A 57671-nucleotide genomic window follows, 5' to 3' on the forward strand; every position below is an offset into this window, starting at 1 on the left:
TGATAAGCGCACGCCGGACACCGCATACTTCACCCAAGCAGAAATACGAAAAGCGGCATGAACATAAACCAGATGCATCTTAGCAGAGCCGCAAAACTGTCCTAAAAAGCAGGACCACTTCAATCCTCACCCGGGAACGCCGCGCGCTGAACAAACTCGATGAAATTCGCGGAAACAGATAAGAAGTGTCAGAATCGGAACACTAGCCGTAAGCTCACCCCGTTTAGGCGATAATTTCAAAAGGCAATTTAAAGACCTTTAGGCGCGTCATCGGGATTGAAATTTCTTTCAAAAATTGTTGGCTGGACCAGAAGTATTAAACAACTTGTCGATGCCGTTCTCATCCCCACTGTTCACGCGGAAAATGGTTACTTAATTAGGGTTTTTTATTACTTTTGACTTTAACAAAATGGTTACCCCTTTTCGGAATTTGGTTACTTTTGTACGGAGTAACGGAGAGAGCTGACGAAAAATGGTTTCCAGCTCAGACTGAAATTCGGTCCGATAACCAGACCTTTCGAAAACCACCGAAAATACGGATCTTTGCCGAGTAACCTGACTGGCCGTTCTGAGATCGCCCGAATGGTTAACGTATTCTTACAAGCAAGCCCCCCAAGCCTCAACGAAAACTGAGCTTAACCACCGGGGGATATTCTGTGTCCAGATTAAATTAAGGACACTCGACATGAAAAACTTTGATCCCTCTAACGCAAATTCTGAACAAATCATCTCTCATTCCAACTATGAAGGCAAAGCAGTTTTCCTCAGAAAACTAATCGTGAAAATGTCGACCGCTACCCACGAGCCGAGCCGACCGCTAGCGCAGACTCTAGCTACACATGCCGTCAAAAATAGATGGGCCGTATTGACGAGAGACCGTCATCACAGCCCACCTCTGCGGTGCCCTCCCGGAGTGGTGTGCCCAAACGTCCTATCCGCAAATCTGAGCGATCTTGCCGCGCAGTTCGGCGAAGTCATCGCCAACTGCAACGCTCAGTTTGCTGCCTATGAGGTCGGCATGCTTTACACCTCTCTTTTACCCAAGTCCGCGAAATCACTAAATGGGATTTTTTATTCTCCGCCTGCGATCTCGGGCATGCTTTTGGCCTTGGCTAACGATGCAAAAGCAGATTGGACCCGTCATCTTTTCCTTGAACCAAGCTGTGGTGGTGGCGTCATACTCACTGCGATTGCAGAACGGATGATTGACGCTATCAAAAGACAGCCCAGCTCCGAGATTCTAGCCCACCTATCAAAAAATCTCGTTGGATATGAAATCGATCCCTTCGGCGCTTGGCTCGCTCAAGTTTCAATTGATTTTTTGGCGCTGCCGTTTTGCACAGATGAAGATAGCAGGTTTCCCGTCATTGTTCGCTGCACTGATACGTTGGCCGTCAACGACAACGAACAGTTTGACTTCGTGATCGGTAATCCTCCTTTCGGCAGGACCAAGCTTACAGACGAACAAAGACGACATTTTGAACGCAGTACCTTCGGACATGCCAACCTTTATGCGCTCTTCTGGGACCAGGCACTTCGCCTCGTTCGCCTGGGAGGAACTATCGTATTTGTTACACCGACAAGTTTTCTCTCTGGACGGTATTCGAGCAAACTCCGCAATCTGCTGTCTGAACATACGGAACCAAAACGCCTGCAATTTTTTCGATCCAGAAGTAGCCTTTTTGAAGGTGTCAGACAGGAAATGGTAATTTCCAGCGTTACTCGCATTGAACCTCGCTCACTGATTACTGTCGAAGAAATATCCGATGGCGCACATGGTGAACTGGAAATCTACCAACTCGGGCAGCATCAAATTACAAGGGTACCAGGTTCACCGTGGCTGCTCCCACGATCCCAGGCAGAAGCAGGCATGGAAAACATTCTGAACGGGTTTGAGTGCCGGTTGGCTGACTTGGGTTACTCCGTTTCAACCGGCCCTCTTATCTGGAACAGGCATAAGGAAAGGCTCAGATCCAATAAAACTGGAACGAGTGTTCCACTGATCTGGTCAGAGGCCATTCGGCCGTTGGGGGTCTTTCAATGGCGCGCGTCGCGGCACCAAGGAAAAATCTGGTTTGAAACTGCAAACGGATCCGAACATCTACTATGTAAAGAGCCGTGCATTTTAGTCCAACGGGCAACCACAAAGGAACAGCCTAGGCGGCTCGTAGCGGCCCTACTCCCAAAAACCTTTCTTGATGAACACGTCTCAGTTGTTGTCGAAAATCACATCAACATCATCCGACCCATTCAAAACAAGCCTCAAGTCAACTTAGCAGTTTTGGCCAGCTATCTGAACAGCGAGACAGCCGACAATGTACTGCGATGCATAGCAGGTAGCACGTCAGTCTCAGCTTCCGATCTACTTACGATGCCCCTGCCCTGCCCAGGAAAAATCGCATGCTATCTGTAGGTCTGAGTCGTAGCCCTGCCCCCGCAGCAACTAATCCAACAACAGGATCAGATATTGCTGTGAAGCTGGGCTTTTCCGTTGGCCAGACTGGCTATTTTCTAAGTGTGGAAACGACTAATGCCGGCAAAAATTTTCAGGCTTTGATGAAGGTTTTGTTACCGGCCAACATTGTCAAAGGGCCTGGCTCGCGAATATCCGGGTTGCTCTTATAAGGACCCCCCGTTCTTCTCGGAGAATGCGATTTTCGCGCCGTAGCCTTTCGTTCTCTTTTTCCAGCCCTTGGTCTCGCTCTGGCTCCTTAGCCGAATCGCGCTGCGCCACTATCCATTTGCCCAGAGTGGACTTACCTATACCAAGATCGTCAGCTACTTGCTGGCGTGATCGACCGCTTGTCAGTGCAATCCGCACCGCTTCCTTCCTAAATTCATCGTTTTGTTGCCGGCCCATGTGTTTTCCCTCTCTCGCTGCCCGTAAATCCGTCTTTTCGGCTGGATAACGCACCAAATTGTCGGAGATCTCCCCTTATGTTGTTCACATCAATCTGAACCACAGATGCCAAGGCGAACACCAAAAGGGATCTCTTGAGACTAATCACCTCGTATTTTTCGAATGTTAAAATTCGTAAGTATCACTTCGATCTCACCCGTCTCTTCCATATGTTCGAAACAAGATCTCAAAAGACTGAAGAGCCGCCCTTTTTGAATTCCGGCGTCTCGAAACAGCACGTTGAACCATTCCTGATCTTCTGGCAGCACTGTTAAGTGCAACTGCCCTTGATATCTTGATTTTCGACGACCATCACGCCTGTTTGTGTTTGAGCCGCTAGAATTCGGCGGAAAGCTATCCGTTTCAGGCGGACTGTCTGCCGGAGCGAGAGCCGCGATGAGTCCATCGCGAACACTCTCTTGAATAAGAACTGCCAGTTCTTTTTCTGAAAAACCATTCCTATCCATACATCTCGTTTTCCGTTTGCCGACCCTACAAGAGAGAACATTCATCCGCTTGAGACAAGTTGGACGAAGCATTCATAGTATACTTCATTATTCACAGTATACTTCATAGTCGCAACCTCTATTTGTCTGCTTTGTCAGCGGATGGTCACTTCAGATTCAGATCCACTAATAAATGCGCTCGCAAAGGTACTTCGCAGACACCGCCACGCGGCCGGCTTGTCTCAAGAGGGCCTCGCGTTTAGAGCCGGCCGGAGCATGCGATATATTTCGCTCCTTGAAAGCTGCCGGCATCAACCAACGCTGGAAACACTAAAGAAGTTATGTGATGCACTTGAGATATCGCTGGGCAGCTTTGTGACCGAGATTGAAGCTGAAGCAAAACGAATCGAACGTCAGTCTCCCAAAAGCAGCTAAGGTCGGCAGTAAGACAACGCGCCATTTCACCCAAAGCTAAAATCAGCTTGACTGGAGCGCCAAGCCCTCATTTATTAGTTCTATGGCCAGCACATACACCGACAGAGCATTCCGAATATCCATCTGACTTTCAGACGGACAGTAGGAGTGCCAGGGGGCAACGGGCCTTATACACGCTTTTTAAGCAGTAGATGACTGCCGGCGCGCGGGTTCGACTCCCGCCACTCCTACCAAGGAAATAGCAAATTTGTAGGAGAGCTATGTGAAAAATCTTGAAACATTTAACTGGAATGATATCAGAACTTCTCTTGAAAGATCGCTTGGCAAAAAAGACATGCAGGGGTGGATTGAGGCCATTGATTTACGCATGCAAAAGATGCGCATTGAGCTTGGAGATTATGAATCCTTACCAAAAATTGCACGAATCGAGCAGGAATCTGGGTTCTTGGGCATCTACACCAAAGGCGCTCAGAGCGCGCGCGCGAGACAAATGCTTGACGACATCGTCCGCGAGGTCGAACGCAGCTGCGAAAGTTGCGGCAATGCAGCCCAAGCCCAAAAGATTGGCTCATATATCCGCACGCTTTGTTGTCATTGCTACAATCGCGTTTTGCGTGATCCACTCAAAGAGAATGACGGCTACGGTACCCGTCTCTATCTAGATATCGCTGAAAGCTATCCTGACCTTGTTTCGGACAACTGCACCTCATTGAGACCCGCTGTCGGCAGAGGATGGCTAAATAGCCTTGATCGATGTCTCCAGGAAATGGAGCGCGCTGTTTTTGAAGCAGACCTTCCGACAGGCACGGTTCAGGTTTCTGACGTCAAAGCAAAATATGGTCGAATTTCAGTCGGTTATCATAGACATCATGAGTGCGTAGATCTTGCTGAAGCTGGACTAGAGCTAGACACATCCAAAACATGCGCAATTTGCGGCCATTTTGGCGACCGACGGCGGGGGAAAGGAGGGGCTTATCCAGCTTGTGATTACTGTTCGTCTCAAAAGTTTGATCTTTCGGGCGGCTCTACTGACGGGCGGGAAGCAAGATATAGCCATCCCGCATCACTAAACAATGTACCAGTGCCCACTGGCCCAGAGTTGATGACGTATCATCTAGGCCCGCTTGTTACGAAGATTGCCGCAGAATTCACTGATTGGCATCCGATTACGATCATCGATCAACTGCTCAGCCATGATCCGGCAGAAAAAGGACGCAATCTGGTCGATCTTGTTCGTGACAAGGATGAAGCGGCTCTCTACCGCGTCCTAGCCGCACTCAGAAGATGAGGTGGTTTATTGTCGGGCAGAGTCTGGCAGCCGGGCCAAAACTGTCTGCCGCGCATCTTAATGCGGATCCTATTAGGACTAATGCGACACGTACCCTGCCAATCATGGATTCAGTCCATCAAGGGGAGCGGGAAGATCCCTGAGAACCAAAGGGAATGAAATGACTCGCGGGTTTTGTCACGTTGAGTCGCGCAATCGTCAAGTTGTGGTGCCGATGGTAGAGCCAGACAAGATGAGCAATGATCTGGGGCGGAAAGCCGTGGCCCCTATAGCTGATTTTCTCTGTTTGTATCGACACCGCCTACTCCCAGATCAACAAACCAGCAACATCAGGCCCGTTAACGTGACAACGCCTTGTAGCGAACAGCTTCAGACGAAATCAGGCGGGTGACGACTGCACATCGACGACAGGCCAACGCAGTCTAGCTGTTCTAGTCATCGATTTCGATCTTGCAATCGATACCCGCAACCAGCGCGCCCCCTAGGTTATCAAGCCTAAGACGAACGCCAAACGTATCGCTTGCGGCGTCAAAAACACGGTCGATTGCGATAACTTCGGCCTCATAGTGCCCGCCGATAGGGGCCGCCGGCTTGACCTTGGCCATTTGGCCCATTTTTACGGTGTTGAACATATCTGTAGGCAGGAAAACCTCAATATGCAGCGGGTCGATACGGGCAATCTGGATGATTGGGGCTTGGGCAAAAACGTATTCGCCGGGGCCAATCATGCGGGTGATCACAATGCCATCGACAGGCGCGTGGATATCACGACGCGCAAGCTGTGCCGCGACGCGCGTTTCGTCCAACGCGGCAAGGCGCTTTTCAAATTCGGCTTGGCGAAGTTCAAGGATAGCCTGCTCGTGTTGACTGACGGCTGAATCGACGACTGCTTGGGGGACCAGTTTCTTCGCACCAAGCTCTTTCGCGCGTTCTGCCTCGGACGCCAGCAAATCAATCCGGCTTTGAGCGATCTCAATCGGGGATGTATCGGTGGCCCGTGCCCGCGCATAATCAAGCGCCACCTGCTCGGCACCGGATTCAAGCTTGGCAACCAATTGCCCTTGAGTGACAAGATCGCCGCGCTGCACGGATATGCTTTCGATGATCCCCGCCTCTGCGCTGCCAATTTCGACCACTAGCGATGGATCCATCAGGCAATCGTATTCACGGGCAAAACCCGCGTTCGCGACCAACGCAAGGGCAATCGCCGAGGTGAGTGTATAGGATTTCATGGTCTTCTCCATCATTCGCCACGTCCACTGAACGCGAGCAATTCATCTAGGCTGTCATCCGCCTTGAGCAGGCTTTTGCGGATGCCGCTGTTGCGTTTTTCGCTGGCCCATTGCGCCAAATTGACCGACGGACGCGCAATGAAACCGGGGACCCACCCCCTGCCCCACGCAGTCATCGCGATCAGCGGGCGCAGCTTGCGACCGTAGAACACGCGCATCAGGTCGTCTTCCAACGAGACAAAGGTGACATGGCTGCCGGGGTCGCCTTGGCGGGCGGCACGACCATAAAGCTGCCGGTCGATCCGCGCAGCGTCGTGGCGCCCAGTCGCGATGACGTGCAATCCGCCTGCAGCGCGCGCGGCATCATCCAAGGCAATATCCGTGCCGCGTCCCGCCATATTCGTGGCGACTGTTATGCGCCCCGACTGGCCCGCTTCTGCAATAATCTCGGATTCCGCTTCATTCTGACGGGCGTTCAACACCCGGTGTTGCAATCCCTTCGCCGTCAAAAGCGCGCTAAGATGTTCAGAGGCGTCGACCGACTGCGTCCCGATGAGGATCGGCCTGCCCTTTTTGTAGCGGCGTACGACCTCGCGCAGGACAGCCTGCCATTTATAGTCAGCCGTGGCATAGCAAAACGCGCCCTTGTCCCACCGTTTGGACCGTTTGTTGGTGGGCACGCGACGGGTGCGCAGACGGTAAACTGCGCTCAGTTCACCCGCGACTTCCTGCGCCGTGCCGGTCATGCCGGACAAACGGATATAGCGCCGGAAGAACTTTTGATAGCTGATCCGGATCAGGGTTTCCTGACGCATCGAGATATCGACACCCTCTTTCACCTCGATCATCTGGTGCAGCCCGCGTTCCCACGACCGGTCCGCCATGATGCGGCCCGTGTATTCGTCTACGATCTGGATGCTTTCATCCTGCACCAGATAATGCTTGTCGCGTTTATAAAGCCATAGCGCAGACAGGGCCTGTCGGCCTAATTCCTCGCGGTGGGTTTCGGTCGCCCAGACCCCGCCAAGCTGCCTGGTCGCACGGCGCAGTTGCGCCTTGCCAAGATCGGTGAACTCAATCCGGAAATCACGTTCGGACAAGCTGAAATCCCGGGGTGTCTGCATGGCGCGGGCGGTGTTGATGGCTTGACGGTAGATCGTTTCCATCTCGGATGTATCGCCCTTCTGGGCGATTATCAGCGGCGTGCGCGCCTCGTCCACCAGCACGGAATCCGCCTCGTCCACGATGGCAAAGCACAGGCCGCGCATCATCACCTGTTCGCGGTGTGACCTCTGGTGCAGCAACCCTTCAAGCGCCATGTGCAGGGGCCGCGTTTCCGCCTCGAGGATCAAACGGTCCTTGAGATAATCAAACGTCAGCTGGTTGTTGGTGCAATAGGTGATGTCGCACGCATAGGCGGCGCGCCGGTCGTCCACCTCCATATCCTCAAGGATGACACCGACGCTGAGCCCCAAGAATTGGAACAGCGGGCCCATCCATTCGGCATCACGACTGGCAAGAAAATCATTCACAGTAACGAGATGCACAGGCACGCCCGACATCGCCATCACAGCCGCAGTAAGGGTCGCCGTCAGCGTCTTGCCCTCTCCGGTCGCCATTTCCGCGATCTGGCCTTGCAGCATGATCAGCCCGCCAACCAGTTGCACATCGAAATGCCGCATTCCCAGAACGCGGCCCGACGCCTCGCGCACCAATGCAAAGGCTTTTGCCGTATTCGCCCGTACCAACCCGTTCAGCCGCAGGTCCTCGGTCAGGGCGATGCGCATTTCCGTCAGTTCTTGGTTGCTGAGGGTCTGGAGTTTTCGCCCTGCCCGCTTGACTCGCATCAGGAACAGCCGCTTTGACACCGGCCTGCGCGCGAACATCTGCTGCAGGCGACCGTACGCGGCGGCCATGATCCTGTCTGGCGTGCTTAGGCGTTCGTCACTGCGTTCGGGATAGAACCCACCCAGCAACCCCGGCCGAAGGATCATCCGCTCAGACATTATAAAGCCTCAGGAACAGTTGCCGCAACGACCTGTAGGCCTGAACTCCCAGCGACGAAGTGCCATGATCGAAACGCACCCTGACCCGGCGCCCCAAAAGGATATCCTCGGACGGCTGCACCATCAGGATCTCAAATTCAAAGAAACGCCCCAGCGTCTGAACCCCGTTCGGATCACTTGGGTCGACCGGCACCTTGCCGCCCCCCGCAGTCCCCAAAGCAGGGGTCGGCAACTGCTGCGTCGCACCGGGCACCTCGCGCAGGATGACCGCCTTGACCGGTTCGGCACCCCATTCAACGGGCATGACGCTGACAGATTGGGTGTCATTGCGCACCAGATCAATCTGGTTTTGGCTCACAACCGTCCGGACCGTCTGCGTGTCCCGCTGCGCCACGACATATCCGATAACGCTGCCCTTGGCGACAAACGTGCCCTCAAGATCTGACGAGTTCGGCAGCACGGCCGTTCCATTTCGCGGTGCGCGAATGTCGAGCGCCCCCAGCTCCTCTATCATGCGGGTACGGTCGTTCAGGACGATATTGATTTCTTCGGCGATCAAAGCAGATTGCACCCTGTCCGTGCGGATCAATGCACTGCGCTGGATCTCAAGACCCGCCAACTGCGTGTCGATCAATTCAAGCCGCGCCCGCATAAATGGATCGTCAAGCTGCATCATCAGATCACCGCTGCGCACTGTTTGGTCCGCCGTGGTCGCAACCTTGGTGACGAAACCGTTGGTCCCTGCCCGTACCTGTGCTTGCTGGCTGGGCCATATCACACCGTCAACGATGCTATAGGATGGAAAAGGCACCAGAAACAGCGCCCCGAGGACAAATGCGATGACGGCAAAGGTAGTGATCAGCGCGCGGGGCCGGTTGGTGCGAAGCTTCGGACTTCCAGACAAGAACTTGATCCCTTTTCCGATGGGCAGCAAAAGCTGCGTGGTCGCAGCCCAGATGGCAAGCAATACCCCGATGATAAAAAAGCGCCCAGCGATATAGGCGATGATCGCGAACATGATGAACATGCGGTAGATGAACGCCGCGATGCCGTAGAAGACGAACCAGATGCGTTCCGACCACAGCGACGTCACCTTGTCGGCTTCGCGCATGCCGTAGATATACCGCTGGATCAGATAGGTCAGATAGTTTGTGGACCGTCCGCTCAGGTTTGGAATCTCGATCCAATCGGCCAGCACGTAATAGCCGTCAAAGCGCAGTAGCGGATTGCCGTTGAACAGCAACGTCGAAATCCCGCCAATCAACATAACGTTGAATGCCACCGCCGTCACAGCGCCGGATTCAGCGTTCAGCCAGACGAACAACGCGATCGACGCGAGCAACAGCTCAATCATGATGCCGATGCCGCCGACCAGCATTCGCTTGTGTTTGTCCCGAAAGGCCGATGCCGCCGATGCGTCAACGTAAGGCACGGGGATCAAGACAAGGAACATGATCCCGATTTCGTGGACCTCTCCTCCGAACTTCTTGACGGCGTATCCGTGGCCCAATTCATGGAACGCCTTCACAACGGGATAGACCAGCCACAGAACGGCCAAGTTGCCGGGGTTCAAAACACGGTCGGTGATGTTCGTGGTCAGCGCACCGATATTCATCGCCGCAAACACGGCAGCCGTCAGCACCAGCAGCAGCCAGATCACGGCAAAGGTCTTGGTCAGAAACGGCCGGACGAACGGCAATGTTGCTGTTAGAAACCAGTCGGGGTCCCAGATTGGGACGCGCACCGCCAAGGGCGACCAGACCTTCTGTTTGATCTCCATCCGCTTGTGCCGCTGGTGGCGGCGGAACAATTCGCGGCTGTCGGGTGACACATCGGCGACCAAGGCGTCTGCGGCATGAAGCTGCCCAAGCAGTCGGATCGCTTCGTCCTGCGTCGGCGCGCGTTCGCCAAGCTGTTCGTTGGCGATATCCCAGACTTCCCCCAACGACCGCGTGCCGTCTAGCATGCCAACCATGCGATATGCCGCAGGGGAAAAACGGTGCGACCGGCCCGTAGCCAGATCCTGCAGGATGAACCAGATGCGACCGCGGTAATCATGGCGATAGATATTCACATGCCTACGCAACCGTGGTTTCAGGTCCTTGACCCGGTACCACGATGGCGAGAATAGCGAGCCAGCCAAAGAACTATGCCCTCCAGGACCAGAAGGTCATACGCACCCACAGCACCAGACGGCGGGTCCAGATCTCGACAAGGCGACGTTCGTCGACCTCAATCTTGGCAACCCCTTCCATACCGGGGCGCAGCGCCTCAATCGGGCCGTCCTCGATCGAGGCTTCGACGTCAAACATATTGGCACCGTTCAGCGGGCTTGAAATCGGCGTTATCCGCTGCACCGCGACGCGGTAAGGCGTATCGGGCAAAGCGCTGAGCACCAAGGGGCCGCTGGCCCCCACCGTCAGATCGTGGATATCGCGTTCGTCCACGCGCAACGTCACACGGTATTCATCCAAGGGGGCCACTTGAAACAGTACATCGCCCCGTTCAAGCGGTGCGCCAAGCGCTTGGCTCAGGTCGCCCGAAACCACCAGACCGGTAAAAGGCGCGCGGATTGTCATGCGTTCAAGCTGCTGATCCAAAAGGCTGATCTGCGCATCCGACTGTTCGATCTGTGACGACAGAATGCGCGCCTGCGTCCGTTCGCGCTGCGCAAGCGCCTGACTATATTCCTGCTGTTGCTTGGTCCGGTCGCCCAGCCATTTCAGCCGCTCAAGACGAATGTCACGGTCTTCCAGCCGCGCCATCACGGCCCCTTTCTGAACCAGATCACCTGCGCGCGCTTCGGACTGGACAAGGTATCCGGCAATCGGCGCGGTTACGACACGCTGGATTTTACCCTGAACAACCGTCGTCGCGGTAACGCGGTAGGTGCCTGTCGCGTAATAACAAAAGGCGACAAAGGCGATCAACGCAATCACGCCCAGCTTCAAAAGCGCATGCCGCGCGCCGAACAGCGCCTTGAAGAAATTCGTGATGGAATCCCATATTTTCGCAGGCAGCCAACGGTCTTCGCGACGTTTAATATCCAGGACGGGGCCGATCAAAACCGCTGCCTGTTCTGCCAGTTGCACACCACCCGCGTCAAAACCGTCAGTCGACTTGCGCTGCAGCAGCATCGCGCCAATCGTCTTGCCCTGTTCGGTCAGGGGCACAGTGCACAGGCCCGTCCCGCCCTCGTGATCCGCCAGCGCCGTATGGGCGCGGCGCACCCGCGCGGGCGACCCTTCAAGAGGAGGATGCGCAATGACGGCTTGTTGGTCCACAGCTTCGTCCATCGCGGCTTCAATCAGCCGCACAAGGGTCGCGCGTTTGCCAAACGTCGCGGAATTCGACAGCGCGCGCATCCGAATATGCCCGCCCCGCATCATGCCAATCGCCACAAGTTCGCAATTCAGCGCACCGGCCAGTTCCGTCGCGACGGCTGTGGCGGCTTCGGAAAAACGGGTGTGATGCAAACTGGTAGCCAACAGTTCGATTACCGTGACAAGGTTGTCATTCCCACTGATCCGCTGACGGCGCACCACCGCTTCGATCCAACCAGATGCCCATTGCAGCTGTGCCACGACCCGGCGCAAATCAGTGTCGCCAGAGTTATCTGACAGCACGGCCAACACGCCACGCAGTTGCCCGCCGATCAAAAGCGGCACGGCGATCGCCGCGTTGTCGTTCTTGCCGGTTTCCACCAGCATGCGTTGGCCTTTCAGGCATCCATCAACGGCGCGCATCAACTCCGGTGCAGGGCTTGCGCCATCGGGCCACATCGCAACGGGTTCAAACTTGGCCTTGCCGGTGCCCGCCATGACGACAAGCCCCTGTTGGATACCAGACGTCTGTTTCGCAAAGGCTTGCAACCACGCCGCAGCAACCTGCGCCATATCGGTCCCGCTGCGCAGTTTTTCAAGCGTTTCGGCGCTTAGAAACGGGTCGTCCGAAGCAGACCCGATGGCTTTGGTAAATTCATTCAAGCCGAAAATCCCTGCGGTAGTTGGCTGCCATTAAGCATGTATACATCAAAACCTTGGGGGAATTGTGGCCAATTCCCCATAAAATCAATTCTTATAATAATATTGGTATCTTAGACGCGTTTATTACGTGATTTCAAGGTGCTGAAATCGAGAGGATAAACGGAGCAAGCGCAAAGCGAAGCGCGCTGGTGCCAGCGACATCAAAGGTCAGGTTAGCGCGTGCAAAGTCATGAGCGAAAGACGTCAGGAACTGTTCCGTCACCATCTTGCGCAGATCCTCGTCCAGATCACCCCCGACATAGGTGTTTGAGCGGCTGGACCAGTTGCAATAATCGCCATACCCACCATAGCCGTAAGGCGAAGGCGTATAACGGCCATAGCGGTCGCCAAAGGCGAACACATCATAAGACTTGCGGTGACCAGAGATGGCATCGTGACCTGCGCCCCCAACCACAATGTTGTTGTATCCAGAGGATGAGAGGTAATCGTCGCCGTCCCCACCAAACAGGATATCCGCACCGCCGTAACTGTAGATGCGGTCATCGCCGTCTTCACCATCCATCAGATCGTTTGCACGCGTGCCGTACATCCGGTCGTCACCGGACCCGCCCATGACGACCTGACTGGCATCATCGCCATAGCGCAGTTCGCGGCTGTCAGAGAAACGGCCCGAGCCTGCATAAAGCCGGTCGTGGCCTACCCCACCGTCAATGAAGTTAGAGCCCGACACGCCATCGATCCAATCATCGCCACCGTTGCCAGACATGCATTGTTCCGCTCGTTACCCTTGATGTATCGTCAAAGGCGATCCAGAGACATCTCGACCCGCCAGCCGTGTTAGCTTGAGGGACAGGTTGATCTTACCGTGATGGCGACCGCCATTGATGATCTGCGACTGCTATCGCGCAGGTTCAGATCAACCGAGCCGATGAAATCGCTGAAATCAAGTGCGTCGCCGGTATCGTTCATCAGGCCCTCAGGTGTCGTGCCGTTGTCGGAGCGCTTGGAGGAGCGCTCGTTCTCGATGAAGTCGCTTTCAAACAGACGGTCAATGCCAAGGCTGCCACCGGCGAAGACGTAGGTATCATCATTGGTACCGCCCCACGCCCAGTCATTGCCACGACCGCCTTCGATCACGTCCTTGCCACCTGCAGCTACGTCCATCAGCTGCAAACCCTGAATGGTGTAGGGGTCAATGCGGTCAAAGACGCTGTTATAGTATTCGCGCTTTCCGTTGTCGCTGAACCCGTCAAGGCCGATGATGTTGCCACGGATGATGATCACTTCGGCGTTGTCGCCAACGATCCGGTCATCGCCGTCCTCGCCCTTGATCGTATCATCACCATCGCCACCGATCAGCACGTCCCCTTCGGCACCACCAAGGATCGTGTCGTTCGCCGTTCCGGGCGCGCCCGTCAGCGCGGCAAAATTGAACACCGTGTTGTCAAAAATCCGCATGAAGCCCTGATCCCCAAGCACGAGGTCGGTATCAAGGTCGCCCTGCTGCACCACATTGGCCTTATCAGCGCCACCGACAATCTGGATGCCTGCAAGGCTCGGCGTGTCGCGGTCATGGAGATACCACTTGCCCTTGTGCTGGTAGCCGCCCGAGTTGATGCGCAGTTCGAACGCGTCACCGCTCACATCGCGGAAGATCACAACATTGGCAGGCAGGCTTGGGTTCATCGGGTCATATTCGATGAATTCACCGGTAAAGTTCGCGCCTGCCGGATCGTTCAAGCTGATCGACTGACCATTGGCCGACACCAGACGATACCCACCATTGCGCGCCGCATCACGGTCTTCTGCATCAATGTAAAGATATACGTCATAGCTGCCGGTTCCGTAGATCGCGGTTAGGCCTGTTACATCGACGCCCAGTTCAGATTTGGACTTGGCATAGATATAGCCGTTGAACAGGCTACCGTTCTGGGTGTCGGCGTTGATCTGATCGTGATCCTCGACATAGACGTCGCGCACATACTTGCTATCCAGATCCTGACCTACAGTGACGCGGATGCCTTCGTTGGTCAGCATGGAATCCACGCGGACGTCATAGCTCTTGGATTTCTTGTACCAGCCCCAACCTATGTCCTTTGCAAAGGTCTTGGTGAAGTTGCCCTGATCCACGAAGTTCGTCCAGGTGCCCGCAGCTACAAAGCCTGCCGGACCGTCAACCCAACCTTCGTCAACCTGCGCACCAAAGTTGAAGCCACGTGCAATCACATCTGTGCCCGACGTCGCATCATCCACACCGTTGTGTTCAAAGATGTCGCCGGTGTTGATGGTGTCATCACCCTGTCCGCCAATCACGCGATCCGTGCCGTTTCCGGTCAGGATCGTGTCATTGTAGTTCGGCGTCGCATCACCATCGCGGCTGACGATCTCGCGCAGTTCGCCAAATTCGACAGGGCCAACTGGACCGGTGCGCAGGAAGGTCAGCATACCGCCGTCGCCCAGAACCGTATCGGCATCAAAGCGGCCCATATCGGCATCACCGGCGCTGTTGATCATGTCGTCACCGGCACCGCCAAGGATGATGTCTTCGCCACCACCGGTAATGATCACGTCATCGCCCCCGATGCTGTCGGCAACAGTCTGGAACTTATCAATCGGATAGGACTGACCAACAATCTGCAGCCCCGAAATGACAGGGTAGCCATAGCGTTGGTTCGACGGGATCGACACTTCGATGGTGATTTCGCCGCCCGACAGACCGGTTGCAGCAACATAGTTGCCCAGACCCGGCGCATTCCGCTCTTGCGAGGTCACGCGGATCAGATCGCCATCAAAGTTGACGCCGTCAGGGTCACTGACGAAATAGCTTTCAGACCCGATGCTGACCTGACGCACAGTGCCGTACTTGCGGCTGGTCTTGCCGTCATCACCATCAAGGTAAACGTAGATGTCGAACGTCTCGTAATGGCGATCCAGACCGCTCAGCGTGATGACCAGTGTGTCGTCGTGACCGGTATAAAGGTATCCCTCGTACAGACGGTCGTCCGCCGAGTTCGGATAGGGGATATCGCTATGGGTATCATCATTGGCGTCGCGGGTGCGGTCTTTGTTGTCACGCACGCTCCAGTCGATGGTGACATCCCGCATGATGGCACCGGTTTCGGCGCGCACCAATTCTGCCGCGTCATCACCAAATATGCCACGATCCTCGCTCAGCTCGTTCCAGCCATCGGCACGCGGTGCCGGCTTGTCAGAGGCCGAGTTGCCCGCACCGGCAACACCGTCCACCGTGGTGTCCGCGCGATAGTGATCATTGCCAAAGTTAAAGCTGATGACGCCGAATTCCTGACCACTTGGATCAGCAGCTGTCGGGCCTTCGAATACACCGGTCTTGTTCAGCGTGATCTTGGCGTTATCGCCAAAGACGACGTCGGTAAAGTTGTCCACGATGCCCGCGTTGATCGCATCATTGCCGTTGCCGCCAAAGATGATGTCGGTCGACAGACCTGTGCTGATCACATCATCGCCGCCAAAGGCCGGGTCAATCGACACGATGTCGCGCAGGAAGGTGTAGGTACCCGTCTCGGGGTTCACAAAGTTGATGTAGCCGTGGTCGCCCAGAACAATGTCATACCCGTCGGTGCCGCTGAAATCGCCGGCAAAGTCTGTGACAATAGTATCATCCCTGGCACCACCAAATACGATGTCGTTGCCCAGACCCGTCGTGATCATGTCATTGCCGCCGATTGCGGGGCTTTGCGTGGTCACACTCAGGATCGCGATGGGCAGATCGCCAAAATTGGTCACGGTGCTGTCAAAGATCGCGGTGCCGTTGTCGCCAAGTACGATGTTATCGCCCTGACCGGCGTCGATTGTGTCATCGCCGTTGCCACCAAAGATCAGGTCGGTGCTGGCACCGGTGGCGATCATGTCGTCATCGCCCAATTCATCCGCAATCGACATCAGCGTGCGCAGCGCCAGACCAAAGCTTGGCACGTTCGTCTCGATCGCACTGGATTTCAGCAGACCGCTATCGCCCAGAACGATGTTCGACCCTTCGGAGGCGTAAATCTCGTCCTGATCAAAGCCGCCCAACACAATATCGTCGCTGCGACCGGTCTTGATCACATCGCGCCCGCCAAAGGCCGTGTTGATGGACGTCACCAAGTCGAGCGTCGCCAGATCACCATCACGGTTCCAGTACGCGGCACCAAAGTCACCGAAGACCAGATTGATCGCGTCAGTTTGCGTCGCAGTCTCACCCACGTTTGCCGTGATGGTGTCATTGGCACCGCCACCAAGGATCAGGTCAGCGCCATAGCCCGTGCGGATCATATCGTTGCCGCCCGTTGTGGGCGATGTGGTCGAAATCTCGACCACCGCGATTTGAAGGTCACCGAAGTTCGGCGCTTCCGTCTCGAAAATCACATAGCCGTTGTCGCCCAGAACGATATTGTTGCCCTGCCCCGCATCGATGTCGTCGCCCGCCTGACCACCCAGAATGATGTCTGTGTCGTCGCCGGTGCGGATCTTGTCGATGCCACCACGGGTATCCTCGATCGTGCGGATTGTCTGCAGTGCCAGACCGAACGCCGGTACATTCGTCGCTTTGGCACCCGACAGGATTTCGCCGCTATCACCGATGATCAGGTTTTGACCCTGGCTTGCGTCGATATCGTCATTCGCGTCGCCACCGATGATGATATCGCTGGCGCGGCCCGTGCGGATGAAGTCGTCGCCACCCACGAAGGTGTCGGTCGAGATCACACGATCCAGCGTCGACAGATCATTTTCGTCGTTCCAGTAAGCGGCACCAAAGTCACCAAGGATAAGGTTCACCGCATCGCTTTGCGCAGCTGTCTCGCCCAGGTTTGCAACGATGTTGTCGTTCCCAAAACCACCAAGGATCAGGTCAGCTCCATAGCCCGTGCGGATGATGTCGTTGCCGCCGGTGGTCGCATCCAATGTCGCGGCATAAACCAGCGCATATCGGAAGGTGCCAAAGTTCGGCGCTTCGGTTGCCAGCTGCACCTCGCCGTTGTCCCCAATGACGATGTTGTCGCCCTGACCCGCATCGATCACGTCACCCGCCTGACCACCGATGATGATGTCCGTGCCGGTGAAGGTGTTGATCGTATCCGCCCCACCCACATCGGTGAAGGTCGAGCTAAACGACGTCGGCGCGCGGGCCACGCCATCGGTCACATCCGTCAGACCGCCGGTGCCAAGACGCAGGCTTACGGCACCGTTCTCATCCATATACTCAAGCACGCCACGGTCGCCGAACACGATATCGTCCACTGTGCCCGTATCAATCTTGTCGTCATCCTGACCACCGAAGATCACCAGCGGGCGGGTCGTATCGGGCGATGTGACGATGTCAGCGTCGCGCACGGCATCATACTGGTCATAGGGACCTTGGGAGTTCAGCACAAAGAAGTCATCGCCGTCGTCCAGCGTGATCTGAACGTTATCATTCCCCAGACCAGTGTTCAGCGAAGTCACCGTTTGCGCGCCTGCTATGGCCCGCAGGTGCGTCGCGTCGATAAAGATCACATCGTCGCCAAAGCCGGTCCAATAGGTCACGCCGCTGAGGAAGTTGCCGTTCGCATCAGCGCTATAGCCGATGGCAGCGGGCGCGATGCCGACGACATAGATGTCGGTTTGATCAATGAAGGTCTCGTCGATGCCGCGCGCAATCGCAGCGGCCTGTGCGGCGACCCGGTTGTCGGTGATCAGCGCGCGCTGCGCGACCGTACCGTCAGCCAGAATGGCGGCTTCGTCAGAGATCATCAGCTGATGACGACCGATGCCCGCATCAATGTTCAACAGCCCGGTGATGTTATTCAGATGGCCGGTCAGGAAACGCGTATCCGTCGTCAGGTCTTCTGCGGCCTCGGAGGAGATATAGATCCGCTCATCCCCCTCACCCAGATGAATGATGGTACGGGCAGTCGTACCCTGGATGTTCAGCACGTCGTCATTGCTGCCCAAGGACAGGTCAAGGAATTCGACGTTGTGATAGCCAATGCCATCATTCTGCAGCGTTGTAGCGATGCTGTTGGTCTGCTGACCGGCGGCCTTCAGCGCGCCTGTTACGGACAGTTCGATCGGCGCACCTGAACGGCTGGTGACGGTCAGAATGCCATTATCGGCGGTCGCAACCAGATGCGGGCCTTGCGCCGCTGCGATCTCGTCAGCCAATTTCTGCGCCACAGTCTGGTCCGTATCGCCCAACGCGGCGGTGTAGCTGAAGACAGACGCCGCAGCGGTCAGACCGGCAATCTGCGTCGGTGTCACCAGATCGGTAACGGTCACAGTCCACCGCTGGCCAACGGTTGGCGCTGCGATTGCGATGTCGGCCTGCGTATAATCGCCACCCAGCCCGCGTGTATTGATGCTGGCGATGCGTGTACCGGACAGTTCGCCTTGCATGGTCAGATAGATGGCATCCCCCAAGCGGTCCACGCCGACGTTGTGCGTGTAGGGCAGGAAGTCGAAGCCGTTGTTCGGGTTCAGGATCGGATCAAGTGCCGCGAGGATCTGCTTTTCGCTCGCGTTCCAGGCAATCGCCTCGGTCGTCCGCAGCGCGACCACACCGTTCACATCCGGCACCATGAAAGTCAGCGTGAAGATCCCGCTGGTCGCGGACAGGCGCAGCACTTCGACATTGTCACGAACGGGCGTGATCATGCCCTTGCGTAGCTCTTCGATTGTGACTGCGGTGGTGGAATCTGCCGCCGCATCCAACCCGGTGGTGTCAACCACGGTCAGGGCATCCACATCAAGACCGCCAGCAAGACCACCAAATTCGATTAGATAGGCGATGCCGTCTTTGGTCTGGACGATCTCGACTGCGACATCATAGCCGGTGATCGCCGCAATCTGCTGGCGCGCACCTTCGGTCGCGGCGGCGATGGTTGCGGCATTGGCTGAATTGTAGACGAAGGCTGTCAGCTCTGCGGTGGCGCTGGTACCGTTAAAGCCCAGTGTAAAGCGACCACCAATTGCGCGGACCGCGATCTGCTGGACTTCGGCAACCGATGGCATGTCCAGACCGGTCAGGCGATCACCGGTCAGGGTCATCACATTTGCATTGGTATCAAGGCTGTCGTTCAGGTTCAGTTTGTCGCCCGCGTCAGCGCCCATATCCAGAACAAGTTGGCCAGTGATCTGGTCAAGGATGCCACGGTCCGACCCGACGTTGACAGTATCATTGCCGGTGCCTGTCGTGATGAAAGTGTGACCATTGGTGGATTTCACGTTGATCACATCATCGCCACGACCCGTGTCGATGCGTGTCTTGCCCTTGTGCGTGCTTTCAACTGTCAGCGTGTCGCCGTTCCGGCCCAGACGAATATCAAGAACTTCGATATCGCTGTAGGCGATGCCGCCCGCGATCCGCTTTCCTGCGATCACAACGTCATCGCCCATCCCAAGACCGCTCAGGCGGCTTGCCGTCAACACGCCCACGTCAGCGGCAGGGCTTTCGCCGTTGAAGATCGTCAGCGTATCAACCTGATCGGCCTCATCGACGCGCAGGTTCGCGTTCACAGGCGCGTAAGAATAGAGGATGTCCTGACCTGTCGTAAAATCATCTGGCAATGCCGCGGCAATCGTCGCGGACGTACCGGACACGACAGGTGTCAGGCTGCCGGGCAACTTGTTGGCCAGCGTCTGCGTGATCGACGCGACATCGGCGGTGGCAACGGCACTCCGGCCGTTTTCGTCAACGCTCAGCGTCCATGTTGACCCGGCGTTCGGATCACGCACGCGGATCGCCGCCATCGTCCAGGTGACGCCAGCCTGCTTATACTGCTCAGCCACAGGTGTGCCGCCGATGATCGCCTTGCCATCCGTCGGTGTCGTCACATCGATATCAAAGCCGCCAGTTGCGTCACCGTCTTCAACAATGCGCAGGCGCGTCTCGCCGACAAGGTTCACAATGGCGCGGGCTTTGAACTGGGTGGTGGCAGCATTGATCGCCTTGGCCAGTTCCAGCGCGATCGTTCCGGCAAAGTTCTGACCAGCGGCGGGCGTATAGCTGACGGTGATCTGACCAGCGGTCGACCCAGGTGTCGGCGACAGCGTAATCGAATATGTGCCGAACGACGACGCAGCGGTCAGATCAACTGTGGCTTCCAGCCAATCGAGCATGCCCAGAACGGCGGCGCTTTGGTCCGGTGTGCCGAACACCTCAGCCGCGCCAATCGCGGTGGCATCAACGCCGTCAACACTCAGGTCAACGGTGAACGGCGTGCCTTCACCGATTTCGGTGCCGCTGGCAAAGGACAGGATGTCCTGCGTGGCGCTAACCACATCAACACGGTCGCCGCTGCCGTTGTCCCCAAAGGTCGCAACGTCATAGATCGTCGCTGTGCCGTTGATGCGTGGATCAAAACCGGGACGCTCGCCGTAAAGCTTGTTCACATGGGTCAGCGCCTGATCGGTGATCGTGGTCACGCTGTCCGTTGTCTCGATGGAGTCGGCTGTCCCGCTTGGCAGCTTGTCGTTGGTCTCGCCCGGACGCAGGATCGGGTTGTTTAGCTCGACTGCTGTGGGCGATTTGCCCCCGATCACGTTGATCGGGCCACGGATGGAATTCACACGCTCGTTAAACGCCGCGAATACCTTCGCATCTCCACCGTCGATGATCTCGTCATCGATCGCCAGAACCGTGATCGTCTGTGCCTTGTCCCAGTTGGTCTTATCAAAGCGGACATACTGGCGCAGCGTCATGGCACCATCGCTGTCCGCAACAGTCGATCCGACCGGAATGATTTCGCCGGAGGCCGACAGGGTGGCGCGCTTGTCCGCGATCACCTGAATACCGACAACCGTGCCGTTGACGGTCACATCATAAATCCGCGCGCCACCGTCTCTGATCCGCTGATCGTCATCGCCTTGGATGTCGCTGGCCAGCTTCGCGGCGAGCGTTGCAAGGCTGTCACCGGCGGCAACGGTCTGGCTGTAAAGCTTGCCTTCAAATGTGACATCCCATGTCTCACCAATCGCTGGAATACCGGCGAATTCGATCTCGAGCACGTTGTCGAAGCTGAAGTCAGGCACAGTGCGCGTGAAGATCGTGCCACGGGTATCCGGCGTGATCATCGTCTCGACAAAGAAGCGTGGCAAGGCTGCCGAATTGGTTGCTGTGATCAGGATCGCGTTCGACGTCGGCACGGCGGTGTAGTTGGTCAGGGCATCGATAGCGTCAATCAGACCGCCGCGGACAGATGCCAGCGTATCACCATCCTGAACCGTGTACGTCGCAGTCACCGCACCAACCTGATAGGTGGCGTCGTCATAAAGCGTGACGGACCAGACCTCGCCCTCGACAACCGCTCCGGTAAAGGACAGTTCAGCGAATGGGGCCGCGACGCGAACTTGAACGCGGTTCGCTTCGCCAAAATTGGCCGCCGCATCAAAGGCCACGTCGCCATTGTAGGTCCGTGTCATCAGCGGTGTCACATCAACCGTCACCCACTTGTCACCGGTCAGCGCGCCGGTCAGCACGATGTCAAAGCTGTCGGTGACGCGGTTATCGGGACCGTTGACGCCGTCGCCGGCAAAACGCTCGGCCACGTCGGTGGAGTTGCCGCTCTCGCTGATCTCGACCGTTGGCGCATCGTCATCCAGCAGTTTCAGATCGAACGCCGCAGGCACGATCTGCTCTTGATTGTCACCAGCAACGTAGTCGTAAGTCTCTAGCACGGCAGCGTCCAAACCTTGCGCAATGTCAGCCGCACTCAGGCGCAGTCCCCATGTCGTGCCTTGGGCAATCACACCGCTGATCGGGCCAAAGCTGACAGCGGCGAAATCCCAATAGGTCACGCTCAGCTTGCGCAGGGCGCTGTTGACAGCACCCGTCTGGCTGGTTTCGGCACCCACCGTTTTCAGACGCACGACTTCCAGACCGAAGGGCGGCACGCCAGCGGCATCTGGGCGCTTGAAGATCACGATGGTGTTGTCGACGAACGCAGGCGGCGCAATGCTGTTGCTGCCCGCCGCAGACAGGCTGGTCACGCCAGTATTCGTGATCGTGACGATCGAGAAGGCATTGCCAGCAGGCCGCGAGATCGAGATCGCCCCGCCCGCAGAAACATTGACCACATACCCTTCGTCCAGCGCGGCAATCTGGTCAGCGATCTTCTGGCCGATCCCCGAGATACCGTTTTTGAGGTCCGCTTCGACAGACGTATAGCTGACCAGTGCGCCATCAAGCAGAATGCTCCAGGTCGCATCAGCAGCGACACCACCGATGATAGACGGTACCAGCGTCGCAGTCCGGTACAGCTCGGACGCGGCATAATCGGTGCCGGCCAGTTGTGCGACCAGGCGGCCCGCAATGCTTTGCAGCGTATCGCCGGTGACGGCGGTGACCGATACAGTCAGGCCGTCGAGAATGAGTTCCCATGTCGACCCGATCACAACACCGCCCGCAGCATTCTGCGTGCCGTCAACGGTCGAGGATGTGAGTGTCACGACAGCAACCTCAAGCGCGCGCTGTCCATTGACCGGCAGTGCCGCCCCAGAGGGTGCGACCGCCGCAAGCTCGAACGCCTCTCCTTCGATCAGTACGCGCATCTGGCTGTTTGCCGCAGCCTCAATATCGAAGCCGTTGTTGTAGAATGGCGTCTGAACCGATGCTTCAAGGCTGAAGCCAGCAGCATCGCTGATCTTCAGCGCGCCACCGATAACGGCAGCGGTCAGCCCGCAGCTTGCGCGCGTCACCGTTGATCTTGTCCCGCAGTGCTTGGGCCACGGCAGCTGTCCGCCGACCCGATGTGCGCGATATCTCGCGTGATCGTGATGTCATGTCTCGATGACGCACCGGTGGTCGTGCCACGGAAGATCTGGATATCTGCGGACTGGTACAACGCCACGGCATCCGGCTCTGGCTGATGTCGGCGTTGATATTGGCCGCAATACCGCGCGCAACATCGCCTGACCCAGACCAAGGAAGGCATCCTGACCAGATGTAATCTCTGGCGTGATGCGGGTATAATGCACGCCCTCGTCCACGCCATCGTTGTTTGCGGCAATCCGCAGCAGCTGCGGCGTATTCCAGTTCGTTCCGTCAAAGCCGACGATAACCGAATTGCCCGATTGCGTGACCGACAGACCGGTGAAGGAGACCGTCGCACCATCACCGACATTGAAGGTCACTGCCACAGGGCCAGTCGGCGCGCGCGACAGGGCGACATAGACGCTGTCGCCATTGGCAGTCAGACGAATGTCTTCGGCAGCAACTTCCTGATCAATCGTATCAACGGTCGATGCATCATCGGTGCGCGAGAAGATCAGAACTTCGGCGCTGTCATTGTCGATCACCTCGACCAGAACATCCGCGACCACCACTCCATCATAGGGTTGGGCGTCGGTGCCTACTGTACCCTCAACCACCGAATGACGCAGGTTCACAACCTGACGCCCCTCGGCCAAAGCATCGTTCACACCCGTCACGGTGACATATTGAATTTCGTCCCAGTTGGTCGCGTCAAACACCAGATCGGTAAAGGTCTCGGACCCGTTGACCATTACGCCCTTGCCGCCAGCCGCTTGCGCGCTTTCGGTGCCGCGTGTCGGCGTGATCGTCACCGTCACCTTGCGATCAGGCGCGCGGGACAGCGCGATGCCATAGGTGTTGTGGATCAGCAGCGGCGATGTCTGCGTATCTTCGAACACCCGCAGGGCGTCATAGTCGTTGAAAATGATTACGCCCGCTTCGTCGTTATCCGCGATATTGGCGACAACATCCTTGGCAAAGATCGCGTTATAGCGGTCGTCGTTGCTGCTGACCGTGGTTTGGATCAGGCCGTTGTGGCCATTCAAGCTGTTGGATACGACCGTGATCGCGCCGCCTTCGGTCACATCGCTCAGATCGGCACCGGCGATGTTGATGTTGTCGCTTCCCAGTCCGCCAACAATCTCTACTTGCACGTTTTCATTGGTGCTTTCGATAAAGAAGGTGTCGTTGCCCTGCAGCGCATCGACGACCAGCTTTTCAAGGCCGACAAAGCTTACGAACAGACCGCCACCAAAGACGCCGTTTTCGGTGATCACATAGTCATCGCCAAACTCGCTGCCCACGATGGTCAGGCTGTCAAAGCCGTCGCCGCCATCAATCCGCACAGGCGCATTGATGTTGTAGGAGACAAAGTCAGCACCCTGCCCGCCGTTGATGTTGGTGTAAGGCGCTGCTGGATCATCGGGATCGACGCGGACAAAGGACCGCACGAGGAAGCTGTCGTCGTCCTCATTCCCGAAGAGGAACAGTTCAGCCTTGTTGGAGTAGACGGTAAAGTTGTCCTGACCCGTGCCACCGTTCAGCGTCGCATTCTTGCTGATCCCGTTGGACAGGAAGCCAAGCGTCACTTGCGTGGTGGTGTATTGGTCGCGACCCTTCAGGCCATTGAACGGGTTCGACGCGTCGCGGGCGGAGTCGAATAGCTGCCCGATCTGGAACGTGTCGTCGCCCGCATCACCGAAGACGTTGAACGTGGCGAGTGTATCGTCGAAGACGAACAGATCATTGCCGTCGCGACCATTGACCTGAATATCGCCCTCAAGCGCGCCATTATACTGCACTTCTTCCAAAATGCCCGCGACCTGATCGTCGTTTTCATCCAGTTGCAAGGCAGCCACCACGCCGATCGCAACCGCAGGATCAGCGTTCGCCCGGAAGAGGAACAGATCGGCGCGGTTTGTGCCGTTGATCTCGGCACGGTCAGCACCTTGACCAGAGATACCGCTGTCCAGCAGGCGGATCAGTGCGGTGCCTTCGCCCGACAGACCGATCTGATAGAAGTCGGAGCCCTGCTCGCCATCAAGGTCAAGCTGGTAGGTTGTTCCCATATCACCACTTTGCAGGCCGTTGGTGAAGGTCTGCTTGCCGTAGCGGTCATAGTTGACGCGCACGATGTCATTGCCCTGACCCAGCTTGATCTCGGTCTGACCACCGAGGCGTTCGATATTCAGGACGTCATTGGCCGCATCATCCGTGGGCGAAACAGGCTCGTCGCCCATGTCGATCTGCGTCAGACCTACGTGAGTGCCATCGATATGCAGTTCGTTGTTGGCGTCGCTTGTCTCAAGTATCAGCGTCTCGAAGCTGGTGTATTTGATGCCGACCGTCATGCCTAGGCCGACAATCTCATCCGCTGTCAGACGGCCACCGCGATCAGGTGTTGTGTCGCCATTGTCGCTGACGCGCAGAACATCGATGCCCTCAGCCGTGCCAACCGCTTCGGAGCCGCCGTCGATGGTCAGTTGGCCGAACAGGATATCGTTGACCGTGTATTCGCTGCCAATGGTGGTCGAAATCGGGTTGCCCACAACCACGCTGTCAACGCCGGTGCCTGTCTGGACAACGGTCGGGCCGTTGATGACGTGGATGTTAACCATATCAACACCGCCCCATGTGCGCAGCGTTGTCTTGTCGGCCAACCCGGTCGAGGTAATGGTCGCAGTGTTCGCACCCTCGCCCAGATCAATCTCGACGATCTCAACGGCGATATAATTGATCGCAACAGTCTTGTTGCCATCAACAAGGTTGAAGCCCGTGACCGACATGAACCCTTCAAGGTTCGCCGGATCAATCAGGCCGATAGACCCGGAGGACGCGTTCGCATCATACCGACCATTGATCAACAGCGTATCGCTGCCACGATCGGTCGGCGCTGTCGCACCCGGCGCAAACACATCAAAGGCATTGATCGTCACGACCGCATCAATCGCGGTCAGCGACCCGCCTGCGTTCCCCACACGGATCGTATCATCCCCAAGGCCCGAGTTGATCTGCAACGGAATATCCGTGCTTTGAACCGTAATCTCATCTGCGCCACCTGCCGTGTTCAGCACAACGTTGTCTGTGCCAGTATGGGTGATCCCAACAGTTGCGGCACCGGTCACGGCCAAAGTGTCATCATTGACGATGATCGCGTCGCTACCGTCGGACCCGTAAAAGCGGACAGTGGATGCGCCCGACCCGGTGTCATTGATGACCACGGTAAAGTTCGAGCCCTTGGGCGCGTTGATATGATACGTCTCGGACGATCCGGTCGACTTGGCATCCAGCGTCGCGGTGCCATCAAAGGCGGCAACCGACACAACACTGCCGTTGACCCGGATGGTACGGTCCAGATCGTTGACAACCATGCGGTTGGCCGCATTCGGACCACCTTTCAAGGTCACATTCTCAAAGATACCGATCAGGTTTTCAAGCGTCGCACCGGTCCAGACATCACTCGACGGACCTGAGACTATGCCGACCACAAAGCGGTCTTCGAACAGACCAAAGTCATAGCCAGTAAAGGTTTCGGACAGCGTATCGCCCGCGTCATTCGTGCCGCTGTCAAGGAAGGTGTCAAAGCCTTCGCCGCCCGTGATCGTGTCATTGTCAGAACCACCGTCGATCACGTCGTCAAACGACGAGCCGGTGATCGTATCGGCACCACCGTCACCGTTCAGCTCAAGCGCCACGGTATTCTGCGTCAGTCTGCTGGCGTCGATGGTATCACCCGATGCGCCTGCATTGATGATCAGCTTGTCGCCAGCGCTGCGGCGGAAATCGTTCAGCACGATCGCAATCGCGGTGTTGGTACCGTTCCACTTTGCATCAACCTTGATGTCGCTGGCATCAACAGTGTCCTGCAGTAGCGTGAACGTATCCACCCCGGCGCTGCCGTTGATGATGACCGTGTCGGCGTTGCTGTCAGACGACCCTTCACGCGACCCCGGACGATCAGCCGGATCATCGCGGAAACCAGGGCCTTCGATGGCCAGATCGTCTTCGATGATCAGGCGGTTCACGTTCTGACCCGAGATATCGTCGATGATGACCGTGTCGTTACCGCCAAGCAGTTGAACCTGAACAGTGCCCGCCCCACCGAGGATATTCACGCCGCGTGTGTTGTCGCCATTGCGGATCTCGACCGACCCTTTGGTGACGCGGGCGGTATCCGCGCGTGCCGAACCGGTAACAAATACAGTGTCCTGCGCGCCGGTCCCGTTGACCGTCAGAATGCCTGCGGCTTCCAGCGTGCGGAAGATCAGGTCGACACCGTTGCCGCCATCAATCGTATCCGACCCTTCGCCGCCATCAATCTCGTCAACACCCGATCCGCCGTTGATGTTGTCATTCCCCGCACCGCCAAACACGATGTCATTGCCCGCACCTGCACGAATTGTCGCGGCACCGGCACCCAACTGCTGGATGAAGTCATCCCCGCCTTTCGCGTCAATCGTGATGGAGTTGGTGCTGCGCGAGATGATGCGATCGCCGAGCAGGCTGGCCGTTTCGCCATCCGCCAGCGGCCGTGTGACGTTGGTGCCGTACACTTCGGACCCGGCAGCCGCAAAGCGCCCGATCGTAATCTGATCACCAAAGTCTGTCGCATTATCGGTCTTGTTGATGATCGCCCGGCCGGAACCTTGGTAATCGACCAGATCAATGCCACTACCGCCGTCAAACAGCAGATCGGCATCCACGCCTTCGCGCACAAGGATGACATCATTGCCTGCGTCGCCATACCCGATGATCCGGTCAACGCCAGTAAAGATCTGTTCACGGCCCGAATAGATCAGTTTGATCGTGCCGGGTGCAATCTGTTCGATGATATAGGTTTCATCCGTTGCCCCGGCACCGATGCCACGGTCACCATTGCTATTGCCCATATTCAGCGTCAGGTCTCCGCCGTTCTGATCCGCCAACTTGATCGGCTCGGGCAGCTCCAGATAGCCAATGGTAAAGTTGAGGTTCAGCTTGATCCGTATGAACAGAACCTTGACGCTGGCATAGGCTTTGACGTTGATCGGCACACGCCCGCCGCGTTCGACATTCTCAATCTTTGCGCCAAAGCCGATGCTGGCACCGCCCCAGTTGATCCCAAGACCGTACAGGCTGACAGACGCGCTGCCCGAGAAGCCGATGGCAAGATTGCTTGGTGTGCCATTTTCCGGGCGGTTCAGATAATCATAGTAAACGTTGAAGCGGAACGACCCTTCCATCCCGAAGGTCCGGCTGCCCAGCAGCACACCACCGGTCAGATCGACGTTAAACGTACCATCGCTGCGGAACACCCCATTCGCAGACATTGTCGCGATACCAAAGAAGTTGATGTTGGCATTGAAAGCAACGGTCCATTCTTCGTTCACCACGACCACACTAAAGCTCGCATTGAACTTGATGGTTTTCAGGAACTCCACACTACCGGTCAGTTTGAGGCTAAAGCTGTCGGCCTTCAGGTCAAAGCTGCCGATGCGGCGGTCCTTACCCGTCGTGTTCAGCGTCAGGCTGCCGCGCGCGCTGATGTCGATGACCCGCGCAACATTGGCGTCAATCGACACGGACAGTCCAAGGGCAATGCCGGTAATCTGGTTGCCGGTGTAGTAAAGCCCCGCAGCACCCGCTGCACGGACATTCAGACCGCCAAGTCCAAACACCACATCAAAGCTGATCTCGGTCCGGTTGCTCAGGATTGCGATGGTGGTCTTGCCACTGGCGGTCGCAAAGTCGGCGAACGTCACGCTGCCGTTGATCTCCAGCTTGACACCGGACTCGACGGTGCGATCCGTACCCTGCACCTGGATGTCCCGCTTCGACGAGAATGTGTTCAGCTCAAAGCTCGCGCGGCCGTTGAAGGTCAGAACATCCGGGATGCCCGCATTGGTGATCTGGATCAGCCCATAGATGATCATCCCGCCGTCAGAGATGACGATCTTGCCAACCAGATCCAGATCTTCAATGACACCAACCAGCTGCGCCTTGACGGCAATCTCTGCGCTGACTTCGGTGCCGTTATTTCTGATCTCGAAGGTGAAGGCACCGCGCAGTTCGACAATCGGATCAATCTTCAGCACCGCTTCGATATAAAGCGACAGACCATTCTTCAGGACGATGACGCCCTTCTTGTTGCCGCTGATATCTGTGATCGGCTGGCCGGTATCTTCATCCAAGACCAGTTCCAGATAATGCGCACTTGTCGGAATTTTGGCGACTTCATCAGCGTTCAGGAAGGTCACAAAGTTTTCGGTGGCCGTGAAGGTGTTGATCTCGAGGCTCAGCGTCGCATTGGCCTCGAGATCGACGCCGGGGACCGCAAGGCCGCTCTCAAGGGTCAACAGCGCGCGACCGACAACACCGCTATTGCCAGCAGGGGAAATTCTGATCTCTAGGTCAAGCAGGCCGCTGACGACGCCGACATATTGGATCGACCCGCTGACGTTGCCGGTCAGACGTGTGCTGTTGACGGTTTCGCCGTCGATCTCGGACTGACCGTTCGCCAGTTGCAACGAACCGGTCAGGGTTACGGCGTTGAACAGCGTCACCGACCCTTCGAGCAGCGCGATGAAGTAGTAATCGGTGGGCCCTGTCGTGCCCGGTGCATTGCCACCGATGACGATCTTGGCAGGGGCATCCGCCGGCAACAGCGGCAGGAAGCTGGTTGGAACGATGAATTCCTGATCAACCCCCGTCGTGTTGAAGATAAGCGAGATGGTGACGTCGAGTACGAACAGATCAGTTGGAATACCGCCGAAATCACCCGTGTCCTGATTGCCGTCTGTGGATTGCGAACCGCCGGTACGCTCCAGCGACAGGCTGCCGGCGATACCGGCACGGCCACCGGCGTCGGCGACCAGATCAACGATGAACAGACCCTGCGCGCGCCCCTCGATCAAGACGGCAGCGCGGGTTCCACCAAAGACTTTCGCACTGGCGGTTGCAAAGATTTCAATCCGCTCGGACGTGATGGACAGGTAGAAGCCACCCTTCAACTCGGCCAGCGGGCTGACGGCGGGGTCTTCGTTTGGCGCGGTCAGGGTGACGCTGCCCTGAATCTTGAAGGCGAACGACCCCGCCAGCAGATTAAATGACTGCTCGTCCGACGACAGGATAAGCTCTGTACCATTTTGATCCGCGAAATACGTCTTGCCCGCGCTGGTGATCCGCCACTGGTTGACGTCACCGGCCAGCTTCTTGGTCATTGCAACGGTCGCGTTCTCGGCTAGCGTCACGTCAATACCCGACGCGGCAAAGGCGGTACGCAGGCCCTGGGTTACGTCACGCTCAGCAAACAGCGGCGGGGTGGTGGACAGTCCAAGACTGCTAATGTTGGACTGACCCGATATCACGACCCCCAGCTGATCGCCCGGAATACCTTCCAGCGCGATTGTCTCGGTCCGGTCCTGATTGGACAAGTTGATCTGCAACACGGCGCTGGCATCGATATGCAGACCTAGCGGGTTCAGCGCGCTAAAGTTGGTTTGAACCGCCGCAACACCCCAGAACTGCGGCACGCCAGTGTTGCCGCCGTCTTCGATTGTGAACGACCCTGCAATCGACCCGACATTGCCCAGCTTGATGATCTTGGCCGTGCCTGAGAATTTCAGGCTAAAGCGGAAGACATCGCCACGATCAGGGTCATTGTAGGTGCCGAAGGTCAGGCGCGCCATGCCACGTTGTTCCAGCAGCGACTCGCCGCCCAAGCCGGGCGCGTCATAGCGGATGCCGCCGGCAATCTCGATATAGAAGATCTTGGAGGTCGTCGCCCCGCCCGGCGCAGGGGTCGCACCATCTGCGACACGGTCGATGATCTTGAAGCTTTCGGTGCTTTGCGCGCCGGTGTTGCCCTCAAGATCGGACCAGCTGCCAGCCGTAAACGTGACGATCACATCGCCCGTCGTGTAAGCGCCGGAAGTGTAATAGCGGAAGGTGTTATTGCCCAGATCTGTGGGCGATCCCTGCAGGACAGCGACAGTCGCACCGGCACCACCAAGGGTAAATTCATTGCCCGTCAGCGTTTGCGTATTAATCGCAAACTCGGGGTTGATCGCGGTATCACCAAGCGTCGCAAATTGGACGTCGATGTAGCCGTTTGTCTGTGCGCTGGTGACGCTCAGCGTCTGGGTCTGCTGGGCCTCGATCGCGGTGCCATCGTATGTCCACGCAGTCGCGGAATAGGTCAGGGTAACAAATTCACCCGCAGCAATCGGATTGGCCGCTATGCCACCGGAAACCGTCAGTTCGATCAGCCCGGGGCGAAGTGGTTCTACATCAGTTGCCCCGGCAGGGGGTGCGCGGGCGTATTGCCCGGTAACGGTAAGTGTTGATCCATCCGCACGCGTGATCGTATAAGCACCGCTGGCAATACCTGCGGCGATGCTGGCGCGATCCAGCAGTTCTGTCGTGCCAAGCTGCAAGCTCAGGTAGAAGGCAGCAGGCGTGGTGCCCTGTTCGATCTGCAGTTCTACGCTGTTCGACGCGGTGGCGGCGTCAACCGTATTGCCGCTTGCGTCAAGCCAGTTGAAGCTGCCGCCGATGAATTCAACCGTCACGTTATTCGCCGTGGCATCACCGCGGAAGCTGCCCAGATACCAGACCCGGAAGATCGCGTCGGTCCCGTCCATCCCCAGATAGATCGGGGCTTGCGACGTGTCAGCGACGATGGTGCCGTTCGTCGCGCTAAAGGTGACTTCGGCATCCAGATCGGTGACTGACGCCTGATCGATCTCAAACGCATAGGACGGCATCGCAAAGCGGACGTCGATATAGCCGCGGTTGTTCAGGTCGTCGAGCCCGATCACACCGCCATCGACAGGGTCAGCGATTGCACCGGACAGTTGTAGTACCTGGAACGTCTCGACCGACGCTTCGCCCGCATTGCTACCCGAACTGTAAGTGCCAGCCTGCACCGCAACGCGGACTTCGCCAGCGCTCAGGTCACTGCCGAGGAAGTAGCGCACGGTTAGGCCATCGCCGATCCGCATCGCACCTGTGATACCGACACTAACTGGGGAGGCTTCTGGACCAATCGTGACGATGATCTCGTCGCCCAATGTGGCAAAGTCGATCACATCCCCGAACGTGGCCGTAAAGCGGACGTCGATCCAGGATGTATCCAGCGTCAGCGGCGCAAAGGAAACCACTCCGGTCGTCGTCACAGCCGCACCATCGTTGCGCAGAACAGTCGCTTCCTCAATGCCATCTTCATTCACGAAGGTCGCAATCCGCTCGATTGTAGTGCCAGTGGTAAAAGTTCCCTTGGTCCAGTAGCGGAAGCGGTAATCCTCGGTGAGTGTATCCGGATCGACAGGCTTGCCTGCAACGTCAACCACGGGATCGGGGTTCAGCCACTCGGGTGCCTGCGTATCGTCGAATGCGATCTGAACGTTCGATCCCACAAACGCAAATTCAGGCGCAAGGTCGATGATCGACCCGATGCGCAGACCTTCGGCAGGGCGTGCAAAGCTCAGGTCGACATAGCCGCGACCGTTGATCGTGCCGATACCAATGGTGCCATCAACGCCGGGGTTCACGATGGTGGCCTGTGCACCCGCAACCTTGAAGTCCAACGTCAACGCACGGTTCTGCGCGCCTGCAACGCCAAAGCTGTTGGCCGCAATATTCAACCCAGCCTTGCCGACCGAGAAACCACCGTTCAGGAACACGCGGGTGATCCCCGCGCCCAGGTCCTTGAGCCCCGTGACAGTAACACCAGCAGCCCCCGCACCGCTGAGGGTAAAGTTGGCAACATTGGCGGTAAAGTCCGGAACGATTTGCCCCGTTGCCGGCGTCACCAGAATATCGACATAGCTGACGTCACCGGTTTCACCGCCGTTCAGCGATGTGACTGTCAAGGCTCGGGCCAGATCGGCCTTGTAGGAAACCTGATCCTGCTTGAACGTCAGACCTACAGCGGCAGTGGTCGCCGCAGGATCGGTCGGCACGATGGCATAGCGGTACTGAACCGCTGTATCCGTGCTCGACCCGTCATCCTGACGCACGGTCGCCGCGTTCCCGGCCAACGCCCCGCCCGAGGTCACGATGAATTCAGGTGCTGCATCCAACAAGGACGCCGGATCAAGACTGTAACCCGTGGGCGGTGCCCCAAAGATGCTGGTAAGCGACAGCGGGTTCGTCGCACCGGCCACCGCATCGACTTCGCCAATTTCAAGAACGCCGTCGTTGACGGTGCCGGTATTGGTGATGTCGGCCGCCGCTTTGACAAAGGACCATGACCCGTTGATCGCAGTGACCGTGACGCTACCAACCGACGCACCGTCCGCAAAATCACCCGTCAGCCAGTAGCGGTAGGTCGGTGTACCTGTGGCCGTGCCGGACATAAGCGTCGGTGCCTGCGCGCTGTCCAACGCGATGGAGCCGATGCCTGTACCCGACAGCGTAAATTCCGCGCCCAGATCCGTGATCGACGCAAGGTCATAGCCCGCAAAACCGGTCGGAACAGCCTGGAAGGTAATGTCGATATAGCTTCGCGCGCCCAGACGGTTGATGTCAATCGACGCACCCTCACCCGGATTAACCAGCGCCGCAGTGGCCCCTTCGACAACCAATTCAATCGCAGGCGTCACGATCGACTGGTTCCCTGCCGCATCGCTGAACGCGTTGTCGACAAAGCTCAGCTCATACACACCCGGCGCATAGACAAAACCACCCTGCGTGATCGTGTACTTGAACTGCGTGATGCCCTCGGATGTCAGGTATTCCTCAAGCGTCACACCCTCGGCCGCGAGATCAGCGGGTACGGTCACGGCAGTGTAGATAACCTTCCCATTGTCAGGGCTGGTCGCATCATCGACAAAGCCTTGGCGCACAGCGACCGGCGCACCAACCGTGACGTTCGAACCATTAAGGGTCAGCGTGAATTCCGCACCCGTGTCGAAGATAGACGCATAATCCAACGCATTCCCCGATGGTGCCCGGAACGAGATGATCAACTCGTTCGATCCCGCATTCAGCGCGTTCACATCGGCGGTGTATCCCGTGTCAGAGGTACCGAAAGGTCCAACCAGTTTGGCTGTCGGGTTCACGATTTTAAAGCTTTGCGTCACCGTCTGGATGCTTGGCGTATTATCGCGCGTCCAGCCACCGGCGTTGAATTCAACCGTATATGTCCCTGTCGCAAGCGCATCGCCCGCGAAGAAAAAGCGGACGATGTCATCGCCAACGATCACACGGGCATTGTTCACCGTCGTCGCGCTAAAGGACTTCAGCGCGACGATGGCGTCGTTTTGATCGCGAACGGTGAACGGTGCCACGTTTTTGTTCACAATGGCACGCAGATCATCCAGCGTCAGGTCAGCACCGATCTCGGGAATAAAGCGGATATCGATCCAAGGACCGGACACCACAGCCGCTGTTCCTGTTTCGGACGATTCTTCATCCGCAACGCCACTATACAGCACCGCGCCGGTCTGCTCGTTTAGATAGCTCCAGCCTTGATTCACGTAAGTATAGCTGATGTCGCCGGTCGCCGTGCCAATCACCCAGAAACGGTAGGTCGTGCCGCCAAGGTGAACAGGGGCCAGCGTATCATCCAGAACAACGCCGCTGCCATCCGCAAGGATCAACTCCGGTGCCAGATCAAGAACACTGCCCGGATCAAGAATAACACCACTTGCAGTGGTCGGAGCAGCATCCAGCGTGACGTCGATATATCCGGCATTGTTAATTGCCGACTGACCCAATTCAGTGCCCGTACCCGGCCCTGCCAGTTCCTGTGTCGGGCTGGCGGCGCGGTCCTGAACGATCGCAATCGCAACATCATCGCCAAGCAGGGTCTGGAAGCCGAAGCGCAAACTGCCCTCGATGGTGATGAGATCAATCTGGTCAGGGATCTTGGCAAGGAACAGGATCGTCGCCTCGCCCGACGCGATCTTGCTTAGGTTTGCATAAAGCCGCGCGGACAGCGACAGGTTGTCAGCCGCAAAGTTCAACTGCCCGATCACAAGAATCTTGCCATCGGTCGAGATCTTGATCGTGACCTGCCCGTTGAAGGTCAATTGGGATGTGTAGATCGAATAGAGCTTTGCACTGCCTGTAATCACCATCGGGGCTTGGAAGGCCGCGGCAAAACCGCTTTGCGACGGGTTCGCCTGCACCAGACGGTATTGCGTCAGCACCTGACCGCGCACCATGTCCAGCCATCCATCAACACTTACGTTCGCTGGCAACTGGAACGCCGGGCCCGTCAATTCGCTAGGTGTGGTGATGTCCGGCAGGCTGGTGAAGAAATCAACGCCGCCGGTGAAGTTGTTGATGGTCAGACCCGAGATCGGCTCAAGCAGGATACCGCCCGGAATTTGTGCCGTCACCAGTACGCCAAGCGGGCCAAGTTCGCTGAGCGCAAAGCGGATGGTAAAGCCCGACAGGCCCGCAACGGAATACCCTGCCTCGACCCCGATAAAGAACACGCGGTCGGCAACAACGGTATCCGTATCAAGCACCCCGATCTCGTTGCCGTTTGCATCAACCTTGATGATCCCGCCGATCAACGTGCCTTCGATCTCGCCGCCAAAGACATTGCCCGAGATGGACACACCAAGGGATTCAATTCCAATGATCGGGTTATCCCCCCCGATCAGCGCGCCCACGTCGATCTGGATACCTCTGACGGTGCCTTCGAACTTCAGGCCGGCATTGCCTTGCAGCCCTGTGATCGTCGCCGACAGGGTCAGAACGAACTTCTCAGGGGCAGCCTGAATGTCAGCCCACTGCACGCCAATCTCGGTGATCCGGATCGGCAGCCATGCTGGCCACTTGAACGTGGCACCCGTGGCCGACCCGACGCCGATAAACACGCCAAATCCACGCTTGGTAACGAACGTCCCATCACCTAGGAACGCAAACTGGCGCGCCTCGCCGACCAGCGTCACAGACCCAACAGTCAGTTCGGCACCGATCGCGGCAAAGCTGATCAGCTCTTCGTCAGCGGCGGCACCGGTATCAAGGTTCAGGTCCTGCCCCGTCAGAACAAGGTTCGGCCCCAGCGTGATGCGGAATGTGTCCATCCGCCAGATAAAGCCGTCGACCACACCATTGGTGAAGGTCAGACCAAGGCGGATCGCCTCTGTATCGGGGGCACCGACCGTATCGGTCAGTTCTGGGCCGGTGCGGTCGCGGATATCTGCGGAAATCGGCTTACCGGGCGCGAACTTTGCCCCGCCAGAGGCAAAGAAGATCGACCCGTTGAAGTTTACGGCCTGACCGAACACGACGCTAAAGTCTGTGACACCGATGCGCAGATCATCAAACTCAAGCAGGCTGCCAAACCGGATCGGGCCAGTCTGGCTGTCGGTGCGTGTGGCCGAGGCCGCCGTCGGGTTGCTGTTCAACCCGCCATAGATCAGCTGCGCCGTCTTCAGGCTGAACCCGTTTTCATAGACAATCAAACCCGGTGTAAGTGCTGTCCCCGTAATCAGCCCCGTCAGCCCAAAGCTTGGGAAGGTGACGCGCACGGTGCCGATCTCGACCAGCTTCTGGCCCGCACCCTCCAGCGTGTTCAGCAGATCCTTTGACGCGTCATAATCGGGATCATAGCCGATCTTGATGTTGACCGCTTCAAAGGTCAGAACCTCTGGCACGGTGCCGATCAAGCTATCCGCCGTCACTTCCCACTTGCCGGTAAAGCCGATGTCAGGCTCGCCACCCGTGACCGCCGCCAGCACATCAATTCCAACGTCGAACTTGACCAGCAGACCGTTGATCACGACGCTTGTGCCACCGGTGTTAGACGGGGTGCCGCCTTGGGGTGGAGTGCTGCCAAAAGCAAGGGCCGCGCGATCGGCACCAATCGCAATCGTCAGGATTAGACGGCCATCCTTGAACGCCAGCTTATCAAGGCCGACCGAAGGAGATTCAATCGTGACCGGACCAATGTTGAACGACAGGCCACTGGTCTGCACTTCAGGAATGTTGGCAACCGTAAAGACCGACGCATATTGCACCCGCAGCGGATCGGCGGCAGTGCCCACGCTTGCGGCGTTGTTGGTGGTGCGGTCCGTCAGTGTCACCCCATCCACGGCACCGAACAGAACGGTTGTCGTCGGCAGACCGGTACGGTCCTGATCGTAAGACCAAGTGCCCGCGATAAAGTCGACCTGTACATCACCGACACTGAACGCCGCGTTCGACAGTGTATTCGCAGCAGCGCCAACCGGGCTGGCCGGCACACCCACGACGGGCGCAGGCGGCTTGGCCGCAATGAAGTAGCGCCATGTCGTCGCCGAAACCTGCGCGACCCCAATGACACCGCCGACATTCGCAGCACCGCCCACGGCCGAGATCCGGATTTCGTTGCCGTCGATGGTCGCAATATTCAGGCGCTGCCCGACAGTCGTACGGAAGGTCACGTCGATAAACCCTGCAGCGTTTAACTGCGTCGCATCCACCGTGGCACCCGAAAACGGCTTGGCCAGCGCGATTGACGCCGCCTGCGCAGCCGCAAGACGGGCCAATTCAAACTCTGCCGCGCCAAAGCCGTTGCCAAGGGCGCGCAGCACGCTAAAGCGTTCGATTTCACGGGCTCCCAGCGAATTGGCGCTGTCTTTCCAGGAATTCGCCAGGAACTCGACCTCATAGGTGATCGGGCTGTTCGTTGGAATGCTGTCCGGCTTGTTCAAAATCTCGTAACGGAAGGTCGGCTTGGCTGTTCCCTCGACCCGCGTGGCCGCACCGGAGACTTCGATATTGAAGGTCGTGCCAGACTGGTTCACCGCACGGATGATGAATTCCTGTTCATCATCCGTGATGGAACTGTCGACGATGCCGTCGGGGTTGCTAGGCGTGCTAAGGTAGTTGTTGTTGTTAAAGATCACGTCGATGTAGTTCAGCTGGTCCAAACGCACGATCTGGTTCTGCAATGGCGCAGCAAGATCGGCGCTTAGCTGCACCAGATCCCGTGGCCGCGAATTGACGACGCCGGTCTGACCGTTGATCGTATAGCTGGTCAAGCGAATATCGGACAGCTGGAAGCCGTTGCCGCCACCAAAGTTGAACCGCGCAGCACCGCCCAGACCGATGGCGCGGTCGGCATCACCCTCCGGGTTGACGGTGATCCGCGTATCGGGGGCAAACACCTCGATCACGCCAAGCGGTGTGCGCGTGAACTGAACGGCATCCGACGTGATTACCACAACATCTTCGGCAGCCGTGGCACCGATCCCAATGGTCAGCTTTTGGTCGCCCGTGCCGCCCATCACCATTTCCATCGTGCCGGAAACGAACTTGACCGCAAGGCTTGGCAGCATATCGTCGGCGTCAAGACGCGGAATATCCAGAACCTGCGTCGTCTCGATCATCTGGCCCGAGTTGTTGATCCACACCTCGACCGAACCCTGAATGCGTAGACCGTCAATGCCCACGACCGACGCGTCCCCTTTGGCATAGATCGCAAAGGTGCGCAGGCCGCTGGTCACAAATTCCAACACGACAAGCTGGGTGTTGGTGATCAGCAGGCCGACATCGTCATCGGTGCTTTCCAGATCGGGACCCTTGTCGCCGAGGAAGATGCTGATGTTGCGCCCCGAAATACCGCTTGAAACACCCGCCGCAACGAAATTCGCATAATCTGCGATGTTCAGCGTGGTCACCGATCCGGTGATGGTCAGGTAAGGGTCATAGCTCAGCGTCACATCGGCAACGCCAAGCTGGATAAAGAACGACTTGGCAGGCGTCGCGGTCTGGGCCGCACTAAAGGTCAAACGATAAACGGCGTCACCGATATCAACGGTCTGATCAATGATGCGCCCCGTTGTGTTGAAGCGCAGGATGCCAGTGCCCTCGGCTGCGAAATCACCCCCACCACCTTGCGCCGTCAGTTCGATCTGGCCGGCAAGGCCGTTTTGCGTAGGATCGGTTTCACCGGCGTAATAGATAATCACACCCTTGGCGTCGGTCAGGCCGTAAACGTCAGGGTCGTCGGGATCAGAATCCGGATCGGTATAGGTGCCGGTCACTTCGCTGAAGACAAAGATCGTGCGCTTTTTGACGTTCGCTGGGTCCGTCACGTCAGAGAAGGTCGAAAGCGAGATCGTACCGCCGAACGCAAGCTCGGGTCGGTCATCCGCTGTGATCGTCCCGGTTGCGTTCCCCAGATCAACCCTCAGGCGCAGATTTTCGCCGGTAATGCGGATGAACTTGCCGCCAGGCAGATCAAGACTGCGTGTCGTTTGCTCGACCCCATTCCCATCAAGATAGGCGGCGACCTTAAACTCTTCGTTCACCGGAACCGTTGCGGTATTCAGCTCAAGCCGGAAATTGGGTGAATCAAATGCGAATGTGTTGCGGCCGTCGGTGAACGATTTGGCGGGCAGCGTCACATCGATATTGGCCGACAGACCCGCAGGCGTGATCAGGATCAGCGCATTACCAGTCACGTCAACGTCGATGGTGCCAAGGCTGGCAGTGACGTCTGTCGCAGAGATTTTTGTGACGATGGACCCGTTGCGCAGCGTGGTCCGCTCGAACGTGACATCAGCCTGAAGGGCGAAATCTGCGCTGGCAACGCTGGTCGGTGTGACACCGCTTGTATTGATCAGCAGCGAAAGCCCCGTCCCGGCGTTGGTGCCGATGGCCTCAAAACCGATAATGGTTTCTCTGAAGCCCTGTTCTTTGAAGACATAAAGGAAATCTGGTTCAACTGTCTCAGGGGTCGTGGCCCCCGGTGACAGGCCGGTAACCTCGGTAAAGTCAAATGCAGCGGGCAGCGCTGTCTGTGGCGTTCCAGCCGGCGCACCGGTACGGCCTTGGTTGACCTTGATCTTGACATTGTTGGACGACAGCGCGACGCCACCGACGCCAACCAGATTGACACCAGCTACTTCCGCATACAGCGCGGTATAGCGGTCGCCATTCAGGCTTGCGATATACTGGCCGGTGACGGCGCTGATCTCGACCTGTGACAGCAGGGCCAGATCGAATGAAATCCCCTGAACCGCAACACCAACAGCACTGCCAGCAGCCGCTGGAACCGAAGACGTGCGGTTCGGGACATCAAGCTCGAAATACGGGCCGCCGACACCGACAAAGGCGTTGATGTTGCTACCGCTGATCTGCATCACCCCAAAGGTCTTGTTGGTCGGGTTTGCCGTCGCCGGAATGACCAAACCTTTATAGAAGGTCACGTTTCCGGACAGGAACACATATTGGTCAATGGTGATCACCGCAAAGCCCGTCACCTCAAGAATTTCCGCAGCCATCGACAGCGTCACGTCATCAGCTGCATCAAGGCCGGTCGGCACGATCAGGTTGTTCGTATCAAAATTGATTGTCCGTCCGACGGATGCCGCGTTGTATTTCACTTCGAAATCATAGGCCGACAAGGTCAGACCATCGATGCCGACCAGTTCCACATCACCGCCAGCGTTCAGCGCGGTATAGGCCCCTGCCGTAGGCAGACCCGCCGCAATCGGCAGACCCGTCGTCGCGTCAACGGATTGCAGCAACGCCAGTGCGACGAACCCATTGGAAATCTTCAGGCCAACCAGATCGGTCTGCGCGTCAAACGCCTGTTCAAGGTCATAGCCCGTTCCGACAAAGATGTTCACATCCCGCGCACCGACCGTCAGCAGCGATACCGTCCGCGCCGCGCCATCCGACAGCACCACATCCAGCAGCGCATCACCCTTGCGGAAGGCGAACTCGCCCGAGATGAAGACGTATTGTTCCACACCCAGCACCAGCGAACCGCGCACTTCGACGACCGTCTCGATCAGGTCGTCAAAGGTGATCCGTGGGTTTTCGCCGACGGTGACGTTCCAGACATCTGCATCGCTGAAATCAAGCGTGCTGTAGGTCGGTAGCGTCTTGTCGATGCCATTCACTGCGACATTCAGCGTCCCGCTCAGCACAAGACCGTCTACACCCAGCAGCGCTGCATCACCGCTCGCCTTGACCGCATACCAAGACCGCAGCGGCGTGGTCGCGGCCGGAACAGTCGGGCTTTCCTTAACCAGCAAAATACCAAGGCTGTTCACATTCAGCGTCACGCCGGTGATATTGCTGGCTGGGTCCACGCCGGTCACGCGACCCGAAACAGGGTCCGTCACATAGTTAGGCACACCCGTACCTGCAAAAACCGCGACGTTGGCAAGGCCAAGGCGCAGGACAGATGTGTTGAAGGATGTTGCATCATCGAGCGTCCGAGCGGCGACGTTCTGCTCGGAAACAAGCGATGCCTCACCGCGGGCGTGAATGAAATCGTCGATGATGATCGTGGCGTCGGCGTAAAGCGCAATACCGTCGCGTGTCACGTCGAGAACAGTATCAGTCTGGGGTGCAACAATTCCGTTGCGATTGGTGGCCGACAGAATATCGTAGGTGCCCGGGTCGATGGCAGTGGTGGTATTCCACTCGGTCGAGCCGAGGTTCACCGCCCGGTTCCAGTCAAGGACCGTTAAGGGGGTCAGGCTGCCTATGATCGCGGCAGAGTTCACTTCAATCGCGCCATTGTTCAGCGTAGCGTCGATCACATCGACCCCTTCAAGGGTCGCCGTGTCAATATTCGCCTTCAGACCGAAATAGCCGCGCGCATCCAGAACAGGGTCGGACGACGTGATGCTTGCAAACACCAGCCCCGCGCTTACCACCGACATACCCGGCCCGTCGCGGATACCGATGGTCAGACCCGGATCCGCTTCGGTCCCTACTACGCCAAGGCTGATGCGGGTTAGCGACGCATTATCCATGTCTGTCGCCAGATCAAAGCTCTGGTCGCTGTTCACGTCAACATCTACGATATCCTGCGCAAAGCTGAACGTTGCCTCAGCCGCGATAAAATCGAACGCGCTGAACGACACAGCCCCCGTGACCTGCGTCGTGTCGGCGGTCTCATTGAACCGCGCGTCCAGCGGTGCACCCCTAGGGCCGTAATTGAACAGCACCCCATCGCCCGACACCTGATCAGGCACCACAACTGTCGTCCAGTCAAAGCCCGGATCGGCCACGTCCAGCGGCACGTGAGTGTAGTAATCCAGCGTCAGACTGTTGATGTTGAAAACAATCCCATCCGGCAGGTTCGTGATCGTCGCATTGCCAAGGCTGCCGGTGATAGCCGTCGCACTCGGGATCGTGGTGACTGTCGCCGTTAGGACAGCGTCAGGCACCGCAGACAGCAGCGCAACCGCAACATTACCACTCCCGACCGAGATACCCACACCACCTGGCTGACCGATAAACAACGGATCCGTCAAGGTCAGTCCAAGCAGCAGCAGATTCGCATCTTCAAGCGCGGCATCTGTATCCAGCTGGGCCTGCACGCCCGAGACTACTTGCAGATCAAACCGCGCACCCAGATCGACAAAGCCGAACGCATCCAGGGTCAGCGTGCCCGCCACTTTCAGATCAGTGCCCGCGTCAAAAACATCCGGCACGGCGCTAAACTGCGATACATTGACCCAATCAAGCTTGGTACCTTCGGTCGCAACACCACCGGGCAGCGCCGTAACAGTCGCTTTGTTAAAGACAACTTCGATATCCGTCACCGCGATCTCAAGACCCTCGGGCAGCCCGCGCGGTGCGACTTGGCTTGCCGTCGCATAAAGTCCGGTCCAGCTGCGCACCGATGTCGCGCCAATGCCAGCCGTCTCGTTCACCACATAAAGGTTCAGCGCGGCATTCGTGACGGCAAAGCCCGTGCCCTGATCGGCCACGCCATTCACAACACCACTCGGCAGATCACCGGCCAGCGTGAATGCCCCACCGTCACCGATGAATAGATAAGCGCTCGACAGGTTGAACTTAACCAGTTGCGCCTCGGCGACTGTAATGCCAGCACCGTCGGTCACATTTGAAACCGTCTGGATCGTGCCCGCAAAGCCCGCTGCGACAATCACGTTGTTCTGAATGTTCAGCTCGATCTGACCGCCAAAGGACAGGTCAAGCGTCTCTTCAATCGTGCCAATGCGCGTGCCGTTGAAATCGTCGATGCCCGTCCAGTCAAGTTTGGTCGACACCATCGCGGCATCCGTCGCAGCGCCGTTGAAGCGGAAGGTGATATTACGCGCAATCGCGATGGCCCCATCGATGCCGCGCAGGTCAGCCTGACCAATCTCGCCCGCTACCGCGAGCCAGCTTAGAGGCGCGGCAGCCGTGGCAGCTTCGCTGATAATCGCAAGCTCAAGGTTGGCATCCTGAACGGCGATCCCTGTGCCGCCCTCTTCCAGACCGGTCGCGCGCAGGGTCAAATCATCATAGATCAACGCGCCCCCTGCCCCTGCAAACAGCGTCGCGCCGCTGATTGAGAATGATAGAACCGACGCATCGGCAACAACGATACCGTTGTTATCATCAATCGTTTTGGTCTGCGCGTTGATGCCGAAGGCACCGAACAGAAGCACGTTATCTTCAATTGCAACTTCGATGGCACCCATAACGCTGAAATCAAGATCGGCGTTGATTCCGTCAACCGCATCCGTGATCGACGTGGTGCCAAAGATCGGCGCGTCAGCCGCGTTCAGCGTGGTCCAGTCCAGCTTGGTCGCCATCGCCGCAGGATCTGTTGTCGAGGCAGAGTTCAGGCGGACTTCGAGGTCATAAGCCTTGAGGTCAATACCGTTGATCCCGCGCACATCCAGCTGCCCTGCCCCGGCTTTCAGCGCGGTCCAGGTCTGTGTCGTGCCCGCAATCGTTGGGTCGGTCTGACCCTGACTGACAGACAGGAAATCAAGCGACAGATCGGCAGCGGTAAACCCTGTGCCGCCTGCACCAATGCCCGCCACGACGCCATCAACGGTGGTAAAGCTGCCGCCAACACCGGCGAACAGATACCCGTTCGAGACGGTAAAGCTGATCACATTGACGTTCTCGGTGGCGGCAACCTCGCCGGGCAATGCATCAAGTGTTTCAAGCGCCACGATATCACCGGTCAACGACCCTGCCAGCAAAACGGTGCCGTCAATCTCGCCCCGGAAGGAACCGCCGAACGAAAAACCAAGCGTGTTGTCAAAGACAGCACCAAGGCTGTCATCGGTCGCACCGATTGCCGCCAGACCAGTGACCGTCGGAAACGCGGTCCCGTCCAGCGTCAGGTCATTCCAGTTCAGCTTGGTCGCCGAAATCTCATCCGCAACGTTTGTGCTGAAATATACGTCTTTGACGCTGGCCACAAAACCGTCCGGCAGACCGACCAGATCGGCCGTGCCCACACGGGCATCAATCGCGGTCCAACTGCGCGCGGCAACGGCGTCTTCGGTGATAAAGCCAAGCTCGACCGAGACACCGGTCGCATCAAAGCCGGTGGCCCCGTCAAGGTCTTCCAGTGCGATCAGACCCGTGATCAGCGACGGGTCAGCTACACCATAGGTAAAGCCACCGCCGACACCCGCAAAGAACGCCGCGTCATCGATCAAGAAAGTAGTTACATTCGCAACAAAGTCCGCGCCAAGCCCGCTGCCAGAAACGGTATAGCTGCCCGTGGCAAGCGAGAAGCCCCCGCCTAGATAGACCAAACCGTGACCGAAATAGATCCGGCCTTCGACCGCGAAATCCGTGCCTGTGCTAAGATCACCAAGCGCAGTCGCGGCGTCGGTGTAATCAATCGTCGACCAATCCAGCTTGGTCACCGGCAGGCCCGCGTCATCAATCGCAGTGTTGTAGCGGACAGTCACATCATTGGCCTGTGCCTCGACATTGCCCAGACCCAGCACCTGCGCCAGACCGAACCCGCCGGTCAGCCCGATATAGGTAACGTCGTCCGTCGTATCGATCACATCGGCACCGGCGTCGATCAACACGCCCAAAGAAAGGTTCGCATTCTCGACATAGACACCGCTGGCATTGCCCCGATTGACCACAAGGTTGCCCTCGGCGTCCTCGCCAAACACCGCGCGACCACCGGCAAAGAACGTCGTCTCGGACAGGGTTAGCAAAATCAGATCACCGTCGATGCCTGACACCGGATCGGTCGGCACATCCAGCGCCACCGCCATCGAGAAGACCGAGGTCAGATAAACCGCATTTGTAACTTCAAGCGTCAGCGTCCCGCCGATCTTGAACTGCTCAAGCCCGTTCAACCCAAGGACAGCATCCGTCAGATCAAGCTGCGGGCCGGTCAGATCGGCGGCAAGGTTCTTCCAGTTCATCACCGTGGGCACCGCACCGGGGTCAGCCACCACATCAACCACCGAGGCAAAGTTGCCCGTCACCAAGAAATCGCGACCGTCGATGGCAAAATCATCCGGACCACCAAGCCCCCGCACGTCGATATTCTCAACTGTTGCGCGGAAGGCCAGCCATGTTTCGAACGCCAGCGCACCATCAATCGTGGCGCTGCCCGCATTCCGCGCAATCAGCGCCAGTTCGAAACCGACACCGGCAGCATAAAACCCTTGGAACGTATCCGACACGCCGGTCGGCCCACCATCAATCAGCGACCGCGTGATCGGTGCCTTCACAAGCTCGTTATTCGCGTCGCGGGTAAAGTCGATGAGACCGGCGGCAAAGAAACCGTCGCTGAGCTTGAAGGTCACGACCGTCGCATCCGTCGCCGCGATTGCACCGTCATCAATCGTCTGCGTCTTGACCGACAGTTCAACCTGCCCCGCGATCAGAACGGTTTCGGCAATCTCGATCTCGACATTCGCCAGCAATTCGATGCCATCAAAGTTTAGATCCAGATAGGACACGCCCGAAGGATCCTTCAGCGCGTCCTGCGTCCAGTCCAGCGCCGTGCTGAAATCCGAAGCAACGTTCAGCTTGATCGACAACTCCCGCGCGATCAGCTTTGTCTCTGCCAGACCAAAGGATTCCGCAGCCGTGGTAAAGTTCACACCACCGTAGATCACGGACACCACCGTGTCGGTCGCTTGCGTCTTGAACAGACCCAGCGAGAAGTTCAGGTCAGTCGCCAACACACCTTTGGCATTGGCCGTTTCAAATTCAAGATCAGCCGGCGCTATCAGAACGCTCGGCAGCTCCATGCCCGTTCCGATAAAGGCCGAAGCATCCGCAAGCTGGAACACCAACAGATCGCCAAAGACAGTATCGCCCGACGGCAGCTCCACATCGGCAGTTGTCTTGGTCAGCGTCAGGCCGCCTGCGAAATAGGCAATGTCAGTATAGGCAAAGACGCCCGGTGCCCGCTCAGACTTCTCTTGGAAGACCAGCGCGGCGGTACCGGTGACGGACGAAAATTCGGCAGTGGCGCTGGCAAAGGCAGGTGCTTCGCGCAGAACAACGGCATCCGTGATATTGCCGGCACCGGTCATTGCCCCCTGAGAGGCGACGTTCAACAACACAGCCGCCTGACCGACCGACCCTTTGATCGCATCCGCATTGATCAGCGTCAGCTGGTCGATGGACGCATCCAGCGATGCCCAGACGTGATAGCCAGACAATGGACCGTCAGTATAGGCCTGACGGTAAAAGCGCAGATCGAAGTCAAAGTTCAGACCCTCAACCCCGGTTGCAGCATTTTCTTCGCCATTTGCCTTGCGCGTGAAATAAGTCTCGCCATCTGAACCAGCAAACAGGGTTGCGGCGGCGACGGTCATCGTCACCACATCAACATTGTTCAACGTGACCTCGGCCCCACCGATCACAAATCCGGTGACAGTCTGGTTCTGGACAAAACTCGACGAAACACTCGCGCCATCCCCAAGGGACAGGGTGACAAAATCGCCGACTGTAATCTCATAGACGTTGGTCGCGTCGGCAGCCGTGCTCTGGTTGCTATCGTCAAACCCGTGGGTCAGCAGACCACCCGTCGCATAGATGATCGCATCGCCCTCGGTCCCGCCCACCAGCTTGCCGATATTCTCGAACCGGGTCACGCCAGTCTCGGACGTCACCGTCCCGGCATTGACGGAAGCAATGTCCCAGACGCTGTCAAAGTTTTCACCTTCGACAACATACAGCCCGGTGTCTGTATCATTCCCACCGCGCAGCAATCCGATGTTGGAATAGGTCAGGGCGTAGTCGGTGGTGGCACCCGTCGCAAAGCTTAGTGTCCCGCGGTTCAGGCCGGTAATCTTGAACGTGCCCTCTTGCGACAGACCGCCAAACAAATCATCCGCCCCGACCAGCGCATCCGTATTCCCAGCCAGACCAATCAGCGTGGTGACTTCGCTGCCCGTTGTGAAAACCTGTTCGGTCAGGGACGCGTCGCTGAATGCCGTGATCCCGCCGCTGGCCGAAACCTGATAGAACAACTGCCCGCTCAGCGACGCTGGAATGACCGAGATGTCATCTGGCAAAAGCAAACGCTCGCCCTCGGCCAGTGCCTCGCCCATCAGAGCCAACCCGCTAGTGTGGTCCAGACCGGCAGCATGGCCAATCTCGTGCAGCATCACCGTCAGCAGATCGACACCTTCAGCGGCACCGTTTCCATCCGCTTCCAGCGCGTATCCATTCAGCGTTGCGTATTCTGTGTTTGTCAGGGGCGACGCATCAACGAACCACCCTGCCCCGGCCGCATCGCCATCAATAGTGATAAGGTTTGCCGTTGCATCATAACTGGCCAAAGTTCCCGCAGCCAAATCGCCAATGACGAAATCAAGGTCCGCTGGCACCGGGCCGTTTGCTCCGGCCCACAACGCAACCGCAGCGTCGAACGTCGCCTGCGCCTCTGTCTTCAGGCTGATGGCGTTTAAGGCACCGCTATTCGTGCCCTCAAGCGTCAGGTCATGGATTTCGGAAACGCTAAAAGCAGATGGCGCATGGGCATCATCTGCTGACTGAACTTCTACCGTAGCATCCTGTTGCGCAGGTGGCCCTGTCGGCGAGATGCTGTCCAGATCAACCGACGTTCCGACCAACGTCGATCCGAACGCATAGTCAGGATCTTCATCCGCGCTGGCATCCAACGGTTCGTGCTGTACGACCTCACGCGCGGCGTTTTCGGTCCAATCTTCGGGCCATTCCATCTCGGCCTCGAGGGGCTCAGCTACCGCGATCTCGGCTGCCTTAGCATCCTGATTTTCGGTCGCATCAATGACCTCTACAATCGCGGCCAGGTTCGACATCGGATCGTCCCAGCCCGCCTTATCCGCGATGCGTGCCATTTCGCCCAGAACGGGGTCCGCAGACAAAAGAATTCGAGGTTCCAGCGCTTCGACCCGGAATGATTCTTCGCGGTTCAGGCTGTCATGTGTCGGGTCGCGCAAGACACCTTCAGCACCGAATCGAGAAGGCTCGGCGCGCGCGCCGTCCTTTCGAAACAATCTTGAAAGCAGTGACCTTACGGACATTTAATGTACCCTGATGGGGATAAACTACATATTTCAGGCACCCCAAAAATGGTGGGTCGGCACAGGTAAAAACGCAAAAAATAGCAAAATTAAGATAATACGTTTTGACCTTAGGCGGAAATCCGCAAGGAAAGCAAACTTTTTAGTGAACGGTGGGAACTCTTTTCAGCACGAACCATTTTGGCTGTAGTTCCATTTGAGGGGGCCACGTGGGTGTATTGGAGAGGCAGAAGAGGTGTCGAACCGTGCAACACTCATCGCCAGAACATATGGACAATACATCCCGAATTTCCCCGTCAGATCATTGCTCTTGATGTATGGCTCGACTTCCGATTCAACTTCAGTTTGCGTGAGTTTGGAGAATTAACGCTAGAACGCGGTGATGACGTTGCGAGCGAGATTATCTAGCGTCGGACGGTCAAGTTTGGCCTCCTAAATGCCCAAGGGCCAACGCCTCTGCAGCCACCCCCACCTCCATTCCGAATACGAGCTTGAATGATGCAAGGCTTGAGATCACAGGATGGTCTACAACGCGTGGTATGGATACAGTCAGCAACCCGCCGTCATTCCATTCTCAACATCCACTCACATTGGTTCGAAGCATTCGAGACGTGGAATCTGCGGCAAATAATGTTTGGTTTAGAAACGGCATCCCGACTTGCAAACCCGGCGAGTTATCGTGAATGCGCACCAATGAGTACTGTGTGTTGACTAGACGGTCCGCGGACCGTTGAAGTCACAAGCCACGACTGCATGTCGTTAATCTGAAATCCCTGAGGTTATCAAGTTCATTCCGTCAGAAAGGCGAGGGCCGGGTTTTCTAGCCTAACGATCATAAGGTCGTATCCTGGTGTCTATAAACCTTTCACGGCTGACCCTCGCTGGGTTTTCACTTTTCACAGCGCGGTCCGCGGACCGCGTCAGCTAGAGCAAGCAAGAACTAATACTCATCAGATCCGGGGCCTAAGATCTTGATGCAGACTTCGGTACTAGCGGTTTTGATGCGGCCATAACTGTTGGACAGTGCGGGGAGTGACTAGGCTGGGGCGCTTATGGGTCCGTGGATCATATCGGGCATCCTGTACGTTACAGTGTAGTTACGCTCACCATGACCAAAGAGAAAAAGACCGCTGAGCGTGAAGGGCAGTAATGGAGAAACGGTAGGCTAGGGGGCTGCCATCAGTCCGGCTTTGATATGTCGCCCGATATGCTGAACCTAAACGCAGGGCATCTAAGTAGATGTCAGCCCATGCCTTAGCACAACAAATGGCACAATAGCTGCCGCTCGAAATGCGTGAGGCTTGGCGTGGACAGAAAATTGCTTATGGCTAATCGTTCTTGACGCCGTTCATAACTCCCACTGTTTTCCGAAGTTCATCTTAGATTTCAAAATATTGTTTCTTCCGAACCCCTTTTGAAATGGTTCGAGACACATTAGGCGACGTGCCTAGCATACTGTCCTGTTCGGCATACGCGTCCCGCTGCAATGGCATCACCTTGGTGATAACTTTCGAGCATCTTAGCCAGATAGGCTTGAGGAGCTTTGATTGTAGCGATCTTCTGAGCAATATAATCCAGTACGAGCAACGCATTTCGCCATCCAATTTCTGTCACAGCATTCAAGACGGATTTTTGTCCAAGTCCCAAAAAAGAAGAAAATTCAACCAGCTTGTCCCATAGGTCCTGCGCAGTCCGAGGACCGTCTGGGTAAAAGCTGCTGATCTGGATACACATTGACCAAGCTCCCCGTAGATCCGAAAGTTTGAGGTCTGCAGTTCTGCTGCCAATTGCCGGTCTTTTTATATATTCTTTTCGTTTAGACTCTATGTGCCGGTCAATATGTCCGGCATCGGCGGCAGATTTGTCCGCCACAGGGCAGGGTACTTTCCCGATGCATCCATCGACGGGCTCCGATGGAATATGCAAGCGGTCTGAATTCTGGGATGGGGCAGGGCAGGGGAGGGTAGGTTGCTCCGCTGTTGCGGATAGAGCTTCTTGTTTTGGCTTGGGGATGATCTGTACTTCAATAGCGTCGACCCGTTTTTCGGCTTCACAGATATCCGAAACACTGATTGTCTTGCGCCGGAACAGATTGCGCAGGAGCAAAGCGAGATCGCTTAGGACGTCAGGCACATATCCTATATGGTCCGTGGACCATCGCTTTAGTTCCGACAAACGTGCGGTGACCCGTGAGATCAGCGCACGCTTGCGCTGCCTGTCTTCTTCAAGCCTTGCCCTGATCTCTCTGAGTTCGTCGATGCGCAGAAAGAGGGGTTCAAGATCGATGCCATAAGCATCAACGATCCGGCCAGACGCGTCTCGCACGGCAAAGCGGCGGCCGTTAGCAGATAGTTTACGGGCCACAAGACCAGTCTCGTCCAGACGGGTTTCTGATCGACGAAACCCGCGCTCCTCCATGCAGTTGGCACGCGGGAGGATGGCCGATACTTGCATGAAAGACATCAGCAGCTGGCCTGACTTTATTGGCCCTTTGGGGAGCACGCTAAGGTGGGCCCCCAGTACAGCGATGTCGCGATCGGATAGGCCAAGCACGGCAGCGGTATCTTTCACCAGCTGGAGCACCTCCCAGCGGTCGATGTGGAATTGGCCTTTTGCAGGGCGTTGACACAAAGGATCCTTGTGCCCCGCCAGCATAACCGAGGGGTTGATATATGTCATACTAAATTTCAGACGGCAAAACTTCCCCGTTCACCGAAAACGATGTTGAAAATGATTCGGAAGGCGAGTATCAAGTAAATGCAACGATACTTGAGAACCCTTCAGAGCTCCGGCTTTGGGGGGTTTTCTTTTGCGCTCCTGTCTGCTCCTTTTTTGCTCGTTGTTGTTGGACCCTATATTGGGCCTTGGGTTGAGCTCAGCTTCACGGACCGCGGACCGCTGCTTAAGTCATTGTTTTTATTCTTTATTAACTTTTTCAATTTCGGCGAACTCTGCGTAGATAACGCACATACGTTCCTCAAGAAATCCCAGAAATGCTTCGCTGTCCTTCGACTGTGCCTTGATCTCAAGTTTTGAGCCGCGCCTCAGGAAAGTTACTTGGCCTGATCCGATCTCTGTCGGACGTGGCTTAGTCGGTTGGGACGGCTTGTCTCTCAATCTTTCGATCAGATCCTTTACCCGGTCTTCGCTGGGCAGCGATGTATCGACCATCGCCGAGATCGCGGCTGGATTCTTGTCTGACTTCGCATCAATCGCAACACGCAGGCTTTCCCAGATGCGCCGACCGATCCCGTGGGCAGGTCCGATCGCTTTGATGACCTCGTAGGGGATCGCCTGATAGATCCGGGCCATGCGTCCTACCAGTGATTTTTCGATCCCCAAGGCTTCCATTATGACGCTGTAGGAGACTTTGGATTCAACCATCTGATGAATAAAATGGGCCCGTTCAATAAAGCTTGTCTCGAGGCGCGAGTTATTCTCGATTCCCTGCGTGACAAGAGCCTCTTCGTCGCTCATCTGAACGACAAAAGCCCTGACAGGTTTACCTAGGCTGCGGCATGCGGCAATCCGGCGGCGGCCGTAAACGACTTCGTAGCGACCTTCGTCTTCTTTGGGACGAACCAAAACTGGAACCTGCTGTCCACGGGTCTGGATGCTGTTGGCAAGATCATGGATGCCGTCCTCGATATTGAGGCGGTCTGCAAAACGACTCTCGTCGATGAGGGCCGTGTCGATGTCCTGCGCAGTCCGGCTTAGCTCCTCCTGCATGCCCATCTGGAAATATCGCACGGTTGGCGCTGTTTTGCGGGCTGCCCCTTGACTGTCATTTGATGTGAGCTGGTCATTGGGTGATGTGGAAGGTTTTGGTTCAGCGTTTTGCTTTTCCTGATCGGCGCTTTTGGCGGCGATGCTCGCCATGGTGCCCCCAAAGAGGTTCTTGCGCGGCGGCATCAGCTGGCCCTCCGCGCGTTATCATCCGAATGGGAGTTTTCCGCAGCGGCCTCGCGCGCTGACCTGTGCCGAGCTGCAAAGCAGAGCTCCTCCAGTTCGTCTACGATAAGCTCCACACTGTCCATCAACCGGTCATAAGATTTGCGGGTGAAGGAGGACGGCTCGAGCTCCATGACGGTGTTATTGGAATTTGACGCGTCACTGATGACAGTGGATTTCAAGAATTCCTGCTTCAGCACCGCACCCGAGAAGATCGTTCGCAAAAACCCGGCCATCTGCACCTGTGGGCTATCTGTGGGTTCGAACCGTGTGATCAGGAACCGGATGAAATCGTAATCCTTCTTGCGCGAACTGCCCTCGACCGCTTTCATGAGATCTCCTGCCATGCCCAGAAACTTGCCCAAGGACATGCTGTCGAGCATAGAGGCGTTGAGCGGGATGATCAGTCCGGTTGACGCAAAAAGCGCAGAGATCACCGAGAAGGAAAGCTGAGGAGGGGTGTCAAAGACCACGACGTCATAGTCGGCCTCAACCGATGCGATCGCCGCTGACATACGGCGGTGGAACGGCTCTCCGCCCATGCCTGTCTTGAAGGAGATGGCCGTCTCGTATTCGAATTCGGTCAGCATCATTTCCGATGCCGCGATATCCACGTTGTGAAAATATGTCTTCTGGATCACATCGCGCATGGATTTCGGACCCGAACCGGTCTCGGGGTCGTTGTAACGTAAGGCCTCGTAGATAGACGGAGATCCATCGATATCTGGCCTGACCTGAAAGATATCGCTCATCGACGCTTGCGGGTCCAAGTCTATGCAAAGAACACGATGGCCCCGCAGGCCAAGAAGCTGTGCAACCAAGATGGCTGAAGATGTCTTGCTGACACCCCCCTTGAGGTTGAATGTGCACAGCACGTTTAGCTTCTGATCGCCCTGTCTGCGGGGGTAAGCCTCAGGCGCTATTTTTCCATCATTGAATAGAAACTGGCGAATATTGTCGATATCTTCGGCTTTGAACATGCGCCGGTTGCCGCCAACCAGCTCGCCGATGGGCATGCGCCCGTCGGCGTTCTTGATGTAATGACGGAATGTGTTCTCGTTCAACTTCAGGAACCGCGCGACTTCGCGTACCGAGAAACGTCGTAGCATCTTTCGCTCTTCAGGTGCCAAAAGGTACGACAAATGTGTGTCCAGAGCCTCGGAAATTTTATCGGAATAGCCTGCCAAAGCTTCCGACCCGTGGACCTGCTCCTGGGATATGTTCCCCATTTCTGCCCTCATTCGTTTTAATTGTTTTTTTTGAGTTACACTGACAAATGACAATAAATCCAGCTTTTTCTGGTGTGGGGGGCAGGGGGTCTTGCAGGCAGGCTTTGTCATTGTGCGGCGAAGCGCCTATTTTCAAGGGCTTCGAGACTGTGGACAAGTGTCACATTTTTCTTGAGTCAGTATATTAAAATACCCCCAATCGATTATAAACACAGATACAAAATCCCCTCAATCATCCTTGTTTTCCTGTTTCCGGCCAGTTCGATCTCCGATTTTGGAAGATTCGAAGGTCTTGGCTGTTGATTGTCACTGAGAACTGACCCTGCACCAGCAGAAATTGTCATCGAGAATTGACCCATGTGCAACCTTGCCCCGACTTGAATCAGCTGGGGGCGCATGGAGTGATAGACAGTAAACATCCGCCGAGGGCCGTCTGGCTGTTTAGCGGGCTGAAAGTTTATGGGGTGTCCTTATGGACGCACACGAAGACACCCGCCTTATTCAAGTTTTGTCGGTCTCTGATACCGGCCGTCGTCGCCGTTGGACGGATGACGAGAAAGCCCGCATCGTTGAGGAAAGTCATTGCGATGGCGTGACATTGGCTGAGATCGCACGGCGCCATGATATTTCGCGATCACAGCTTTACGATTGGCGATATAGGCACAAGAATGGGCTGCTTGCGGCTGGCCCGCAATTTTTGCGCGTCCTTCAGATCGAAGACGGTTCTGGCCGTGATGATGCTCCAGCGCCGCCAGCGCCTGTATGACGATAGACCTTGGCCCTCGGTGTCGCGTGGCGATCCCCTCCGGCTTTGACATGGAGGCTGCTGTGCGTCTGCTTAATGGCCTGATGGTGCGGTCATGATCGCGTTTCCGGCGGGCACGAAGGTGTGGATTGCAGGTGGGGTGACGGATATGCGGCGCGGGATGAACACCTTGGCGTTGTCGGTCCAGCAGGGCCTTGGGCGCGATCCACATGCCGGTGAGACATTCTGCTTTCGTGGGCGTAAAGGCGACTTGGTGAAATTGCTCTGGCATGATGGGGTTGGCATGTCGCTGTATCTGAGACGGCTTGAGGCGGGCAAGTTCATCTGGCCTGTGAGCCAGGACGGGACGGCTGTGGCGATATCATCCGCCCAGCTCGGTTATCGGTATTGCCAAGTTGTCGACAGCAGATTGTGCTTCCCTGTGAAAGGCGTGGATCACGCAGTCATCTCAGCGGTGTAATCGGCCCAGAGGCTGAACGCATCGTTGCGGGCGTGGCGGTATGAGGTTGCTGTGAGTTGATAGCGCCGGGGACGGAAAATGAGGTTGATCTGGTCGTGCGCGGATAGAAACCTCTGTGCCTGCCGGTGAGACTTGAACCGTCCCATTATTTTCTCTCGTTTGCGGGTTGGCCGATGCGAAACTTCTATCGCGTTGTTTAGGCCTTTGTGGGCCCGGTGGTCAGCGTTCGGAGCCTGTGTTTTGACCGGCTTGATATAGCTGCGCAATTTGTCGGTTATGACCACCCTCGGCTCGCCAAACTGTGAAACCAATCTTTGGAAAAAGCGCTTTGCTGCTTTGGCATTCCGACGTGTCTGCACGAGAATATCGAGAACGTCTCCATCTGCGTCGATCGCGCGCCACAGCCAATGCTTCTTGCCCCGGATCGTGATCACGACCTCATCCATGTGCCACTTGTCGTTCGGCCGCGGACGTTCGCGGCGGATGCAATCTGCAAAATGCGACCCAAAGCGATTAACCCACAGTCGGATCGCCTCCCGGCTGACAATCACACCCCGAGCAGCCAATAGGTCTTCAACATCAGCCGTGCTCAGGGCTAACCGGTGATACGCCCAGACAGCGAGCGCGATGATTTCACGTGGGTAGCGGAAGCCCTTCAGGGGCGGCAAATCGATTGGAAGGTTCATGAGGCAGACATACCTCTACCAAACCCTGTCAACAACTTGGCAATACCCTCTGGGCCTATTTAACGGAACTCCGCACCCCTGGGCGGCCGCGCGTGTTTTTAAAACCCGTTCGTGCCCTAGAAGTCAAAGCCCTCACCCAGTATCGACGCCCCACCATTAAAATAATGTGAACTCACTAGGCCTCCAAGGAGGCAAGGCTGCACATTCTTTCAACGGCGGGGCTGGGGGTAACTCTGCGCTTGAAGCGCCACTACCACAGTTTGTTCTGGAACAAACTGTGGTATTACCAGATAAAACTAGAAATCTTCTTGATTTTGTATTTTTCTTCGGACAAAAAGAGAGAATAAATCAAATTTATAATATTCTAGGAGAAAACAAAATGACTAACATTTTTGGAACGCCTACAAAGGGACCAATGAAAACTCGGCTGTTCAAGATCGCTGAGAAGGTTCTGGAGGAGGACGGTTGGCAGATTGAACGGATGGTAGGGACCGGAAAATCGAGCCTTCGCCGGATTACAAAAGGTGGTGAAAGCAAGGTGATTTCAATCCGTACATCTCAAGACACATGGATAGCTTTTCCTCGCGCAGAAGGTGATGACAGTTGGGGGACGCTGGATGACGTTGATGCAGTCGTTCCAGTGTCAGTTGACCACAAGGACGACCCAAAATTCGCTAAGGTTCATCTGATCGACGGTGACGAGATGCGTTCGCGTTTCAACCGGGCTTATGAGGCGCGGAAGGAGGCGGGCTACAGCATTCCAACAGGCCGCGGCGTTTGGGTTTCTCTTTATCAGCAAGAAACAAGAGAACCCGTAACTCTTGTTGGGGCAGGTGCGGGGCTAAAATTTCCACCAATAGCGACCGTCTCGCTCTTGCCTGAAGCGGGGTCCGCAGCCGACGATACAGCTTCCAGTAGTGCCGATAATGCCAGTCCTTTTTTTAAAGGATCCGATGAAGCACCGCTTTCGATTGCAGAAGCGAAACGCCGTCTAGCTGAAACGTTTGGTGTTGATCCCGCCTGCATCAAAATAACTGTAGAGGCTTGATCAAGCAGAGGCGGCGAGCCTGGAAGCTCGGGACGACCGTAGGGGGGGGGACGCCGCCACCTACATCAGACAATATCCTGGGCATGGGAGGCCATAAGCCTACAAGGGGTCTGTTACGGCTCAGTGCAGAAAATCACGCTAAGGATTAGATAAACCTGTAAAAACAAGGCATTGTAAAGGCGCGGAAAACAATAAGATTTGAGGGGCTGGCGCGGTCAGAAAAATCATTCAATTTCAATGCGCTATTTTTTCTAACGTACTATCCTGCACTCTCCGGTATCAGACCCCTTATAGCATGGCTACCGTTGCTAGACATCTCAAAATCTGCTATTTTAATAATTGGATGAATCTATCATCCAAAGATCCGAAATTGCATCGCACCTGGGCATTCCGGTCGGTGTGTGCCTGACGGTATAATCAGGGACAGGCGGTGCTTAATGGACCTGTCGCAACAGCTTGAAATTCGTACAGCCTGAACGTTAACGCGCAACGCGCATCATCAGGTTTTTACAAAGAGTGTGATCGGCGGAGCAATACTCGACCACGGTAGCGGCGGCGTAGTGCGGTCGCGGGCGGCTTAAAAGTCGGCCACTTTGGCCCTTTCATTTGATGGGAGGGTTTGGGGATATTCACTGTGGAATTATATTTGAAGGTGCGTCGCGCCCATTTTCAGGATGGGTTGAGCGGGCGGCAGATAGCTCGGGATTTTGGGATCAGCCGGGACAGTGTTGCGAAGATGTTGGCGCATTCTGAGCCGCCTGGATACCGGCGGACGGCGGCGATTAAACGCCCGAAGTTGGATGCATATATCGATCAGATTGATCGGTGGTTGGCGGAAGACAAGATGCGCCCTCGTAAGCAGCGACACACATCCAAGCGCATTTTTGAACGGCTCCGTGATGAATGCGGCTTCAACGGCGGGTACACCATCGTCAAAGATTATGTGCGCAACAAGAAGCGCGGTTCGCGTGAGATGTTCGTGCCGTTGAGCCATCCGCCCGGACATGCGCAGGCCGACTTTGGCGAAGCGTTGGTTGTGATTGGTGGCATTGAGCAGAAAGCCTATTTCTTCGCGCTGGATCTGCCGCATAGTGATGCCTGTTATGTCCGTGCCTATCCTGCCGCGAACACCGAGGCTTGGTTGGATGGGCATGTTCACGCGTTTGCGTTCTTTGGAGCGGTGCCACAGTCGGTGCTCTACGACAATGACCGTTGCTTGGTTGCAAAGATCATGCCGAATGGCGAACGTCAGAGAACACAGCGGTTCAGCGCGATGCTGTCGCATTACGTGGTCCG

At 56.7% G+C, this 57671-nt stretch carries 18 protein-coding genes and 2 pseudogenes (1 of these 20 running past the window's edge); 7 read left to right on the forward strand and 13 right to left on the reverse strand.

The window, feature by feature from the left end; translation table 11 throughout:
- The first annotated feature begins 685 nt into the window (after positions 1-685).
- The gene (locus RGAI101_RS20700) at positions 686-2413 is read left to right on the forward strand and encodes an HsdM family class I SAM-dependent methyltransferase (protein ID WP_008230176.1); all 1728 of its coding nucleotides are present in this window, start codon (positions 686-688) and stop codon (positions 2411-2413) included.
- 210 nt (positions 2414-2623) lie between these two features.
- Here RGAI101_RS20700 and RGAI101_RS20705 read toward each other — a convergent pair.
- Positions 2624-2860: pseudogene (locus RGAI101_RS20705) on the reverse strand (transposase); the annotation flags it as partial.
- Positions 2861-3000: 140 nt separating this feature from the next.
- A complete protein-coding gene (locus tag RGAI101_RS22040; protein ID WP_157044779.1) occupies positions 3001-3366 on the reverse strand; it encodes a hypothetical protein in 366 nt (121 codons plus the stop codon).
- A gap of 141 nt (positions 3367-3507) precedes the next feature.
- On the opposite strand from RGAI101_RS22040, the gene RGAI101_RS21760 reads away from it, so the two are divergent.
- Positions 3508-3780 (forward strand): helix-turn-helix domain-containing protein, encoded by a 273-nt coding sequence (locus RGAI101_RS21760; protein WP_083792123.1) that lies wholly within the window; start codon positions 3508-3510, stop codon positions 3778-3780.
- Between the two features lie 262 nt (positions 3781-4042).
- Positions 4043-5068 (forward strand): hypothetical protein, encoded by a 1026-nt coding sequence (locus RGAI101_RS22045; protein ID WP_008230207.1) that lies wholly within the window; start codon positions 4043-4045, stop codon positions 5066-5068.
- A gap of 431 nt (positions 5069-5499) precedes the next feature.
- Here the strand turns inward: RGAI101_RS22045 and RGAI101_RS20720 are convergent, their stop codons facing one another.
- The 10 genes from RGAI101_RS20720 to repA all read right to left on the reverse strand — a co-directional run bounded on the left by RGAI101_RS20720 (position 5500) and on the right by repA (position 53526).
- Complete coding sequence (locus RGAI101_RS20720; protein ID WP_198133762.1) at positions 5500-6300, reverse strand: efflux RND transporter periplasmic adaptor subunit; 801 nt, start codon at positions 6298-6300, stop codon at positions 5500-5502.
- An 11-nt stretch (positions 6301-6311) separates the two neighbouring features.
- Positions 6312-8306 (reverse strand): preprotein translocase subunit SecA, encoded by a 1995-nt coding sequence (locus RGAI101_RS20725; protein WP_037230565.1) that lies wholly within the window; start codon positions 8304-8306, stop codon positions 6312-6314.
- Positions 8299-10449: a hypothetical protein gene (locus RGAI101_RS20730; protein WP_037230567.1), complete on the reverse strand. Its 2151-nt coding sequence runs from the start codon at positions 10447-10449 to the stop codon at positions 8299-8301. The genes RGAI101_RS20725 and RGAI101_RS20730 overlap by 8 nt, the downstream gene beginning before the upstream one ends.
- A gap of 4 nt (positions 10450-10453) precedes the next feature.
- Positions 10454-12292 (reverse strand): HlyD family efflux transporter periplasmic adaptor subunit, encoded by a 1839-nt coding sequence (locus RGAI101_RS20735; RefSeq protein WP_008230174.1) that lies wholly within the window; start codon positions 12290-12292, stop codon positions 10454-10456.
- A 133-nt stretch (positions 12293-12425) separates the two neighbouring features.
- Positions 12426-13058: a calcium-binding protein gene (locus tag RGAI101_RS21410; RefSeq protein ID WP_008230263.1), complete on the reverse strand. Its 633-nt coding sequence runs from the start codon at positions 13056-13058 to the stop codon at positions 12426-12428.
- A 71-nt stretch (positions 13059-13129) separates the two neighbouring features.
- Entirely contained in the window at positions 13130-22984 is a 9855-nt protein-coding gene (locus RGAI101_RS20745; RefSeq protein WP_008230192.1) for a calcium-binding protein, read from the reverse strand.
- 81 nt (positions 22985-23065) lie between these two features.
- Positions 23066-48235: a calcium-binding protein gene (locus RGAI101_RS20750; protein WP_037230569.1), complete on the reverse strand. Its 25170-nt coding sequence runs from the start codon at positions 48233-48235 to the stop codon at positions 23066-23068.
- 1434 nt (positions 48236-49669) lie between these two features.
- Positions 49670-50914, reverse strand: coding sequence for a helix-turn-helix domain-containing protein (locus RGAI101_RS20755; protein WP_008230290.1), 1245 nt, complete (start codon positions 50912-50914; stop codon positions 49670-49672).
- Positions 50915-51151: 237 nt separating this feature from the next.
- Positions 51152-52147, reverse strand: a complete 996-nt coding sequence (repB, locus tag RGAI101_RS21415) for a plasmid partitioning protein RepB (RefSeq protein ID WP_008230269.1) — start codon at positions 52145-52147, stop codon at positions 51152-51154.
- Positions 52147-53526 carry a plasmid partitioning protein RepA gene (gene repA / locus RGAI101_RS20765; protein ID WP_083792125.1) on the reverse strand — a complete coding sequence of 460 codons (1380 nt, stop codon included), beginning with the start codon at positions 53524-53526 and terminating at the stop codon, positions 52147-52149. Before repA ends, repB begins: the two co-directional genes overlap by 1 nt.
- Before the next feature lie 361 nt (positions 53527-53887).
- On the opposite strand from repA, the gene RGAI101_RS22670 reads away from it, so the two are divergent.
- Both RGAI101_RS22670 and tnpB read left to right on the forward strand, forming a co-directional pair.
- Positions 53888-54181 (forward strand): transposase, encoded by a 294-nt coding sequence (locus RGAI101_RS22670; protein ID WP_050763284.1) that lies wholly within the window; start codon positions 53888-53890, stop codon positions 54179-54181.
- A 94-nt stretch (positions 54182-54275) separates the two neighbouring features.
- Entirely contained in the window at positions 54276-54641 is a 366-nt protein-coding gene (gene tnpB / locus RGAI101_RS20775) for an IS66 family insertion sequence element accessory protein TnpB (RefSeq protein WP_008230225.1), read from the forward strand.
- Here the strand turns inward: tnpB and RGAI101_RS20780 are convergent.
- A complete protein-coding gene (locus RGAI101_RS20780; protein ID WP_008230163.1) occupies positions 54617-55327 on the reverse strand; it encodes an IS6 family transposase in 711 nt (236 codons plus the stop codon). The genes tnpB and RGAI101_RS20780 overlap by 25 nt on opposite strands.
- Before the next feature lie 277 nt (positions 55328-55604).
- On the opposite strand from RGAI101_RS20780, the gene RGAI101_RS20785 reads away from it, so the two are divergent.
- Positions 55605-56375 (forward strand): hypothetical protein, encoded by a 771-nt coding sequence (locus RGAI101_RS20785; RefSeq protein ID WP_198133763.1) that lies wholly within the window; start codon positions 55605-55607, stop codon positions 56373-56375.
- Positions 56376-57000: 625 nt separating this feature from the next.
- Positions 57001-57671 (forward strand): annotated as a pseudogene (gene istA / locus RGAI101_RS20790) (IS21 family transposase) (it continues 828 nt past the right edge of the window).

Origin of the sequence: Roseobacter sp. GAI101, assembly GCF_000156335.1 — a bacterium.
Taxonomy (GTDB): Bacteria; Pseudomonadota; Alphaproteobacteria; order Rhodobacterales; family Rhodobacteraceae; genus Sulfitobacter.

Coding starts and splice junctions, on each gene's coding strand:
- RGAI101_RS20755 (WP_008230290.1), bottom strand. CDS start 50,914: ATGACATATATCAACCCCTCGGTTATGCTGGCGGGGCACAAGGATCCT.
- RGAI101_RS22670 (WP_050763284.1), top strand. CDS start 53,888: ATGGACGCACACGAAGACACCCGCCTTATTCAAGTTTTGTCGGTCTCT.
- repA (WP_083792125.1), bottom strand. CDS start 53,526: ATGACAAAGCCTGCCTGCAAGACCCCCTGCCCCCCACACCAGAAAAAG.
- RGAI101_RS22040 (WP_157044779.1), bottom strand. CDS start 3,366: ATGGATAGGAATGGTTTTTCAGAAAAAGAACTGGCAGTTCTTATTCAA.
- RGAI101_RS20720 (WP_198133762.1), bottom strand. CDS start 6,300: ATGAAATCCTATACACTCACCTCGGCGATTGCCCTTGCGTTGGTCGCG.
- tnpB (WP_008230225.1), top strand. CDS start 54,276: ATGATCGCGTTTCCGGCGGGCACGAAGGTGTGGATTGCAGGTGGGGTG.
- RGAI101_RS20725 (WP_037230565.1), bottom strand. CDS start 8,306: ATGTCTGAGCGGATGATCCTTCGGCCGGGGTTGCTGGGTGGGTTCTAT.
- repB (WP_008230269.1), bottom strand. CDS start 52,147: ATGCCGCCGCGCAAGAACCTCTTTGGGGGCACCATGGCGAGCATCGCC.
- RGAI101_RS20700 (WP_008230176.1), top strand. CDS start 686: ATGAAAAACTTTGATCCCTCTAACGCAAATTCTGAACAAATCATCTCT.
- RGAI101_RS20780 (WP_008230163.1), bottom strand. CDS start 55,327: ATGAACCTTCCAATCGATTTGCCGCCCCTGAAGGGCTTCCGCTACCCA.
- RGAI101_RS20750 (WP_037230569.1), bottom strand. CDS start 48,235: ATGTCCGTAAGGTCACTGCTTTCAAGATTGTTTCGAAAGGACGGCGCG.
- RGAI101_RS21760 (WP_083792123.1), top strand. CDS start 3,508: ATGGTCACTTCAGATTCAGATCCACTAATAAATGCGCTCGCAAAGGTA.
- RGAI101_RS21410 (WP_008230263.1), bottom strand. CDS start 13,058: ATGTCTGGCAACGGTGGCGATGATTGGATCGATGGCGTGTCGGGCTCT.